This window comes from Kribbella sp. NPDC031520 (assembly GCF_055580825.1).
Genome location: NZ_JBVIKS010000004.1, coordinates 831328 through 886155 on the forward strand (window position 1 = coordinate 831328; position 54828 = coordinate 886155).

Below are 54828 nucleotides of genomic sequence, written 5' to 3' on the forward strand. Positions count from 1 at the left end.
ACCAGCGCACGGCGAGCGGTGAGGTCAGGGCGACGGCGACGCACAGGAGCAGTACGGCAGGGCCGAGGACGGTGCTGAGCCCGAACGCGACGCCCACCACCGCAGCTCCCACCATCGCGTTGCACACGACCCGTGCTCTCGAGCTGGACGGCACCGGCGTGCCCTCGGCTCCGTACGCGGTGGCCGCGGTCGCTCCGACCACGAGCACCAGAATGCCGACCACGGCCAGGACGACGCCTCGCAGAAGCAGGACGGCCGCGATCACTCCGACGACACCGACGGCGTAGCACGTGGTTCGCCAGACGGCCTCGTACCGCGCCAGCCGGGGACTGGAACGGTTCTCGCCCGAGGACCTCGTGGGCTGATCCATGCCGACCTCCCAGACCGGAACGATCGCCGACACGACCCGGTACCCGCCGCGGAGCCGGCCCATGCGTGATGCTGTTCTGGTGATCCCGCGACCGGAAGGACGACCATGACCGACGAGCGTTTCGAGGTACAGAGCCGGCCGGCCGAGTCCCGGTACGTCCTGATCGACCACGAGGCCGCGGACAAGGTCGTCGGCGAGGAGGACTACGTCGATGTCGAGGCCGCCGACGGCGTCCAGCGCGTCCTGTTCCACACCGGTGTCTCCGACGACTACAGCGGGCAGGGTTTGGCCTCCGTACTCGTTCGCGCCGTGGTCGAAGACGTGATCGCAAACGGCTACACCATCGTCCCGGTCTGCCCGTACGTCGCCGCCTGGCTCCCGAAACACCCCGAGTACGCCGACCACGTCCTCAAGCCCCACACCCAGCACCTACGCGCCGTCGCCGCCCGCCAGAAGTAGGAAGTCGACGACGGCCCGGGCGGTGGATTCGGGTTCTTGTTCGGCCGGGTAGTGGCCGGATCGTTCCAGGACGATGCCGGTGACGTCCGTTGCGAGGGTGCGCAGGCCGTCGGCGACGGCGGGACCGATTGCGTAGCGTCCGCCGATTGCGAGTACTGGGGTGTGCAGCGGGTTCTCTTCGAGTCGCCGTACGTCGCTGATGTCGTCGGCACGTGATCGGTAGTAGCCGAGCCCGGCCTCCAGAGCACCGTCCGTCGTGTAGGCGTCGATGTAGGCGCGTATCGTCTCCGGATCCAGCCCTTCCGGCCCGGCGCTCTGCCGGAGGAAGGTCCCGTAGTAGGCGTCCTCCCGCCCTGGGACGAGCTGCTCGGCGAGGCCCGGCACACGGTTGAACGGCCCGTGCCAGGACGGGTAGTGCGCGGCGCCCGGCGCAGGGATGCCGACGTCGATCCCGGGCAGGATCTCCTCTTCGATCACGACCGCGTTCACGGCCTGCGGCATCGCAGCGGCCAGGAGCAGCGCGACCGTCCCGCCCCAGTCATGACCGACCAGCGAGAACCGGTTGAGCCCCTCGAGCTCGTTCCCGAGCCAGAGGGCGAGCTCGCTCTTCCTGAAACTGGTCAGGCCGTCCGCCGGGCCGCCGAGCCCCGGCAGCGTGACCGGAACGGGCGTGAAACCGCTCTCACGCAGGACTGGTACCAGATATCGCCAGTGCCTCTCGGTGACCGGCCACCCGTGCACCAGCACCACCGGCCGACCACTCGAAGAACCGCTCACCACCCCATCATGAGCGCGACGGCCCGCCGAGACGACGGGCCGGCGCATGCAACCAACTTCGCGTCCGGAGGCGTGTCTAACCCGGTATCGAGGATGGGGAGGCCAGATGAGTGACCGGGACGAGGCGTTCGAGGCGTACTTCGCCGCACGTTCCGACGCCATGCGTGGTACGGCGTACCTGTTGTGCGGCGACTGGCATCGTGCGGAAGACCTGGTCCAGCAGGCGTTCACCAAGATTTATCTGGCGTGGCGCCGGATCCAGCGGCACGAGTCGATGGACAGCTACACCAGGCAGACGCTCGTCCGTACGTTCCTGTCCGAGCGGCGCCGGGGGTGGTTCCGGCACGAGTCGGTCGGCTCTCCGGAGACCGAACGTGCGACGCCGTCGTCCGGCCTCGCCGACGAACGGCTCGTCTTGCTGGAGGCGCTCGCGAAGGTGCCGCCGAGACAACGCGCCGTTCTGGTCCTGCGGTACTGGGAGGACCAGTCCGTGGAGCAGACGGCCGCGCTGCTCGATTGCTCGACAGGAACTGTCAAGAGCCAGGCCGCGCGCGGGCTGGCGACACTACGCGATCTGCTGGAAGAGGAGAGGGTTCGATGAAGGAAGAGGAGCTCAGCGAGGCGCTGCACGACCTCATGGTGCGCAGCAGTCCGCCGCCGTCGATGGACCCTGCGAGTGCGCTCGACCGCGGCCGGCGGGTGCGCAAGCGGCGTACGGCGACCTTGACCGGGGCCGCCGTCGTCACGCTGGTGGTCGGTATCGGAGCCGGTCCCGCGCTGGTCGCGCATTACGCCGCCGGCCGGTCGACGGGGCAGTTGGTGGCTGGTAGCCCCACCGCGACGCCGTCGGCGCCGGCGACGCGGAAGTCCGGTGACCCCTGGCCGGAGGGTCAGGTGGACCGTACGGCGAGCGCGGGTCCGCGCGCGGATCGGGCCGTGACGTTGATGAACGACCTGACCGCTTTGGTACCGGCGGGGTTCAGCTCGCCCAACCTGAAGTACCCGGACGGTAATCCGAGGAGATGGCCGCAGGCGCAGTACGCGTCCAACGACGGGGAGCAGGACTACTGGGAGTATCAGGCCAGCATCCCGGTGCAGAAAGACAACCGAGTGGGCCAGTTGCTGGTGCAGTCGACCACGCCCGACGGCAAGCCGGCGGCGGCGCCGTGCAAGCTGGCGAAGCGGTTCTCGGGCGCGACCGGAACCGGCACCGGCACCTGCACCGTCATGGACGTCAGCGGCAAGAAGGTCGGCGTACTGACGACGAACGGGCGGGGCAGCTACGACCAGTGGGCCGTCTACCGGTACGACGACGGCACCGTCGTGTTCCTCGCTCAGGCCAAGAAGACCAACGACGAGAGCCTGTCGCCGTTGACCCAACCGGTCTTCACCGCGCGTCAGCTGGCCGAGCTGGTGACGTCGCGGATGTTCAGGATCAGCGCCTGACCAGCTCGTTCGGGGCCGTGCCGCTGGAAGGGTAGCGGCGCGTCAGCCTTCGGCGGCAGCGGCGGGGATGACGGCGACCGGGCAGTCGGCGTGGTGGAGGACGGTCTGGCTGACGGAGCCGATCAGCATGCCGGCGAAGCCGCCGCGGCCGCGGGCGCCGAGGACGACGAGGGCGGCGTCGGCCGAGAGCCGCAGGATGTGTTCGGCCGGATGCCCGGTGATGTGGACCAGCTCGGCGTCGCCGCCGCCGTGGGCGTGGACGGCGGCGCGGAGCTCGTCCTCGGTGATCCGGTGCAGCTCGGTGCCGGTCGGCTGGGCGGCGATCACCCGGACGCCGAGGTGGTGGCGTTGCGCGTAGCTGATCCCGAAGGCCAGCGCGGCGTCGCCGGCCGATGAACCGTCGTACCCGACCACCACCCGGACACCGGCCATGGCTCCGAGATCGGGGCGGACGACGACCACCGGGCAGCGGGCGTTCGCGGCCAGGTCGAGCCCGGTGGAGCCGACCAGCGCGCCGGCCATCACCCCGAGCCCGCGGCTGCCGATCACGACGACCGCCGCCGTGCCGGACGCCTTGACGAGCGCCGCGGACGGCGAGATGTTCTCGATCCGGGAGTCGATGACGATCCCGGGCTCGAGCTCCCGCGCCTGCGCGACCGCCTTGGAGACGACCTCGTCGGCAAGCCCCGGCGATCCGGCCGGCGTGACTGCGTACACCAGCTGCAGCGGGCTGCGTAGCGCGGCGGCCTCGATCGCGCCCCACTTGATCGCGACAGACGCGGCGGGCGACCCGTCGACGCCGACGACAACAGGCTTGTGGTTCATACCGGCTCCTTCAGTCCCGCAGGTGGGCCGCGTGGTCGGGGATCTGGGTCTGCATGTCGCGGGGCGGGCGCTCGTAGCCCTTGGACGGCGGCCGCGGCGGGAGCTCGAGCGGCGGCCGCTGGACCTCGTGGTACGGGATCGTGGACAGCAGGTGCGCGATCATGTTGATCCGGGCAGAGCGCTTGTCCTCGCTCTCCACGACGTACCACGGCGCCTCGGGGATGTCGGTGTGGACGAACATCTCGTCCTTGGCGCGCGAGTAGTCCTCCCAGCGGGTGATCGACTCCAGGTCCATCGGGGAGAGTTTCCAGCGCCGCATCGGGTCCTCGAGCCGGCTGCGGAAACGGTTCTCCTGCTCGCCGTCGCTGACCGAGAACCAGTACTTGCGCAGCAGTACGCCGTCCTCGACCAGCAGCCGCTCGAAGATCGGGCACTGGTGCAGGAACCGTGAGTACTCCCGGCTGGTGCAGAAGCCCATCACGCGTTCGACCCCGGCGCGGTTGTACCAGCTGCGATCGAACAGCACGATCTCGCCGGCGGCCGGCAGGTGTTCGACGTACCGCTGGAAGTACCACTGCGTCCGCTGCCGCTCGGTCGGCGCGGGCAGCGCGGCGATCCGGGCGACGCGCGGATTCAGGAACTCCGTGACGCGCTTGATCGTGCTGCCCTTGCCGGCCGCGTCCCGGCCCTCGAACACGACCACGACGCGCGCCTGCTCGACCCGCACCCACTCCTGCAGCTTCACCAGGTCCGCCTGCAGCCGCAGCAACTCCCGCTCGTACGTCTTCTTCGGCAGCCTCTTCGTCATCCCCCCACGATGCCGCAGCTGTCGCCGACAGCACAGCGGTCACACGCCGGACGGGCCTTTCGGCTCTATCCGCGTCCGGGCCGTCCGCTGTTCGCTCGAAGGGGTGACGCCCCGGTTGCCGAAGGAGGCCGAGATGGACGAGCTGTCGAGCGCCGAGCGCAACGAGTTGCTCAGCGCGGCGGTGCTGGCGCCGTCGATGCACAACACGCAACCGTGGCGGTTCCGCTTCGCTGGCCGGAGCGTAGAGGTGTACCGCGACCGCTCGCGCGAGTTGCCGGCCGAAGACCCGTCGCGGCGGATGCTGTACGTCTCCCTCGGCGCGGCGATCTTCAACCTGCGGGTGGCGGCCGCGGCGCAGGGTCTGGGGTCAGCAGTACGGCATCTCGTCGATCAGCAGCGCCCGGACCTGATCGCGGTCGTGGAGCTGGGCGGGCCGCCGAGCGAGACCCTGGCGACGCTGGCGCCGTACCTGAGCCGGCGCCGGACGAACCGCGAACCGTTCACGGACGAGCGTCTGCCGGCGCAGCTGCGCGTCGAGCTCGACCTGTGCGCCCGCGTCGAAGGCGCCGTCCTGCAATGGATCGACAGCAGTATCCGGCACTGGTGGTTGCGGATAGCAACGAACGACGCGGTGGCCGCGGACGACGACAGTGCGGCCCGGACAGCCGAGCGGCGGCGCTGGGTCGGTGGCGACCGGGAACACGACGGGGTGCCGTCGAGCGCGCTGGGTTCGCGCGACGCGGGCGCCGGTCCGGTGGTCCGCGACCTGGCCGCGACCGCGGCCGATTCCGTACGGCCTGTCGCCGGGTTCGAGCGCGAACCGCAGTTCGCCGTCCTCGCGACGCGGTACGACGGCCCGATCGAGTGGTTGCGGGCCGGACAGGCGCTGGAACACGTTCTGCTGGAGGCGACCTCGCGCGGACTGGCGACCTCGCTGCTGAACCAGGCGATCGAGCACCAGGAGCTGCGGATGGAGGTCAACGACCCGCTCGGAGCCTGGCGACGGCCGCAGGTGATCATCCGGTTCGGGTACGGCCCGCAGGTTCCGCCGACGCCGCGACGCGCGGCGGCGGACGTGCTGATCCACGAGTGAGCGGGCCGGGTGGTCGGGGCGATCCAGGACTTTGGGCCCTGACCAGGCCGTCCCCGCGGGGACGACTCTGGAAGTACAGCGGACCACCGTCTCGCCGCGGTAGGAGGAGTGATGAACACCGAGTACGTCGTACGCATCGAAGGCGCTGTGGATCCTGCGCAGGTCGGGGTGAAGACCGCCCGGCTGGCTCTGCTGGCGGGGGAGGGCGTGCGGATTCCGGAAGGCTTCGCGGTCACGGCTGCGGCGTACCAGGAGTTCGTGGCCCACGCGCGGCTGGAGCCGGAGATCGCGCACGCGATCCGCAGGTACCGGGCCGGTCGCGACCTGGCCGTGGTGTCGGCAGAGATCCGTTCGGCGTTCCGGGACGCCGAGCTGCCCGGCGACGAGATCAGGGCTGCCTACCAGGAGCTCGGCGGCGACGGCACGGAGGTTGCGGTCCGGTGCAGCCCGGTCGCGTTCGACGACATAGGCCAGGACGAGGCGTTCCTGCACCTGAACACCGCGGACGACGTACTCGCGGCCTGCCGGCGGTGCTTCGCGTCCCTGTACAGCACTGTTGCTATCGGCAACCGTGAGGCCGCCGGGATCGATCAGTCGACCGCGGTCATGCCGGTCGTCGTGCAACGGATGGTCCGGGCTGACCTCGGCGGCTCGGGCACGGCCCGCGGCGAGAGCACTTTCGTCCGCGTCCAGGCGTCCTGGGGCCTCGGCGACCCGGCGGCGGGCGACGCCGACCTGTACTCGGTCCATCCGGGCGACCGCCCGCTGATCGTCAGGCACTGCGGCGGCAAACCCTCTAAGACCGTGTACGCCGGCCCACGCGGGACCCGGCAGGTTCCGACAACGGCGGACGAACGCGCCGCACTGGTGCTGACCGACGAGGAACTGCAGGTACTCGCCCGCTGGTCGGTGCTGGCGGACAAGCAGTTCCGCCGCCCGACGACCCTCGAATGGGCGAAGGACGGCCCGAGCGGCCGGCTGTTCCTGGTCGAGGTCCACCCCGGCCCGGCCCCGGCGGTGACGATCCGGCCGCGCGACCTGACCGTTCTCGAGTCACAGTTCGGCTGAGCCGAAGGTCCCGAGTTGGTCGGGACTGTGGTCCCTGGTTCGGTGCGATGTGGCAGGGCATGCTGGAGCCGGACCCGTTCGGGACGGGGTGGAACCGATAGGAGACGGCGATGGCGATCAAGGTGTTCCTGCTCGACGACCACGAGGTGGTGCGGCTGGGGTTGCATCAGCTGTTGGACGCGGAGCCGGACATCGAGGTGGTCGGGGACGCGGGGACCGCGGCGGAGGCGATCGCGCGGATTCCTGCGGTACGGCCGGATGTGGCCGTACTGGACGTTCGGCTGCCGGACGGTGACGGGATCAGTGTGTGCCGGGAGGTTCGTTCGCGGATGGACGAGCCGCCGGCGTGTTTGATGTTGACGTCGTTCTCCGATGACGAGGCGTTGTTCACCGCGATCATGGCCGGTGCTTCGGGGTACCTGCTCAAGCAGGTGAATGGTTTGGCGTTGATCGACGCGGTACGGCGGTTGGCGGCGGGGGAGTCTCTCCTCGACCCGTCGATGACTGCGAAGGTGCTGGACCGGTTGCGGCGTCCGGCCGCGGTGGAGGATCCGCGGTACGCCTCGCTGACCGAGCAAGAGCGTCGGATTCTTGCCGAGATCGCCGAGGGGAAGACCAACCGTCAGATCGCGCAGTCGTTGTTCCTGGCCGAGAAGACCGTGAAGAACTACGTGTCCTCGCTGTTGCGGAAGCTCGCGCTGGAGCGGCGTACGGAGGCGGCCGTCTTCGCGGTCGAACACGCCAGGAAGCAACAGCAACGCGGCTAGCTGGTCCGCTCGAAGCGGGCGGCCAGTTTCGTGAGTGCCCGGAGCGCCACGATGGTGTCCGCGATCGCATGGTGCGACTCGACCGGGTGGACCGTCCGGAGCAGGTCGTTTCGGAGGTCCCCGAGCCCGTCGAGCAGGTGCTCGATCTCGTCGACGACGATCACGTCGTGCGGCTGCTCGGCGGCCAGCGCCGGCAGGATCCGGCCGCGGAACGCGACGAGCGTGTGCTGGGCTTCGGCCAGCCGGCGTTCCTCGAGGAACCAGTCGTCGTTCGAGCTGGTCTCGGCGATGCTCGCGAGGTCGGCCTCCCAGCGGTCGATCTCCTGATCCAGCGTGGTCATGGTGGTCATGACGGCTCCTTCGGGAGGAAGTCGGCGACCGGCCGGCGGGCGGTGCCGGTGTGTGGCCGGCTGTGGCCGAAGCGGATGATCATGTGAGCGTGCCCGGGACGGCCGGTGAGGCGCTGCACCGCGCGGCGCAGGTCGTCGTACTCGAGTGGCTGGTTGAGGAACGACGCGCTGACGCCGGCCCGGGTTGCGGTCAGCAGCACGCGTTCCAGCGCGGCGCCCGCGGTGACCTGATCGGCGGGCTCGTCGAAGTCCGTCGAGAGCACGGCGAGATCCGGTTGCTGCTCGAAGGAACGCTCGGCCCGCTGCCGGTCGGCCGGCCGGGTGCCGAGATCCCGGACTGCCGCCGGGTAGGCGGCAGAGCGGGGACCGAGGGCCGAGCTCGGGACGCCTTCGGCGGAACGGTCGCCGCCGACCCAATGCGCTCGTTCGGCGCGGCGGTGCCAGTCGTGGATCTCCCGCAGGTCGGTGTCGACGACCAGGTCGAGCACGCGCCGTACCTCGTTGTCGCCCAGCCAGGTGAGCTCGGCGCCTCCGGCGTACGCCGCCTGCATGAGCTCCACGCGGACGTTCTCGGCGATCGGTACGGCGTCCGACGGCTCCCGGTCCGTGTGCCGGTACGGGATCTGCCGGGCGAGGTCGTACAACTCGTCGTCGCGCGCCTGAGTCGGTTCGAGCACGATCCGGGCGAGCAGGTCCGGCTCGTCGACCGGGTACGGCGCCAGCCCGAACCAGGTCGCGTATCCGAGAGTCTCGGCCGCGCACCGCAAGTTGAAGGCGGCCGCGCCGGCGGCGATCCGCATCGCCCGGCCGGTCGGGTCCTCGGCGGGGAGCGTGCGCGATCCGTCCAGGTACACGTCGACCACGTGGCCCTCGACCTCGAACCGCCACGGTTGCGTGTTGTGCATGCTGGGGGCCGCGACGGCGGCGGTGAGCAGTACGTCGACATCCTTCGACGGCAGCTGATCGGACACTGGAGGCTCCTCCCACTGGTTCTCCGGTTCCAGCTTCGCCGGAGGGGAGTGGATGCCGCTGCGGCCGAGAGTCCCGACGTGTAGGGCCGTTCGGCTCGTCAGGTCCCGTTCAGCGGTGCCCGGAGCTCGACGATCGTGCCGTGCGGCTGGTTGTCCGTGATCAGCACCGTCCCGCCGAGCGCCTCGGCACGTTCGGTCAGGTTGCGCAGGCCGCTGTTGCGGTGCCGCTCGCCGATCCCCACGCCGTTGTCGGTCGTCCGGGCGACGACCCCGGCGCTGTCGGCGCTGAGCTCGACGGTCACCTCCGTCGCCTGGGCGTGCCGGACGACGTTGGACAGCGACTCGCGCACGACGGCGAGGATCTGCGGTCGGACGGAGGCCGGTACGACGGTGTCGATCGGGCCGCTGATGACCAGCCGGGGCCGGAAGCCGAGCGCTTCGGCGTACTCGGTGACCAGGGCCTGGACGTCGCCCCGCAGCGAGTTGGCGCCGGACGCCTGCTGGAGTTCGAAGATCGCCGCGCGGAGGTCGTGGATGGTGGTGTCGATGTCGTCGACCGCGCGGCTGATGCGCTCCTGGTGCTCCGGCCGCGTGAGCCGGTGCAGGCCCTGGAGTTGCAGGCCGGTCGCGAACAGCCGCTGGATGACCAGGTCGTGCAGGTCGCGGGCGATCCGGTCGCGGTCTTCCAGTACCGCGAGCATGTCGCGGTCGCGCTGCGCCTGGGCACGTTCCAGGGCCAGGGTTGCCTGGCCGGCGAACAGCCGGACCAGGTCGGCCGCCACCGTGACCTGGTTGCTCGTGTCTTGTTCGAGCGCCGTGACCAGCAGGCCACCGGTGCCGGCACCGCCGGCCGGCAACGCGGCGACGATCGTCCGGCCGAGGGTCGACCCCTCGGGGAAATCGGTGAGACCGCCGGCGTCCTTGAGGACCTGGGCGAGGTCCTCGACCACGACGACCTGTCCGTCGTCGGCGAGCAGCCGCCGCAGGAGGGGCAGACCGGCCGGGATCCGGTGGCCGACGTACCGGCCGTAGTCCGCGGGACCGTCGATCGCGCGCACCACCAGTTCGTCGCCGTCGGCGATGAGCACGCCGGACACTTGTGCGTGGGAGATCTCACGACAGCGCTGGACGATCAACTGGAGCGCCTGATCGGCCTCGAACTCGCCGAGCATCAGCTGCGTGATCTCGGCCGTGACCTCGTGCCAGCGCCGGCGTTGTTCGGTGTCGGCGTACAGCCGCGCGTTGTCGATCACGACGCCGGCCGCGGCGGCGAGTGCGGTGACGGTCCGCTCGTCGTCCTCGGTGAAGTCGGCGCCGCCGGTCTTCTCGGTCAGGTACAGGTTGCCGTAGGCGTGCTCCCGGCTACGGATCGGGACCCCGAGGAAGGACTTCATCGGCGGGTGGTTCGACGGGAAGCCGTACGACCGCGGGTGCTCGGCCAGGTCTTGCAGGCGGATCGGCTCCGGATGTTCGATCAGCAACCCGAGAATGCCGTGCCCCTCGGGATACGGGCCGATCGCCGCGATCTCGTCGTCGGTCACGCCGTGCGTGATGAACCGGACCAGCCGTTTGCCGTCCGGGCCGACGACACCGAGGGCGCCGTACCGGGCGTCGGCCAGTTCGCAGGCCGCGGCGACGATCCGGTCCAGGGTGCTGTTCAGGTCGAGGTCCGCGCCGATCCCGACGACGGCGTCGAGTAGAGCGCGCAGCCGGTCCTGGTACTCCATGATCTCGTTGACCCGGCCGAGCAACTCCTGCAGCAGGGCATCGAGGCGTACCCGGGACAGGCCGGCGTACTCCAGCGCCCCCTCGTCCCACGTACCTCGCCCACCGCGCGAATCGCCCTCCACGGGCCCAGCCTAGGGATTGTCGCCACCGATGGGAACCCGGCCGCGCGCCGCGCTTTCGTTGCTGCAGGCAACCGCAGCGGCCGTGCCGTCCGGAACGACCTAGGATCGGTGGGTGAGCAAAGCCGAGATCGACCGTTTGACTGCCGACTTCTTCGGAGCCTTCGACAACCGCGACGGCCGGCGTGCGGACGTTGGCCGGATCCGCCGTCTTGTGCTTCCCGAGGGTGTCATCGTCTGCACGGCACCGCAGTTCGCCGTCTACACGGTGGAGAACTTCATCGAGCCCCGGAGGGCACTGCTGTCCGACGGCCGACTGACCGAGTTCTCCGAATGGGAGGTCTCCGAGCGCACCGACGTCGACGGAGACCTCGCCACCCGCTTCAGCGAGTACGCCAAGTCCGGCATCCTCGACGGCCGGCCGTACGAAGGAACCGGCACCAAGACACTGCAATTCGTACACACAAGCAACGGCTGGCAAATCTCAGCCGTCGCCTGGTACGACCACACCTGACGCCTGACGGCTATTGAGCTTGGTCCGGCGCGGGCGGCTTCTTGCGGCGGCGCGGTTGGGCCGATCGTGGCGGTGTCCGGCGCATGTGGTCTCGCGCGCGGCCGAGGATGTCGGCGAGCGTTTCGATGTCGTCGCGGGACAGTGGGGCGAACAGTAGGTCGTCGAGGATGCCGATGTGCCCGGGGAAGACGGCCGCGAGTACGGCACGTCCTTCCTCGGTGATGGTGACGGTGATGCTCCGCTCGTCGTCCGTCGACGGTGTGCGGCTCACCAGACCGCGCTTCTCGAGGGTCTGGGCCTGGTACGTCAGTCCGCTACGGCTGTAGACGACGCCGTCGGCCAGATCGGTCATCCGCCGGCTGCCGGTCGGGGAGTCGCCGAGGGTGGCCAGCAGCTGGAACTGCACGTAGCTGAGCTCTCCGACGTCCTGCAACTGCTGCTCGACGGCGTGCTTGAGCAGGCTGCTCGCCTCGATCAGCGCGAAGTACGCGCCGAGTTGCGTGGCATTCAGGGACGGCGTCATGAGCGGAGCGTATCAGTGCTTCTAACTCGAACTACTTGCTGCGAATTCGAAGCACTGCTAAAGTGAAGACAGTTGCTTCGAATCCGAAGCAACATCCTCGAAGGGAAGACATCATGAAGGCAGTACGGTTCCACCAGACGGGCGGCCCGGAGGTTCTGCGGTACGAGGACGCCGACCAGCCCGTTCCCGGCGCCGGTGAGGTGCGCATCCAGGTCGCCGGGTCGGCGTTCAACCCCGCCGACGGCGGCCTCCGCGGCGGTTTTCTGCCGATCCCGGTGACGCTGCCGCATGTTCCGGGCTACGACGTTTCGGGCACCATCGACGCGGTCGGCGACGGAGTGGAAGGCCTGACCGTGGGGGAGAACGTCGTCGGATTCATCCCGATGGACGCCGACGGCTCAGCCGCGCAGTACGTCGTCGCGCCGGCCAGCGCCTTGGTGAAGGCGCCGACCCGGATCGCGCTCGCCGACGCCGCCGGGCTGCCGTCGGTCGGGCTCACCGCCTCGCAGGCGCTGTTCGAAGCGGGCGGGCTGACGGCGGGTCAGCGGGTGCTGATCAACGGTGCTGGTGGTCCCGTGGGCGGATACGCCGTCCAGTTGGCGAAGCGTGCCGGCGCGTACGTCGTCGCCACCGCGAGCCCGCGCAGTACCGGGATCGTCAAGTCGGCGGGCGCGGACGAGATCATCGATCACACGACGACTTCACTGCTGGACGCGGTGACCGAGCCGGTCGACGTACTCCTCAACCTCGCCCCGATCACGCCTGACGGGTTCACCGACCTGGTGGGACTGGTCCGCGACGGCGGAGTGGTCGTCTCGACGACGCCGACCGTACCGACGCCCGGCGACGAGAAGCGCAACGTACGCGCCGTCACCATCTTCGTCCACCCCGACGCCGCCGTGCTCTCGCAGCTCGTCGCTCTCATCGACAGCGGCGACCTCCACGTCGAGATCGCCCAGCGCGTACCGCTGAGCGAACTGCCCGCCATCCACCAGCAGGCCGACGCCGGACAGATCCACGGCAAGGTCGTCGCCATCCCGCCCGCCATCTGACCTCATCGCGGTGGGGCAGTAGATTGCGAGGGTGACTGTAGGTGTTGCCGAGATCGAAAAGGCGGTCGGCGTACTGCGTGCCGGCGGACTGGTCGCCCTTCCGACCGAGACGGTGTACGGCCTTGCGGCGAACGTCGAGGACACTGCCGCCGTCGCGCGGATCTTCGAGGTCAAGGGACGCCCGCCCAGCCATCCGCTGATCGTCCACCTCGGTGGTGCGGAGGCGCTCGACGACTGGGTCGCGGAGGTGCCGGCGCCTGCTCGCCTGCTGGCGCAGACCTTCTGGCCAGGTCCGCTCACGCTGGTACTTCGCCGGGGTGCACGCGTACCTCTCGAGGTGACGGGTGGTCTCGAGACCGTGGCTGTTCGCGTCCCCGACCACCCGGTCGCGCTCCAACTTCTGTCGGCGTTCGGTGGCGGTGTGGCGGCGCCGTCGGCGAACCGCTTCGGATCGGTCAGCCCGACGACCGCGGAGCACGTACGGCTCGAGCTCGGTGATGCTGTCGACTTCGTGCTCGACGGCGGACCGTGCACGGTTGGCGTCGAGTCGACCATCGTCGACGTCACGGGTGATCACCTGAGCATCCTGCGGCCGGGTGGAGTGAGCCGCGAGGACCTGGAGGCCGTACTCGGAGGTCCTGTCGGCGTTCCCTCGACGAGTCACGTCCGCGTACCGGGACAACACCCGTCGCACTACGCACCGCGGGCGAGAGTGGTACTCGTCGATCCGGACGAGGTCGTCCTCGAGGCCGAGCGCATGCAGGAGCTAGGGCACCGCGTAGGCGTCTTCCTTCCTGCATCCATCGCGAACCGTCCCGTCAAGGTGCACGCCGTCGTCCACGTACCGGATTCACCCGAGGCATATGCGCGCCGTCTCTACGGTTTCCTACGCGAACTCGACGAGCGGGGCTGCGACCTCATCGTCGCCTCTCTACCCACCAACGAAGGCCTCGGCCTAGCCATCTCCAACCGCCTCCACCGCGCCGCAGGCCCACGCGCCTAGTCAGGGGTTTCGCCGATGCCTACCGTTCGCCCGCGCCGCCTCCGGCCGCCCGATATGACAGTGCCTGTTGGTGCGCGGTCGGTGTTCACCGACGGTGCGTGCTCCGGTAACCCCGGGCCCGGAGGATGGGCGTGGGCGTTGTCGAAAACGGAGTACGCGGCCGGTCACGAGGCTGTCTCGACGAATCAGCGGATGGAGATCCGGGCCGCGCTCGAGGCGGTCCAGGCGAACGACGGTCCGTTGCTGGTGGTCTCGGATTCGACGTACGTCGTCAACTGCTTCCGCGACCGGTGGCACGCGGGTTGGCTCGAACGCGGCTGGCTCACGTCGGCGAAGAAGCCGGTGGCCAACAGGGACCTCTGGGAACCGTTGGTGGCGTTGGTGATCGAGCGCGGGGACGTCGCGTTCCAGTGGGTGAAGGGCCATTCCGGTCACGAGATGAACGACTTCGTCGACAGCCTGGCCGTCGCCGCTTGCTCGAGCCCGTAGCACCCCGGCGAGCGGTCCTTGGTTCGACAGGGACTGGCTGTAGGCCTCGAGCGGGGTAGAACGTTCTGTCTTGACAGGGTCCGGCCAGAGCACGATGCTGTAGATGGAACGTTCAGTCTACTTATCGAGCCGCGTCGGCTTTCAAACCCTCGAGAGGATCCTCGTGACCACCGTTGACTCAACCACCGCCGGAGGAGTCGCGTCGGCGCTGCGCCGGCTGTACTTCGTGAGGTTCGCGTTCGCCATCGTCTGGGCCGTCCTGCTGTTCACCACCAAAACGCATCTCGGGCCCCTCGCCGTCGTTCTGGTCGTCGTATACCCCCTGTTCGACGTCGCTGCGGCCGTCGTGGACGCTCGTTCGTCCGGTGCCACCGGGTCGGCTCGTGGCCTGTACGTGAACATCGCGATCAGCCTGCTCGCCACCGTCGGCCTGGCGATCGCCGGCGCTTCCGGTGTGCCTGCGGTCCTGCGGGTCTGGGGTGCGTGGGCGATCGTCGCCGGGCTGATCCAGTTGGTCGTGGCCGTCGGCCGCCGCAAGCTGGGTGGTCAGTGGCCGATGATTCTCAGCGGCGGCCTGTCCGTGCTGGCCGGCGGATCGTTCGTCGGGGCCGCCTCCGCATCGAACCCGGCGCTGACCAACGTCGGCGGGTACGCAGTTCTCGGCGGCATCTTCTTCCTTGTCTCGGCGATCCGCCTCGGCCGCGCAGCCAAGGGGAACTGACATGACCGCCCCTTACGACGTCGTCGTCATCGGCGCTGGGCCGGTCGGGGAGAACGTCGCCGACCGAGTCGTACAGGGTGGTCTGAGCGCCGCCGTCGTCGAGCGTGAACTGGTCGGAGGTGAATGTTCCTACTGGGCCTGCATGCCGACCAAAGCCTTGCTGCGGAGCGCCGCGGCGTTACGTACGGCCCGGCAGGTGCCCGGCGCACGGGAAGCGGTGACGGGTGACCTCGACGTGGCCGCGGTGCTCCGCCGCCGCGACTCCTTCGCGTCGAACTGGGAGGACGACGGACAGGCGTCCTGGCTCGAGTCGGTGGGTGTTCCGCTGTACCGAGGACATGGCCGGCTCAGCTCCGAGCGGGTTGTCGAGGTGACCGCAACGGACGGAACCACGACGACGCTGACCGCACGGCACGCGGTCGTCGTCGCGACCGGGAGCGGCGCACTGGTCCCGGACATCGAAGGCCTGCGCGCGGCTGCACCGTGGACCAGCCGGGAGGCGGTCGCGGCGAAAGAGGTTCCGGGCCGGCTCGCCATCATCGGTGGCGGAGTGGTCGCATCGGAAATGGCGACTGCCTTCTCCGACCTGGGGTCGTCGGTGACGATGCTGGCTCGTGACGGAGTCCTGCACCTGGCGGAGCCGTTCGTCGGCGAGCGAGTCGCGGAATCGTTGCAGGAAAAGGGTGTTTCGGTGCGCATCGGAGCCGAAGCCGCTGCCGTGAAACGCAACGACGACGGGACGGTCTCCATCACGCTGGCCGACGGCGTGCAGATCGACGCCGACGAGCTCCTCGTTGCGATCGGCCGCACTCCGAACACGCAGGACATCGGATTGGACACCGTCGGCCTGACGCCGGGTGCGTGGCTCCTCGTCGACGGCACGATGCGGGTCGTCGGGGAGGACGGCGGGCTGATCGGCGACGGGTGGCTCTACGCCGCCGGGGATGTGAACCACCGCGCTCTGCTGACGCATCAGGGCAAGTACCAGGCCCGTGCCGTGGGTGACGTCATCGTGGCGCGTGCCAAGGGGGAAGAGGTCGACGACGGCCGGTGGGGCCGGCACGCGGCCACCGCCGACGAGCGCGCGGTGCCGCAGGTGGTGTTCACCGATCCGGAGGTCGCGTCGGTCGGACAGACCGCAGCCGCTGCCGAGGCCGCCGGGCTGCGGATCCGGGTCATCGACTACGACCTGGCCGCCACTGCTGGATCCTCCCTGCAGGCCGAGGGTTACCGCGGTCACGCCCGGATGGTCGTCGACGAGGATCGTCAGGTGATCGTCGGGTTCACCCTCGTCGGCCCGGACGTCGCGGAAATGCTGCATGCGGCGACCATCGCCGTGGTCGGCGAGGTTCCGCTGGACCGGCTCTGGCACGCGGTCCCGGCCTTCCCCACCGTCAGCGAGGTATGGCTGAGGCTGCTCGAAGCCCACGGCCGCTGACTCGTCCGACTGGCTCCAGGTAGGTGAAGGCGGTGTCCGATGCCCGGTCCCGGCTACGCGGCACAACAGCGCGACGACACTTGCCGCCGTGGAACTAGCGGGCGGATTCTGTCGACTGGCGCTCGGCGTTGACCCGTAGGAGTCCCTCGATCCCGCGGAGGAAGGTCCCGGACACCAACGCGGGGTCGAAAAGGCAGCCGGCTGCCATCGCGCCGTCGCGCAGCATGACGAAGTGGTGGGCTGCGGGCACCGCCGTCGGCTCGTGGACCCGCGCCATCATCGTGGTGAGGGTGTCCAGGAACCACTGCCGATGGGCGAGGATCTCCTGGTGGATGGGCTGGTCGACAGCGGGATACTCCGCCGCGGCGTTCAAGAAGGCGCATCCACGGAACCCGGGGGACTGGATGGAGTCAGCGATCGAGTTCGCAATGGCCAGGAGCCCGTCGACTGGTGACGGGTTGTCGGCGATCGCCTTTTCGACCCCGGCGCGCTCCATGCGGTGAACTTCGCGCAGGTACGTGAGTACCAGGTCTTCCTTGCTGGGGAAGTGCCGGTAGAAGGTGGCGCGGGTCACCTTTGCCTCGGCGATGACACGATCGACTCCGACCGAGTGGATGCCCTCCGCGTAGAAGATCCTGGTCGCCGTACCGAGTAGGCGGAGCCGTGCCTCGGAGGGCCTGGTTCCGGGTTCGCTTGGAGTCATGGTCCCATCATAGAGATGGAACGTTCGGTCTACGAGCTGAGCGCGGCCGAGGCGGTCAGGCTGCGGTTGCGCCGAGTTGGTGGAGGAAGCTGCGGTTGTCGGTGCGAACGTACTCCGCCACGAGGCGGCCGGTGGCGTCGAACTTGAAGATGTTCATCAGGTCCATCACGACTCGAGTGCCGGTCGGCTCGAGGGGGCCGACGGGGGAGTGCGTGAAGGGCCGGACGAAGGTCCCTTCGATCCAGGTCTGGCAGGCGATGTAGTCGCCTTCGGCAACGATGATGCCGCGGCGGATCGTCCGGTCGGCGAACGCGGCGCGGAGTGAGCGGAAGTACTCCGTCGGGCCGGCGTAGTCGGCGTCGAAGCCGTCGGGACCGTGGAACGCGAATTTCTCGGTGTCGAAGTACGTGTCGACTTCCTCCGGGTGCTCGCCCGAGACCTCCAGCTCTCCGGCGCGGACCAGCCGCGCGTTCAGCGCCGCGGCCGAGCGACTCGGCTACACCCAGTCGGCTGTGTCGCGACAGGTAGCGGCTACCGAGAAGGTCGCCGGTACGCCGTTGTTCGAACGTCATGCCCGCGGTGTCCGGCCGACCGCGGCGGGGGAGGTGCTGGTTCGCCACGCCGCGAAGGTGATCGACGATGTCGAGGCAGCGGGCCAGGAGCTCGCCGGACTCCGTGACCGGCTGGCCGGCCGGCTCGTCGTCGGCGGCTTCCCGACCGTGACGGCAGTGTTGTTGCCTCGGGCAATCGCACGGTTGGCGAGCGCGCACCCCGGCTTGCGGATCCGCTTGTTCGAGGGCTCGACCCCGGCTCAGTTGGCGGCCCTACGACGCGGGCGGCTGGAGGTCGCGATCGTGGCTGTCGGCGAAGGCCTGCCGGCTTACGACCTGACAGGCCTGAGCCGGACCGAGCTGCGCACTGGACGCGGCGCGGGCGTGGCCGTGGCGGAGTCCCATCCGTTCGCGGTCCGGGAGTGGGTCGAACCGGCCGACCTCGTCGACCAGAAGTGGGTGGTCGGCGCCCGGACCGGCGACGGACCGGAGTTCGGCGCGTGGCCCGGGATCGCCGACCCGAAGGTCTCCTTCGCGGTACGTGACTGGCCGACGCGCCTCGGCCTCGTCGCCGCCGGGATGGGAATCGCGCTGGTCCCAGGGGTGGCCGCCGAGTCGCTGCCACGCGGCGTCCGGTGGGTGCCAGTACGCGACCCTGGCGCGCTGCGCCGTACTGCCTGGGCTGTCACCAACAAGCGACCGAGCCCAGCGGCGACCGCCATGATCCAGGCCCTGTCGGAAGAGCTTGGCCGGTAGGCGGCGGTATTGGGGGTGACCGCCCGGTGACACACGGTCAAAAGCCTGGTGACTTTTAGGGTTATGTACACCGAGATGTCATGTCCAAGCACCTGACGCGGCGCTACGGCCGGGATCCAATGGCGCCGTTGTGCATTGTCAGGTTACTTGGGAGGGGCTAGATGAGTTCGAGCAGATCAATTGCCGGCATGAGCGCCGTCGCCGTCTTCGGCGTGGTAGCTGTCACCGGTGCCGTCGCGTCCGGAGCGCAGGCGGACCGTGGGTCCGGAAGTGGTACGTCCGCGGCCGGCCTGACCTCGGTCCCGGCGAACGCGAAGACGGCCGGCACGACGGTCCCGAACGTCCTGTCACCTCAGTTGGTTCAGCAGGTCGTCGCGCAGGGCTCGATGAGGCTCGAGAACGGTACGGCGGATCTTCCGTACTACGGCTACCGGGGCGACGGGCCGCTGATGCCCGCGCCGGGCGACCTGCCCACGGCGACCCACAAGGTCGAGGCCTCGAAGACAGAACCGGACAAGAACACGTACCTGGTCCTGAAGGGTCAGCACGGCGCCGACCCGGCGTACGACTACGGCAGCCATTTCCTGTTCCAGGGGCACGAGGGCGGTGGCAACGGCCTGATCACCCGGATCAACCTGGACGCCGACGCCGCGCATCGGGTGACGCTGCTGGCCACGACCACGACGGACGGCAAAGCGTTGCCGCCGTTCGACGGCTCCACGTGGGACCCGTGGTCGCACCGGTTGCTGTTCACAGCTGAGAACGGCGCGAGCGGCGGGGTCTTCCAGGCCACGCTGGACGGGAAGACGCAGGACATCTCGGCGGCGACCGGCCGGGCGGGGTACGAGGGCGTCCAGAACGACTCGGCCGGCAACCTCTGGCTGGCCGAGGACGCCGGCGGCGCCACCGTTGCCGGCGACAAGGCCAAGGTGGCCAACAGCTTCATCTTCCGGTTCGTGCCGAAGAGCAAGGGCGACCTGACGCACGGCAAGCTGCAGGCTCTCCAGGTGATCTCGCGCCGGACCGGCGACCCGATCGCCTTCCAGGGCATCGACGCCACGCATCCGACCGGTAACGCGTTCACGGACGACACGAAGGACCTGCACACCTACGGGCTGTCGTTCACCACCCACTGGGTGACCGTTCACGACACCGCCACCGACACGTCCGGCGTAGCGTTCGACGCCAACGCGCTGGCGAAGGCCGCCAAGGCGACGCCGTTCAAGCGTCCGGAGAACGGCCAGTTCCGGCCGGGTACGAACTTCCGCGAGTTCTTCTTCGAGGAGACCGGCGACACCAACGCCGACAGCTCCGCGAACAACGGCTACGGCGGCTGGGGGGCCGTCCTGAAGGTCACCCAGACCGACCCGACGGCCGACTCCGGCAAGCTGTCCCTGGTCTACAACGGCGACAAGGCGCACACCGGCCTCGACAACGTGACCTTCGTCGACACCAATCACGTCGCGTACGTAGAGGACGCCGGCGACACCCTGCACACCCAGCGCGGACTACTGGATTCGGGCTACCTGTTCGACCTACGGGCCGATTACGCCCACGGCGCCCAGCCGGTCCGGTTCCTCGCCGAGGGGCGCGACCCGTCGGCCACCCTCGATTCCGGGTTCTCGGGCATGACCGGCTTCCAGAACGACGGCGACAACGAGATCACCGGGATCCACATGTCCGACGGTGACCCGTCCGCGAACGGAATCCTCGGCGCGAAGCCGCCCACTCCGTTCCGCCACGGCTGGCGCTTGTTCTGGACCGCGCAGCACGGTGACAACATCACCTGGGAAATCCTCCCGGCCAACCACTGAGAGATCTCGCTTCGAGTCGAAGCTGAAGGTATGCGCCCCCGGCGGCGATCGTCGCCGGGGGCGCTACCGTATGCCCTGCCAGTCGTTGAGAGCCTGCTAAGGAGAAATTGTGGGACATTTCCGCCGTCGCCGCGGTTACCTGTTGATGATCTGCGCAGTGGCTCTTGGACTGGTCGCCGCACCGGGCCTGACCGCGAATGCCGCGCCCGGACGAGCGTCGCTGTTCACCCCTGGCGCACCAGGCGCCGGGGATCCGTACTTCCCTGACATGGGCAACGGCGGCTACGACGTCAGTCACTACGACATCAAGCTGGCGTTCGATCCCAAAACCAAGGCGATCAACGCGACCACGACGATCCTTGCCAGAGCCACGCAGAATCTCTCCCGGTTCGACCTGGATTTCCAGGGACCGCTGAAGATCAGCAAGCTCTCTGTCAACGGGCGCGAGGCGTCGTTCGCCCGCAGCGGTGCGCAGGAGTTGGTGATCACTCCACGGCACGGCCTGTGGCGGGGGAGCACGTTCCTCGTCTCGGTGACCTATGCAGGCATCCCGCAGAAGATCGACGACCCGGCGCTGGGCGTTTCCGGCTGGGTCGCCACCAAGGACGGCGCGGTCGCACTCAACCAGCCCATCGGCGCGGCGACCTACTACCCGGTGAACGACACCACCGACGACAAGGCGACGTACACCCAGACGATTACCGTGCCGACCGGACTGACCGTCCTGGCCAACGGCGAACCCGGACCGACCACCAAGCACAACGGCCGGACCACCTTTCGCTGGCAGATGAACCAGCCGATGGCCAGCGAGCTGGCCATGCTGGCGATCGGGAAGTACAACGTCACTCGCAGCGTGACTGCCGGCCTGCCGGACATCACTGCGATCGGCCAGTCGATCGACACGAAACCCGGGCAGGACAAGCTGTTCAACCAGACCACGGCACAGATCGTTCAGTGGGAGTCGTCGATGTACGGGCGCTACCCGTTCGGCTCGACCGGTGGCATCCTCGCCGACGTCGGCGTCCACTACGCCCTGGAGACGCAGGGCCGACCGGTGTACGACCAGCGCACCAGCAAGGTCAGCGGCGATCTGCTCGCCCACGAACTCGGCCACCAGTGGTTCGGTGACAGCCTCACTCCGGTGCACTGGTCGGACATCTGGCTGAACGAAGGCTTCGCCACCTACTCGGAGTGGCTCTACCAGGAGAAGTTCAACGGCATCCCGGTGCAGCAGAGCTTCGCGGAGACCTACGCCGATGAGAAGGACTGGTCCGGCAAGGTGGCCGACCCCGGACGGGATCACATCTTCGACGACCTGGTCTACAACCGCGGCGCGATGACGTTGCAGGCGCTCCGCCTGAAGATCGGCGACCGCGCGTTCTTCCAGGTGCTCGAACAGTGGCCGGCGACCTACCGGTACGGCAACGTCTCGACGCAGACCTTCATCCGGTTCGTCGAGCGACTGACCCACCGCGACCTCGACGCGTTCTTCCACACCTGGCTCTACCAGCCAGGCAAGCCGGCTCTCTGACGATCCGGACGTCGCGGCTCGGCCTGCTGTAGTGGTCGGATAGCGTCGGGGCGTGTTGCTGCCTGAGTCGTCGGTGCCAGGGGCTGATCTGCCGGTCCGGGCGGTTTTGCCCACCACGGTCGAAGCGGTGCGTTCGCGCGGTACTGCCGTACTGGTTGCGCCGCCCGGATCGGGAAAGACCTCGCTGCTGCCGCTTGCGTTGGGCGACGCCCTCGGCGGGACGATCATCGTGGCCGAGCCGCGAAGGCTGGCAACCCGCGCGGCTGCGGCCCGGCTGGCGATGCTGGTCGGCGAGCCTCTCGGGCAACGGATCGGCTACGCGATGCGCGGTGAACGCAGCGGCGGACAAGGACTACGTGTCGAGGTGGTGACGACCGGGCTCCTCGTACGGCGTCTGCAGCAGAACCCGGAGCTGCCCGGCGTGTCGGCGATTGTCATCGACGAATGCCATGAGCGGCACCTGGATGCCGATCTGCTGCTGGCGTTCTGCGTCGACATCCGGGCGAACCTTCGGGAGGACCTGGCGATCGTTGCGACCTCGGCCACGCCGGACACGGTCAGGCTGAGTCACGCACTGGGCACTGACGTTCCGGCGTCCGTGATCACCGCGTCTGCTGCGCTGTTCGACGTGGCCGTCGAATGGGCCCCACCACCGGTGCCCGTACCGCTGCTTCCTGGTGGGCGGGTCGACCCGCGCCTGCTGGATCACGTCGCGGCCGTCGTCGAGCGTGCCTGGACCGAGAACGACGGCGACATCCTCGTGTTCGTCCCGGGGGAGGCGGAGATCAACGGCGTGACTCGCAGGTTGGCCGGTCAGAATGTCCTGCCGTTGTTCGGTCGCCAGTCGCGGGTTGAACAGGACCGCGCGCTGGCCGCGACCGCCACTCGCCGGATCGTGGTCACGACGTCGGTCGCGGAGAGTTCGCTGACTGTGCCGGGGATCAGGGTTGTGGTCGACGCGGGGCTTGCCCGGGAGCCGCGGACCGATCAGTCCCGTGGCCTCGGTACGTTGGTCACCTGCCGGGTGTCGAGATCGTCGGCCGACCAGCGAGCGGGTCGCGCCGGGCGGGAGGCACCTGGCCGGGTCTATCGGTGCTGGTCTGCCATCGATCACCTGCATCTCGACGATCATCCGGCGCCGGAGATCGCGACCGCCGATCTGGCAGCGTTCGCTCTCGACCTCGCGGCGTGGGGTACGCCCGCCGGCGACGGTTTGACCTTGCTGGAGGCGCCGCCGGCCGTGGCGATGACCGCGGCCACCGAATTGCTTCGCCGCCTCGATGCCGTCGACGACAGCGGCCGGATCACCGAACGGGGACGGCGGATGGCGGCGATCGGGGCGCATCCCCGATTGGCTCGTGCGCTGTTGGACGCGACGCCGCGAATCGGCGCCGACCGGGCCCGGGAGATCGTCGCGATGCTCTCGGACGACTCCGGCCGGGACTTCGGCGACGATCTACCGGCTCGCTGGCGAGCCCTGCGCCGCGGCGTCGATCGCGGAGCTTCGGCCCGCTGGCGAGAAGAAACAAAGCGCCTCGGCCGAGGCTCACCTGACTCGTTGGGAAGGCCAACGGATGTCGTATCGGACGACCTGGCCGTGGGGATCGTGGTGGGGCTGGCGTATCCGGATCGGATCGCACGGGTCCGGGGAGCCGGCTCGGCGACGTACCAGATGTCCGGTGGTACGGGGGCCACCCTGGATCCGCAGTCGCCGTTGCGGACCACGCCCTGGCTGGCGATCGCGGTTGCCGACCGGGCACCCGGTCGCGCCGACGCCAGGATCCGTTCCGCGGCGCCGATCGATGAACAGACCGCGCGAGACGTCGCCGGCGAGCTCGTCTCGACCACCGACCAGATCCGCTGGGACGACGGCCGGATAGTGACGCGGCGCGTGGAGACACTCGGCGCGATCGTGCTCAACGACGTCCCGCTGGCAAAGCCCGATCCACTGCTCGTCCAAGCGGCCGTCCGTGACGGTATCCGGCGGAGCGGTCTGTCCGTACTGCGTTGGTCGGAGGCTGCTCTCGCCTTGCGGCAGCGCCTCGCGTTCTGTCACGCCCACCTCGGAGCCCCGTGGCCCGCGGTCGACGACAAAGCCTTGCTGGCCGGTCTCGACGAATGGCTTGGTCCCGAGCTCACCTCGGTACGCGATGTTGCCCAGATCGACGTGACTTCCGCGCTCCGGCGACTACTGCCATGGCCGGCCGCAACCCGGTTCGACGAACTCGCGCCGGAACGGCTCCAGGTCCCATCAGGCTCACACGTGCGACTCGCGTACGACGGCGTCGAGCCGCCGGTCCTCGCAGTGAAGCTGCAGGAAGTTTTCGGCTGGACTGCCACTCCGGCCGTCGCAGACGGCCGTGTCCCAGTCGTTCTGCACCTACTGTCGCCTGCACGGCGCCCGGTCGCGATCACGAGCGACCTCGCCTCATTCTGGAAGCAGGGCTATCCCCAGGTCCGCGCAGACCTGCGAGCCCGTTATCCCCGCCATGCATGGCCGGAAGACCCACTCACCGCCACCCCGACCAAGCGCCCAAAACCCCGCAAATGAACCGAGCGGCGGTCAGTATGCGCTATCGGCGCGTTGTGCCAAAGCCGCGACAGCGGCGGCGATCTCTTCCGGGAAGTCCTCCTGGAGGAAATGCTTTCCGGGCACACTCGGGATGTCGTCGAGCCGCGCGGCGAGGCGTGCCTGCACGCCATAGGTGCGCAGCGGGAGGGCTGGGTCTTTGCTGCCCCACAACAGTCCCACCGGATACGTACCGGAGCCGACAACGGTTTCGTATTGGCGCCTCTTCCCGGTGGTTCGCTCGAACGAGCGCATGATCCGCAGGAACGCCTGCCCTGAGTCATCGCCCAGAAGTAGGCGCAGGTGCGCGTCGAGCTCGGCGGCCGGCACGCTCGGACCGACGCCGATCGTCCGCATCAGCGTGCGGAACACGACCGGTACCCGGGCTGCTGTGAGCCAGGCCCGCCCGAGTGGACGATGTGCGAAGGGTTCCATCACCCACGGCCGGCGGAAGGTGTCGACGGCAACGATGGTGTTCAGCAGCAGCAATGAGCGGATGCGGTCAGGTGCCGCAGCTGCGATCTCGAACCCGACGGGCCCGCCGATGTCATGGACCACGAGGTGTACCCGGTCCAGCCCGAGCGCGTCGAGCGCCGCCGTCGCCCATCGCCCCAGGCCCGTCCAGGAGTAGTCGAAGTCGTCCGGCCGTGCCGCCAGCCCGAGGCCAGGAAGGTCGAAGGCGATCCCGCGCAGTCCGCGGTGCGCCAGCTCGGGCAGTACCGCACGATAGACGAAGGACGAAGCCGGTACGCCGTGCAGACAGACGACCGCTTCCGCGTCTGACGGTCCCTCGTCCAGTACGAAGCTGCGCACCCCAGCCGCGGCGAACTCCCGACCGCGGCCGCGGTGAGCGGCCAGCACCTCGTCCACGCTCACACCATGACGATACGGCTGGGTGGGCAGAACCTCAGTGATTCGGGACGTGCTGGCCGTGCCTTCGCCGGGGCCGCGAGGTCGCTGCGGGGTGGCCGGGTGGAGGACCGGCAAGCCGGCCGCGAGCCACGCGTCGAATCCGCCGATCATGTCGGTGCTGCGGACAAGACCGATCTGACGCAGGGAGTGCGCGGCGAGGCTGGACGAGAAGCCGCTCTGGCAGATGATGATCCAGCGAACGTCCCGGTCGGCTGCCTCGGGGATCCGCGCGTCGTTGCGGGGATCCAGGCGCCACTCCAACTGGTTGCGTTCGACGACGATTCCGCCCGGCAGCTCGCCGTCGCGACGCCGCTGAGACTCCGGCCGGATATCGACGAGATACGTCATCGGCTCGCCTGCTGCCGCCGCAGCCGCGGTAGGTTCCAGTCTGCTCAGTTCGGCCTGGACGCGGGCCAACGTCTCGTCGATGCCCATCAACTCGCTCCCAGAGGCTGATCCGTCCGGGGTCGGTCGGCGACAAGACGATGTACGTTGTCGACCCGGCGGGTCAGGTTCGCACGGTCGAGCAACTGGAGGAGCGGCACGGCGACGCGACGGCTGGTGGCGAGCGCCGTCCGTGCGTCGCTGACGGTGAACGGCTGGGGGAGCTCGGCGAGTCGTTGGACGGCGAGGTCGACGGACTCGGGGGCGAGGTAGACGCCGTCGCCGATCTGGAGGAGTGATCCACTGCGGACCGCGGCAGCGAGCTTCGCCGGGGTCAGGCCGAGGGCCGCCAGCCGTCCGGTGTCGGGTGCGGCAAACGGGGACCTGGCCAGGTCGGCGCGGAGCGTCTCGACCGCTACGGCCACATCCCGGGGAAGGGTGTCTCTGTTCGCGTTCGGCAACACCCGTCCGGCGTTGGCGACGAGGGGCGGCGTCACGAGAGCCTCGACGAGCCGGCGGTCGGGCAGGCCGAGCAGCCGGCGGGCCGCCTCGACCGGCAGACCGGGTTCCAGCGGGTGGGCAGTCAGATAGGTCTCGACGTCGGTGGCGAGCCGTGCTCTCAGGAGGTCTCGGTACGCGGGGTCGAGCAGCCAATCGCCCGCAACCGGGGCGATTCCGGACGGGGCCGGGCAGCCCATCCGGCGTAGGTCGGCAACTGTGACGAGGCGCCTTCGGCGCAACTCGGAGACTGCGTCCGGTCGACCTGTCATCGCTGTCAGCTCGGTACGCCGGAGCGCACCGGAACCGCGGCGAACAAGCTCCGGAGGTCGTACGTCGAGCACGGTGGCGCCGATGATTCGTCTGCTGCCCGGGTCGCGCAGCAGCAGCCGGTCCCCGATCCGCAGCGGCAGTGGCGTCGCGAGCGTCAGCCGGGCCAGGTCCGCGTCGAAGGGTCGCACCCGGGCGGGTACGGCCGCGGATCCGATGTGAACGAGGACTTGCGCCGGTAGCTGTTCGGAGGACCGTACGTCGAGCAAGGTGGTCGGGTCCCACGCGTCCGGTGTGAGCAGCGCGCTGCCACGTCGTACCTGACTCACCGGAAGGTTGCGCAGGTTGACCGCGACTCGAGCCACTGCATGCACCGAGGACGCGGGCGCTTTCAGCGATTCGATGCCGCGCAGGCGCACACGATGGCCTCCGGGCGCGATCGTGAAGCTCTCTCCGGTGGAGATGGCTCCTGCGGTCAGGGTGCCGGTCACCACGGTGCCGGCACCCCGGATCGTGAACGCGCGGTCCACCCAGAGCCGCACCGCGCTGTCTGGCTCGGGCGGCGGCAGGGTCGCGACCAGGCGCGACAGCGCGGCGCGGAGGTCGTCCATGCCCGTCCCGGTGGTGGCGCTGACGCAGACCGACTCGATCCCGCCCAGCGACGTGCTGCCGAACTCCTGACGAGCGCCGGCCAATGCCGATGCGGGCTCGCTGAGGTCGCAGCGACTGATCACCAGGATCCCGTGGCTGACCCCGAGCGCATCGAGCGCGGCAAGGTGCTCGGCAGATTGGGGCATCCAGCCTTCGTCCGCGGCGACGACGAACATAACGGCCGGCGCGGGCCCGATGCCGGCGAGCATGTTGCCGATGAATCGCTCATGGCCGGGTACGTCGACGAACGCAACAGTTGCCCCTGGCCCCAGAGTCGTCCAGGCGAAGCCGAGATCGTTGGTCATGCCGCGCCGGCGCTCCTCGGCCCATCGATCGGGTTCCATCCCCGTCAGGGCGCGGAGCAGCGTGGACTTGCCATGGTCGACGTGTCCGGCGGTCGCGATGACGTGCATGTCATACCTGTCCGGCGACGCGGACGATCGCGTCGTACAGCAGGTGATCCAGTTCGGGTGGGACGCTGCGCAGGTCGAGCAGCAGTCGCCCGGCGTGGATTCGCCCGACGACGGCGGGGTCGTTGGTGCGGAGTGCCTGTGCGTACTCGGCGGGCAGGCTGAGCGCCGTACTGGTGAGAATCAGCCCGGGCGCCCCGCCACCCCCGGTACTGGCCTGGCTCGGCACCTGTTGTACGTCGAGGTCGAGCGATGTCAGGAGGGCCAGCATTGACGTCGCGCGTGCCTGCAGTTCCTCGGCGTCCGCGTGCAGCATGCGCGAGGTCGGTGGCGTCGGTCCGCGCAGGGTGGCTTCCAGCGCGGCGAGGGTGAGCTTGTCGACGCGCATCGCCCGGGCGAGCGGATGGCGACGGAGCCGCTCGACGTATGTGCGATCGCCGAGCAGGAGGCCGCATTGCGGTCCGCCGAGTAGCTTGTCTCCGCTGGCGGTGACCAGGGTGGCCCCGTCGGCGAGCGTCGTCGCGGCGTCAGGCTCGGCGGGCAGCGATGTGTCGGGGCAGAGCAGCCCGGAGCCGATGTCGACCACGAGGGGTGCGTCCAGGGCGGCGAGGTCTCGCACCGAGACCCCGGCGGTGAAACCTGTCACCACGAAGTTCGACGGGTGCACCTTCAAGACGAAACCGGTCCGCGGTCCGAGAGCCTCGGCGTAGTCACGCAGCGTGGTGCGGTTGGTGGTTCCGACCTCGCGCAGGCGCGCCCCGGTGGACGTGAGCAGGTCGGGGATGCGGAACCCGTCACCGATCTCCACCATCTCGCCTCGGCTCAGCACGATGTCCCGGCCTGCCGCCAGCACCGTCGCAGCGAGCGCCAGCGCGGCGGCGTTGTTGTTGACCACGTGCGCAGCCTCGGCCACGGGCACGGCCGCCAGGAGAGCGTCCAGAAGTTGGCGCCCACGCCGAGCCCGCCGGCCGGTGTCCAGGTCGAACTCGACGTCGACGCATCCCGCTGCCGCCACAACCGCGTCGACGGCGGCCGGGGACAGCGGCGCCCGGCCGAGGTTGGTGTGCAGCAGCACCCCGGTCGCATTCACGACCGGCCGCACGCCGCAGGCGCGCGGTGGCAGCGCTGCCACGACTGTGTCCGGCACCTGCTCGGGGGTGATCTCACCACGGCGCGCCCGGTCCTGGACCTCGGTGACCACCTGCCTGACCAGAGCCCGCCCCAGCCGTTCCTGCGCGTCGACCAGCCTCGGGTCCGCAAGCAGACCGTCGACTCGTGGGATCCCGCGCCGTACGTCGGTCACTCCTCGACGGTACGGCGACCGGCCCGATTCGTCATCGGCTTCGCGACGAGGTGGCGGAGGCGGACGGGAATCGAACCCGCCGGACCGAGATCCTCGGTCCCGAACGGCTTTGAAGACCGCGGGGGCCACCAGACACCCTGACGCCTCCGCTCGACAGCATAGGGCTGACCCGAATCGGCGAGCGAGGGCTCGCGCGAAACCAGCGGCGCCTCGGTATTCAATCGCGGTGCAGCTCGGCTCTACGCTGAGCGCACCGGCTGCGCCGGCGGGGAGAGTGGGACATGAGCACCGACAAACGCACCTACCGGCTGACTCAGTACGCGCACGGTGGCGGTTGCGCCTGCAAGATTCCTCCCGGCGAACTGGAGGCGGTCGTCGCCGGCCTGCTCGGTGGCCCGGTGGACGACGACCTGCTGGTCGGGCTCGAGACGGGCGACGATGCCGCCGTCGTACGGCTGAGCGCTGACCTGGCTGTCGTCGCCACCGCCGACTTCTTCACTCCGGTCGTCGATGACCCGTACGACTGGGGCCGGATCGCCGTCGCCAATGCGCTGTCGGACGTCTACGCCATGGGCGGGCGACCGCTGGTCGGTGTGAACCTGCTGGCGTGGCCGCGGGAGGTGCTGCCCTTCGAACTTGCCAAAGAGGTACTGCGCGGCGGCCTCGACGTCGCCCGCGAGGCGCATTGCCACGTGGGTGGTGGGCACAGCATCGACGACCCCGAGCCCAAGTACGGGATGGCGGTCACCGGCCTCGTGGATCCCACCCGGCTGCTGCGCAACGACGCGGGGGCGGCGGGGGATCCGCTGTCGCTGAGCAAGCCACTCGGGTTGGGAGTGCTCAACAATCGGCACAAGCAGACCGGCGAGGTGTTCCCGGACGCGGTCGCGGCGATGACAGCACTCAATCAGGCGGCCGCACAGGCGGCGTTGGCCGCGGGCGCTCGCTGCGCGACCGACATCACCGGCTTCGGACTGCTCGGCCATCTCGCCAAGCTCGCACGGGCCAGCGGCGTGACCGCGGTGATCGACGCTGCGGCCGTGCCGTATCTGGACGCCGCCCGCGAGTCCGCCACTGCCGGCTACGTCAGCGGTGGTACCCGCCGCAACCTCGCCTGGGTCCGGTCGTGTACCGACTTCGGATCACTACCGGAGGTTGAGCAACTACTGCTCGCCGATGCCCAGACGTCGGGTGGCCTGCTGGTCGCCGCCGAGCTTCCAGGGTGCCCAGTCATCGGTGAGCTGGTCGAGCGGACGGCGTACGACGTGGTGGTGCGTGGCTGAGCGGCTACCCCTTGTACAGGACACATTCTGAGGTCATCGACGGTGTGGCGCGGGGCCAGGTCCGGGCGTATGGTCGAAAACGCTGGAGGGGGTGGCCGGAATGTTGCCTAGAGCCACACGAACCGCGATGAACGACGAGACGCCGCATCAGCGCCAGGGGTTGGGCCGACGTCACTTCGTGTTCGGCGCCGCCGGACTGACCGGCACCGCGGTCGGTGGAGGTTGGCTGGCCGCGCCTGCCGCATCCGCGCACCCGGCGCAGAACCACCATCTCTCGACTGCTGCGGCGCGCCATATTCCGGGAGGCTTCCAGCTCGCCCCGGGAGGCGAGGTCTACCACGTCTTCTTCCCCGGCGAAGGCGAGCCCAGCACGATCACCGATTTCAAGGGGAAGGTCGCGGCCGCCGTGATCGACGGGCGGGGAACCGGCGCCAACGCGGCACGCGCCTTCGAGGTCGACGTTCGGTTCATGGACGGCACGTTCATCGGCCTTGACGGCCGGCAGAGCGTGGGCACGTTCACGTTCTATTGAGTCGACGTCTTCGAGGGGCCGGTCGACCCCACCTTCGCAACACAGATCCACGACTTCAACCCCGGGATATCCGCGAGCGGCTTGTTCTGGACGAACCGGGCGCACCCGAACAACGTCTGGGCCGACACCGTGCACGGCCGCGCGACGATGAAGGTCGCGGACGTCATCCTGCCCGACTTCCACGACACGATCTCCGCACTGCAGCACAAGCCTCCGGTGGCGATCAGCAGTTTGACGCTGAACCTCACCTGGAAGGGCGGCGGCAAACTCGAGCGCGTCGACGACAACGAGAAGGACGTCGGCGGGACCGTCGTACGAGGCCCTGCATCAGTCTGGTTCCACGTCGAGAGCGATGACGGATTCAGCTACACCTCGGACCGCCACGGGCAGAAGACCGTTGTCGCCGAGGTACGGAGCGAACGCAACGGCGCCTTCCACCGTTGACGCTGACCTCGTCTCGCCTGGGTGCACGATGAAGGCGGCAGCGGGCGGTCCAGGATCGCCCGCCCGCCGAGTCAGTCGGTGGCGGGGAGCTTTGCCGCGATGATGTCGGTGAAGGTGAACGACGGCGGTTCGGCGAGCAACTCCTGCATCGATTGCTGACCGACCCGGATCTGGCCTGCCTCGAGATGGAACTGCCGGCCCTCGTCGTGCGGAAACGCATCGACCACCGCGAAGCTGGTCGGTCCGAGACGGATCGCGAACCATGCCGTGGTGTCCGGCTCCTCGAGGACCGCGGCGCGGGCAGCCCGTAGGCGCTCCTCCAGTTCGGTCTCGTCCATCTCCCTATCCGTCGTCAGCGGGCAGGCTCGTAGAGTCGGTACGTCGCGAGGATGTTCAGCCGGTGCAGGTTGCGGCACAGCTCGAGCATGCCGTTGACGGCTCGTTCTCTCGGGACCTGGTACTGGGACAGCGCCTCCACGAGTGCCGGATCCAGGTCGCCCGCCCACGGATCGGTACAGGCGGCCTCGGTCTCCGCCAGCGTGCGGCCTGCCGTCACGGAGGCGTCGACCTCTTCGTGGAGCCGTTCCAGGTAGGTGACGAGCGTGTCGATGGCGGCGTGGCCGTCGCCCATCGGTCCGTGCCCCGGCACGATGGTTCGCAGCTCGGGGAGGGCTTCCTTCATCCGGCGCAGGGAGCCGACGTAGGGCTCGGGTCCGCCCTGCAGGAGCATGTGGGCGATGTTCGCGTGGCAGAGGAAGTTCCCGGTCCAGGCGATGCGCGTATCGGGTACGTACACGATCGTGTCGCCGGGGCCGTTGCCGGGGCCGAAGTGCCAGAGTTGTACCAAGCGGCCGCCGAGATCGATTTCGGCGAACGAGTCGAAGACGATCTCCGGTGTGCGCCAGTGGTCCACCGCGTCGAGCAGGCCCTCGTCGCCGTACATGTTGCCGGCGCGGATCCGCTTCTCGTAGGCCAGATCGGCCATGTGCTCCTTGTTGACCCGCGACGACACGATCACGACCTCGGCGGGGAAGGCAAGGTTCCCGAAGGTGTGGTCGCCGTGGTACGTCGTGTTGACCAGGTATCGCAGCGGCTGGTCGACCAGTTCGCCGGCGAGCGCCTGAATCGCGGCCGAGACCTTCGGGGTGATGCCGGCGTCGACGACGAGGGCGGCGTCGCGGCCGGCGATCAGGCCGTTGTTGTCCTTGGGCGGGATGTTCGCCATCAGCGCGTACACGCCGTCGGCAAGGGGCTGTGGCATCAGGGCGAGGCCGTTCGGGGACAGGTTCGGGCCCTGGTAGCCGTCGGGGCGTTCGGCGAGCTCGCGGGCCGGAAGCGTCTGGTCGGACATCGGTCACTCCTTGTCAGGTCGGTGATACTTCTATCTAATAGATCGATCGATTATTTATCAAGGCGTGATTGGATACGGTGGTGACCACGACATCCGGCGACCGGCCCAGGCGCGGCCCTGGGCGCCCGCCGAAGGCGGAGGCGGGGGATACCAAGGCGCTTCTCGTCCAGGCCGCGCTGCGGTTGTTCGCGCGCCACGGCTTCTCGGGTACCTCGATCAGGGCGATCGCGCGCGAGGTCGGGTTGAGCGAGAGCGTCCTGTACGCGCACTTCTCGAACAAGCAGGCGATCTACGAGGCGGCGACAGCTGCGGCCGGGCCGCGGGTAGCGCTCGTGGCGCTCGAGGAGGCGCCGGTGAAGGCCGATCCCGCCGAGTTCGTACACGCGTTCGCGGACCGCCTCCTGGCCGGTTGGGACACGCCGGACGCGAGGCAACTCATCAGCCTCGTCGTCCGGGACGGCAAGATCCACGAGCACGAACTCGCGGAAGGCATCGAGCGGGCGATCGACGGCTTGGCCGCGGTGTTCGCTCGATGGATCGACGAGGGGCGGATTCGTAACGACCTCGGGTCGCCGGAGGATCTGGCGTACGCACTGCTGTCACCGATCGCGCATGCCCGGCTGTTGTCGCTGCACGCCGACGCCACCCCCGAGCAACGCCGTACCGCGCGCCTGCGAGTAACCCGGCACGCCGACCTGTTCGCGAAAGCCTTGACAACGCCGGCTACCGGCCCGGATCGCAACGTCGGCTGAGTAGTGCGGGTCAGATGGTCCAGGTGATCGGGTAGTTGGTGTACGTCGCGGTCTCTGCTGTGAACGTCACGCCTACTGCTCGGAAGTCCTCGCGCGCTCTGACCCTCATCTCGGCCAGGTGGTCCATCTGCGCCGCGTGCTCCTCGGAGTCCCAGATGCTCACCTGCGAGAGCGAGCCTTCGGGGGAGACCCCTGAGTACCAGTGGATGAGTCCCGGCAGTTGCTTGATCGCCGGGATCAGGTACTCCGAGGTCTCCTTGTCCGCAACGAGGACTGCGTCGTACAGGCTCGGGTCGAAGGTGACCCGTCCGACCCGGACCACCGCGGTTGCCGGCAAGGGTTCGGTCATGGCGGTTCCTGCCTCTCGGGGAGCTCGTGATCCGGCGCGGGACCGATCATAGATCCGCCTGCCGGCGGGACGCATTCGAGACTCTGACGGCTGCGAACATCGCGCCACGGCGCCGGTTCCCGCGAGGTGTGAGTTACTTCTTGTTGCCGGAGGCACCGCCGAGTACCGCTCCGATCAGTGTGACGAGCAGGACCGCCGCGACCGCGATCAGCGCCGCCCGCGTCCGATCGGTCTCGGTGACGGGTAGCGCCGGCCAGTCGATGTTCGCCACGAGTTCCTGGTGCCGGACGGCCAGGTAACCCAGTCCGGCCAGGACGGCGGCCGCGCACCAACTGAAGAACCAGACCTCGAGGCCTTGCTGGGCGCCGTGCGCCGGCACCATCCGCCCGCCGGCGTACCCGCCTGAGTAGGCACCGATGCCCAACGACACAACGAGAAGAGTCCACAGGCCGACGAACAACCAGCCGCTCGCCCAGTCCTGGAGCCTGTCCCAGCCGATCCACACGCAGACAGCGCCGACCAGCGCCATCAGGAGTACCGACGTACCGCTGGCCACCAGCCATCCGAAGAACGCGACACCGAACGTTGCTCCCGGCTCATGCTCGTCCTCGTCCTCGTCGGCGTCGGCGTCGGCGTCCTGCGGGATGTCCGCGTCGCTGTCGTCGACCGTGCTCACGCCGGGCCAGAACAGCTCATCCAGCCCGACCTGCTCGGACCGTCTGTCTCGGTGGACCGTGTCTCGCCGACGCAACATGGCGACTCCCTGCCAAGCGCACCCCGACCGCGACGGTGCGCTCAACCTTCCGGTACCCCGGAGTACTCCTCACCCCGGCGACACGCTCTACGACACTCGGCGCACGGCGTGTCTGGCTCAGCCTCAGGGCGGGGTTGAGAATCGATCGATTCTCAACGTTTGTATTTCTGCGTACTGGCGGCTTCTACTCTCCGTGGACCCAGCCGATCACCCGAACACTGCGACCTCCGATAGCGCCACCGTCAAGTCCGCATGGATCAGTGGTTGGCTCGGAGTCGTCGCCGCGATCGTCACCGCGCTTGCCAGCCTGCTCGCCGGCCTGGTCGCCGGAAACCGGGGAGTCGGCGACAGGGTCCTGGGGAACAAGCCCACTGCCCCCGAGACGGTCACGACCATCACGACCACGGTCACGGCACCGGGCAGTACCTCTCCCACCGGCACCGACTCGTCGTCCCCGACCACCAGCGCCTCGTCCGGCGCCGCGCCGGAGGTCATGCACGCCGGGCAGCTCGACCTGGCGTTCAACTCCGCGGCCGACCTCGACAGCCCGCCGAGCGACGCGACGTGGCGAGTAGTCTCCCTTCCCCAAGGGGCGTCCGCCGACGTCAGGTGGCAGGGCGGGGGACTGTTCCTGGAACGCGGCGCACAAGGCTTCGTCAGCGGCACGAAGAGGCCCAGCTGTCAAACCTCGTCAGGCTACGGAACGTACTTCGTGAGTCTGCAGAGCAAGCCGCTCGGAACGTTCTTGTGCATCTATACCAACGAGAAGCACTACTCGCTCTTGAAGTTGACGAGGGACGACGGGAACGACGGTGCCTCGTTCGCCGTGACGACGTACAACTGAGCGAGCCGATCCGCCTGCGCCGGATCAGCCGAGGCGCTCGGGCAGCGCCGCGGCGAACGTCTCGATGTCTTGCTGCTGCCGCTTGAGTACTGCACGTTGCCACAGCTGGATGATCCCGTCCGGGAAGCCGGAGATGTTCGTGATCCGGTAGGTGATGGCGGTCCCGGTGGGATGCGGGTCGAAGGTGTAGTCACCGCGGTACCAGAACTGACCGTGCATCCCGAGAGAGGGGGTCGCCGGGTCCGCGTCGACGCTCACGCCGGCCGCACCCGACCCGTCGACTCCGAGGATCCGCGCGCAGTGCTCCGCAGTGAGGAACGGCCGCACCTGCTCGAACGGTACGTCGGCAACCGCAGTCACGACTCCGAGAACACCCATAACATCAAGAGTAGCCTGCCTACATGTCACGCCAATGAGAGCGCACTCCGCGGGGTCCTTCCGGGCGAACAGACCCAGATCAGCGCGATGGCGCCGAGCGGCGCATTGATCAGGAAGATCCAGTGCCAGCTCGCGACCTGGATCAGCCAGCGGCCGAGGATCGGGCGGAGTGGCATCGGTACGCCGAGGACGGCCATGGCCATGAGCATGCCGCAGCCGAGGCCTTGCAGGACCCGGAAGCCGACGACCGTGTCGACCCTGGTCGCGGTGGCGCACGGGCTCGCAAGCACCCAGCGCACAATCCGGCTTGTCCCGGCCCGTCCCTACCGATGACTCCTAGTACTCCAGCCGTAGATCGTGACCATGGATGTCAAGATCGCTCGCCGGTAGCCTGCGCGTGTGGCTGAGACCTGGGACGAAGTGCAGCTGATCGCGGACGGCTTCGAGCGTGTGTATGCCGAGTTGGAGTGGCATGACGGGCCGCGTGCCGGTCTGGCCGACGTCGAGGGCAAGCCTCACTACTTCCAGTGCAACGATTGGGATGCCGCCGACGAGGTGGACGAGTACAGCGTCTGGCCCGCGAGCAACACGGCGGTGCAGCTGGAGCGCGAGCAGTGGGCGATCTTCGCCAGGTGGAACGAGGGCTATGAGGCAGGGATGGTGGGGCCGGAGACCCATCCGGGCCAGGGCGGGATCGATGCCCGCTACGACGAGCTGGACCTGCTGCTGGTGCCGTACCGGCAGGCGCCGCACGGCCCGAGGCGATTGGTGGGCGAGCTGCGGTTCGACGCCGGGGACCGCTATCGGGTCGACGGCCTGGACTACTGGTTCCGGTGGCGCCAAGTAGGTGAGGCCGCCGTTGATCATTAGGTGTTGTGTGGACAACCAATGATCGCGCGGCGACCTCGGACGTCAGCGTAGTGCCTGCCTACTGGCAGGAGGCATTCGAGGGCTTGATGAGCCGGATCGCGGGTCGGTACGCCCGAGTTGAGCCGCGCCGTCGGGTGCGGCGGTTGGTCTCCGGGCTGCTGTCGGACCTGCCGCGGAAGAACTGTTGGACCCTGGCCGAGCACGCGGGCGACGCCACTCCGGATGGCATGCAGCACCTGCTTCATAGGGCGAGATGGGACGCCGACGCGATCCGCGACGACATACGCGCCTACGTGGTTGAGAACCTGCACGACACCGAGGCCGTGCTCGTGGTGGACGAGACGGGCGATCTGAAGAAGGGCATGGCGACCGTCGGCGTCCAGCGCCAGTACACGGGCACGGCCGGCCGCATCGAGAACGCCCAGGTCGCCGTCTATCTCGTGTACTCCGCTACCCACGGACACGCCGCCATCGACCGAGCCCTGTATGTGCCGCGCTCATGGACGGAAGACCCGGACCGCTGCCGGAGCGCGGGTATCCCCGACAATCTGGCCTTCGCCACCAAGCCCCAACTTGCCGCCCGAATGGTCGAGCGCGCCCTGGACGCGGGAACCCCCGCTCGCTGGATCGCGGGCGACGAGGTCTACGGTGACAACCCGCACCTGCGGACCGCCCTGGAACACCGTCAGACCGGCTATGTCCTCGCCGTCTCCAGTACCCACCCCGTCATCACGCGGAGGGAAGTTCCAGGCGAAGACCCTGGCCGCGCGAGTCCCGAAGCGGGCCTGGCAACGGCTGTCGGCGGGAGCGGGCGCGAAGGGCGAGCGGTACTACGACTGGGCACAGATCGATATTCACGGCCCCACCGGTCGGCCCGGCCGCTCGTGCCTGCTGGTCCGCCGCAACCGACGTACTGGTGAACTCGCCTTCTATCGCTGCTTCTCACCGAGTCCAGTGGCAATGTCCGAGTTGGTACGGGTGGCCGGACGGCGCTGGACGATCGAGGAGACGTTCCAGGCAAGCAAGGGCCTGACCGGTCTGGATGAGCACCAGGTCCGCCGCTGGACTTCCTGGCACCGTTGGGTCACCCTCGCGATGCTCGCCCACGCCTTCCTCGCCGTCACCGCTGCCACCGAACGCCGTGATCGCCCCACCCCTGACCGCCTGATCCCCTTGACCGGCAACGAGATCCAGCACCTGTTCGCCGCACTGATCAGCCCCGTCCACGACCTCGCACACCGCCTTCGCTGGTCACAATGGCGACGCCAGCACCAAGCTCGCGCATGCCAGTGCTACTACCGTCGGCAGGCGGCCATCCAGCCATGAAGATGACGATCTACGGCTGGAGTACTAGGCGCCCCTATCTGCATCCTTGAACCGCAGCACTGCAAGGTTGCCCCAGTTGACGAAGATCTGGGCACCGGTGTTCAAATCCGTATGGATCGTCACCTTCTGCGTCAGATTGTTAAATCCATAGATAGCCTCACCGAAGATGTCGGTAACGATTCGGTACGACTGATTACCCACTTCAAACTCGATTTCCTTGCGAGAACCCATTGCCAGTTACCCACCCATCGGTTGTTCTGTTCGAGGACGATTCCGGGCAGTCAGGACGTCATCCAGGTTCGCGGATCGTGGACATTCGGCACAGGTGGCGGCCAGCAGGCCAGCTCCCAGGACGTCCAGTTGTCACCAATCGATACGCCGAGCCGCACATGGCTGCAGTCAAGAGCGAGGCCCTCCTCGCCGCGTCTTCCGCTCAGGATGAGATCGCGTACGTAGCTGTAGAGAGACTGAGGCATCGCATGGTCCCAGTCAGCCACGCGTGTCGACGAACCGGGGGGCGCCGTAGCATTCATCTCGACCACAAAATCCGCAGCCGGTGTCCAGGACGGTACTGCCAACCAAGTAATGCGGCCGGTTTTGCCGTCCCCCGGCTCCCAGAAGAGCGCCGTGAGGTGCGCCGGGCCACGCGGTCCAGCGACCTCGTCGAACAGTTGCCTGAGGATCTTCTGCCGATTCTGGCTCGGCTGGCTCTGTTCCATGTCGGTCCGGTCTCTACTCCCAGTGGCCTTCGTGCCTGGGGCAGAGCCAGCCAGTGGATCGACAGGTGGTGCAGGTCAGTTTGTCGCCGAGGAAGCTTGTTCTTGTTTGGCCGTTGCAGTCCGGGCATTCGTGGAGCTGTTCGTGACATTTTCTACATTCGCGCATTGCGGATCTCCCCTTGAATTCAAGCGTGCGCAACCGAGGCAAGGCCAGGCGAGTCGGTCTGCGCAGCTGGCGTCAGGTCAACTGAGATGAAATGGCTGGCGCACTGCGTCGCCGTGCCGAAATGCAACGGCGTAAATCAACCCCCCGCAAGTATGCGGAGCCTGGCGTTGTCTCCGATTGGCGACAGATGCCCCCCACTCCGCGTAATGACCATGCTCTCCCGGATGACAGATCGCAAGTATTGGCATGAATTATCTGCGACGAGGACAAGTCCGTGAACGATCTTCGGATCAAGCGATTGCGCAGGTAAGTAGGTCTATGGCTGGTGATGATGAGCGTTGGTGAGGCGCGGGCGCAGCTGCGGAAGCCGGACTGAAGGCTGCGGATCCAATGCCCCAACTGACCGCAGACGACATCCGCGCCGCGGTGACGCACCTTGGTGACATGGCCAAGGCGCTCGATCACGCGGACCGCAACGATCTGGCCGAGCTGTATAGCCTTGGGCCTGGCGATCGCCTATGACCACCGACTGCAGGTTGCGGCAGTGTCGGTAACCCCCGCCCTGCGTGGGGTTAAGAAGTGTGTCCGAGGCTGGACGCGCGCCTTAACCACACGGCTGGAGCTCGACGCCGATCCCGTCGGCCGAACGCTGTAATTGCTGACGGCCGGTCGCCGCGTAGTGAAGGGACCATCCGGCGGCTGCCGTCAGCTTCGGCTCGGGAGCGGCCGCGGCCTACACCAACGTCAGGGTTTTGTCCTGCCAACAGTGGGCCGAGGTGATGACCAGCGACGACCACGAAGCATGCTGGGTCCAAGTTGATGCCTGACACGTTCGCCGGGCGCCGAGACCTCGAGAACTTCCTACAGAGTGGCGACGGCTTGAGGGAACTGCAACGCCCGGGCCGCACTCGCGGCCACCGTGAACGCTGCCTGCCGGCGCCGGTGCAGATACTTAGTCGTGCGCTGGCGCCTCGCGGCACCGCAGCCGGACGTGTGGACGCGGCGGCCATCGCCGCCGCGTCCACGCTCCTGCGGAGCTCCTCGAGCCGCTGCCCGTCGAGGTGACCGAACAGACGGTCCGGTGGTTCAGGCCGTACCGGCGCGGCGGGCTTGGTCCGGTCGAGCAGCGCTGCGCCGGCCAAGAGGACATCGCGGTCGCAAGGCGAGCCGCGCGGCCAGGTACACGCGAGAGGGCGGCCCACGAGTTCGTGCATGTGGTCGCAGATCCAGTCGCGGTCGACCCAGCGGGAGCCGTTGAGCTGGATGCAGTCGGAGTCGGTGCCGTCGAGCGAGGCGGTGTACGGTCGACAACCACTCCGGCGGGCAGTCCTGGCGCCGCTCAAACCAGCAGCGGCCCGGACCGCCACCTATCAGCGGTGTCGCCGGACCGGCTGACCGGCGTACTGATTCTCACTATCAGCTGAGTGCTGCGAAGAGGGGTTGGATCAGGACTGCGTTGGGGTGACCCATCGGGACCGTGAGGACGGCCTGGTCGGAGGTGGTCGCGTAGATGTAGATGAAGCCGGCGTCTGGCTCGGGTGGGTGGATCGAGTTCCAGCCCAGGGACAGCTTCGGGCGCTTGCAGCTGATGCCCTGCTGGTTCACCTTGATGCTGCCGCCGATCGTGACGGTCTCGCCTTGGTGGACCCGGTTGACGAGGTCGATGAGCAGGCGTGGTTCGACGACCTTCGCGGACAGGTTCACGAGGTAGGTCCACCAGTCCGGCAGTTCGTCGTGGCGGCCCATGCGCGAGTCGGTCACGATGACCGCCGGCGCCGCCTTGTGTGGGTACTTGCCGACCTCGAAGTGCCAGTAGGTCGTGTACGTGGTCGGGAACATGAAGCGCTTCTCGGTGACCTGCTCGACCCAGTAGCCGACCCATTCGATCTCGCCGAGCGGCATGGACCGCCGGCCGTAACTGATCTGCTGCGCGTCGGCGTGGAGCGAGCTCCAGCCGACCTTGGTGTCGAGAACCGGGATCTGGCCGGGCTGCGGTTGCCGGTCGTGCTCGCTCACGTGATGAGCCTTTCGGGTCGGTAGGGCTGATCGCGCGTGAGACGCGCACCGGGTACGTCTGGTTCCGCTGTACCTGCGGGTACATTTCACGAGCTCGCTTGGATCTGAGGCTGGATCGGGCCTGAGGTAGCCGGCGTCACCGACCCTGCGGACCAGGCATGGCTGCGCACCATGCTTTCCGACGACGCAGTCCGCTGTTTCCAGCAGCCGGTCCGGTTGGACAACCCTGCCACGACGCGGATTCCGCGTACGCACATCCAGTGCACCGTCGGCGCTCCGCCGAACCGGCGGCCGGTGCCCCCGTTCGAGCCCAACGGCGCCCCGGCAGACGTCTGGGAGCTGCCCACAGGTCACGACTGCATGATCACGATGCCGGTCGAACTCACCGATCTCCTACTCAAACTCAGCTGATCGACTACGCGGGGGCCTTACCGGAAGCTTGTCATCGCCGAAATCGTCGACGAGATCTTCCTCCCCCTCGTGGCCGGCACCTGATCCGGGAATCGGTGGCGACCGCATCCGGCGGCAGGTAGGCTGCCACAACTAAGCGGACGATATCGTCCGCCAACAGCGCAACACCTACTGCGTCGGCCGACTTAGCTCGTTGAAGCGGATGATTTCGTCCGGTAATGGTTGATTGGAGTCAGCAATGAGCATGGCCTACATCGCGCAACCGCAGCAGCAACAGCAACTCGAATGGTTGGCCGGCGGCACCCTGGCGGTGCTGCTCGACGGGTCGGCCACGGACGGCCAACTGATGATGGGCCGCTTCGACGTCCAGGAGGGCGAGGCGCCGCCGTACCACCAGCACACCAACGAGGACGAGATCTTCCTGCTGATCAAGGGAACCGCGCTGGTCTGGTGCGACGGTGAGGAGTACGAACTGGCCGAGGGGGGAGTGGTGTTCCTGCCCAAGCGGATACCGCATGCGTACCGGATCACCTCGAAGACGGCGGACCTGCTGATGATCAACACCCCAGCCGGGATCGAAGGGATGTTCCGCGAAACCGGCTGGGACAAGTCCACACCGCGTCCGCCTGGTCACGAGGTGAAGCCCGATGCGGCGATCGCCACGAAGTACGGGAACGTCATCGTCGGGCCACCACGCTGATGACCACCGACCGCAACAACCGGGGGAGCGAGGAACTTCGCCCCGGCGTCGCAGTGACCCCACGCACCGACATCCGGAAGGAGACAGCCCTATGAGCCGCCGGCAACGCGAGCAGCTCGACCAGATTCTGCGGCACGGCGACTTCGACATCGGGGGAGATGTCGACGAGCAGCGGGTGATCTTCCACGAGATGATCTCCTCGGTGCCGTTGCCCGACGACATCGTCACGACGCCGGGCGAACTGGGCGGTGTACCGGTGATCACGGTCGAGACTCCGGACAACGATCGTTCGGTCGTCGTGCTGTACTTCCACGGCGGTGGATACGCCCTCGGGTCAGCGCGGGACTCGGTCGGGTTGGCGGCCGACGTGGCTCGGCGGGTCGGCGCGCGTGTGATCACCGTCGATTACCGGCTCGCTCCCGAGCATCGGTATCCCGCCGCGGTCACAGACGCGGTCGCCGCGTATCGATCGCTGATCGACAGTGGTGTGCCGAATTCCAAGATCGCGTTCGTAGGTGAGTCTGCGGGGGGTGGTCTGGTGGTCGCGACACTTGTCGCTCTCAAGGAGGCCGGTTTGCCGCAGCCGTCGTCGGCAGCGGTCTTCTCACCGTTCGTCGACCTCACCTTGTCCGGTGACAGCATGAAGACCAAGGCCGAGGTCGACCCAGCCCTGACCCCTGACGGTCTTCGCCGCCGGGTCGGCGACTACTTGGCAGGCGGGGATCCTGCGATCGGCACAGTGAGCCCGATCTTCGCCGACCTCATCGGTCTGCCTCCGTTGCTCATCCAGGCCGGCTCCCACGAGATACTTCTCGACGACGCCGCCCGTCTTGCGGCGCGAGCCGCCGCGTACAACGTACTGGTCCAGCTGCAGGTGTGGCCGGAGGTGCCGCACGTGTTCCAAGGCTTTGCCGCACTTCTCGACGAGGGTGCCGAGGCGCTCGACTCCGCTGCCGACTTTACCAAGGCGCATTGGGCCGCTGGATAGCCGACGAGTTGGCGCCTCGGTCTGCGATCATTGCGCCGTGAGCGAGCCAGTTTCGAAAGCTGCCGGACGGCGGCGCGACGCGCTCGACAACCGCGACCGTGTCCTGGCGGCCGCCACCATCGCGGTCCGGCGTGAGGGCGCCGCTGTTCCGATGGCGACCATCGCGGCCGACGCCGGCGTCGGAGTCGGGACGGTCTATCGCCACTTCCCTTCCCGCGATGCGCTCCTCGGAGCCCTGGCGCACCGATCCGCCGAGATGGTCCTGGACGCCGCGCGTTCAGCTGCCGCCGACGACCGGCCTCCGCTCGATGCCATTCATGCCTTCCTCTACCAGACCATCAGGCACGGCAGGGAGCTTGTTCTGCCGATGCACGGTGGTCAGCCGCTGACCGATGGCGGCACCAAGGCGGTGATGGCCGAGGTGCACCGCATCCTCGACTCGCTGGTCAGTCAGGGTCACGACGACGGCACGATCCGGGCGGAGGTCAGCAGGGGCGATGTTGTCGTGTTCGGTGCCCTGCTGGCTCAGCAACTCCCGCAGGTCAGAAACTGGACCCAGGCGGCCCGCCGCCTCGCAGACATCTTCATCGCCGGTCTTCGGCCCTGATTGCAGTTGTGAAGGTTGAGATCGCGCGGTCGTGCCCTCGATCCAGTGCGACTGCTTGTCGTCGGCAGCGAGGTTGTCGAACATCGTCTGTACGTCGGAGGGCTCGGTCAGCATCGCCGCGAAGGTCGAGCTCGCACCGAGGCAGCGGCTGAACAACGCGATCGCGGCATCGCTGGTGTCCTCTCGCCCGCGTACGGAACGTCGTTCGAGGATGTCGTTCAGATCTTGCCGCGAGCAACGATGCATCGGCTCGCCGGCCAGGTGGAACCAGCATGGGTCAGACGAGATCTTGGGGATGCAGCACGATGCGACCGTGGACCTTGCGATCGGCCAAGGCCCGATAGGCCTCGCGCACGGCAGCGAGTGGATACGTTGCGGCGATGGGGATGCACAGGTCACCGGTCGCGGCGAGGGCGACGAGTTCAGCCAGCGCCGGGCGACCGCCGGCGTCGGCCGTTCCCAGAGATTTGACGCCCTTCTCCTTCGCTCCGCGATAGTCGACGACGGTGTCGATCCGGTCTGCCGGAACGCCGAGGTTGATGGCGAGGTCGATGTAGTCGCCACCGACAGCGTCGATGAAGGCATCAACTCGATCAGTCATGGCGAGGATCCGTTCCCGTTCGCCGTCGCCGTATCGGACAGGCTCGATGCCGTGGTGCCGCAGCAGGTCGAAATGTGCGTCGCTGGTCAGACCGATCACCGTCGCTCCGGCGCGAAGTCCGAGCTGGGCGGCCGTGAACCCGACGCCGCCCGATGCGCCTGAGATCACGATGGTCTCGCCGGGCCGGGGTTCAACCGCCCGGATGGCGCCGAGGCCCGCCATCGGTGTGGTGTAAAGCGAGCCTGCCACGTCCCAGGAGAGGGCTTGCGGCTTGCTCACCAGCTGGTCTGCGGGGATGGCGACGAACTGGGCGTGGGCGTCCCAGCTCTGCAAGCGGCCCAGCACTGCGTCACCGACGATGAAGTCGGGCACGTCGGCACCGACCGTCACGACTTCACCGGCGAGGTCGCGACCCGGCGTGTATGAACTGCCGCGCAGCGCCGGTAGCGCTCCAGGGTTGAGGGCACCGGCTTCCACCCGTACGACCACTTCGCCCGGGCCGGCCACGGGCTCGGGGACGTCCGCGAGGTAGATCCCGTCGATGCCTGAGAATCGGTCGTAACGTACTGCTTTCATCGTGCCTCCTGGTTTGCCAATGATTCGAGTCGGCCGGATCGCAGGTGCGGACGGTCAACGGGGTTCGGGGGGGCGCGGTGGGTCAAGGTGTCAGTTTCCGTCGACAGCGGTGTAGAAGGAGCGGAGGACGGCCGCGAGTTGGCCGGGGGCTTCCATCGCCACGTAGTGGCCGATCCCTTCGATTCGCACCGCGGTCACGTTGGTGGCGACCTGCCGCAACGTCGCAGGTGTGAAGTCACGCGAGCGGCCCGCGACTGCGAGTACGGGCATCTCCAGCTTCCGGGTCGCGAGCTCGCGGAGTTCTTCGCCCTCCGCGAGCAGGGATCGGTACAGGCCTGCGGCGCCGAGGAACGCATCGGGTCGTGCGTACGTGCGGACGAGTTCGTCGACGTCGATGTCGGTGAATGCGTCGGGACTCGCCGTGAGAGAAGGGATCGCGTAGTCGGTGAGGAATGCGCGCTCGCGTCCGGTCAGGAGCATCTCCGGGATGCCGGGGGCGGCGAGCACGCCGATGTGCCAGGCACCGCCGTGGGTGACGTCGGCGAGCGTCTCGGCGCCGAATCCGGGCAGCCCGGTCTCGATTCCGGTGTAGCTGCGGACGAGCTCGGGGTAGGTGGCGGCAACGCGGAACGTCGTGGGACCGCTGATGTCCTGGCCGGTGAGGTGGACGGGTCCGACGTCCAGGAAGGTGATCAGGTCGCTGAGATCCTTCGCCGAGGTCGCGCTGTCGTGCTCGCGCGTGGCGGTGGCGGAATCGCCGAAACCGCGCAGGTCGACGGCGAACACCCGGTGCTGCTCGCTCAACAGGGGGATCAGCTTGTGGAAGACCCACCAGCTCTCCGGGAAGCCGTGAACCAGCAGGACGGGAGATCCTGCGGTGCCGGCGGCGACGTAGTGCAACTCGGTGCCGTTGAGACGGACACTGCGGTGGTCGACATCGGGGAGGGTGGCGGCGAACTGGGTCATCAGGGTCCTTCGAGGCAATAGACAAGCGGCTTGTCGGATCCTAGAGGATAGACAAGACCCTTGTCCATCTGCGGGAGCCTCGTATGATCGAGCCCATGACGCGATCAAGGGGCGCCGAGCTCGCGCTTCTGCTGCTCGGCGGGTTCCACACAATGGTCGACGAGGTGCACGTAGAGCTCTCCAAGCGCGGCCACGAGGGCGTCCGCCCCGCGCACGAGTTCGCCCTGCGTGCCGTGGCCGCGGGCGCGGACACCGCGTCCGAACTCGGTCGCCGGCTATCGGTCACCAAGCAGGCCGCCGCGCAAACCATCGCCGCGTTGGAGGAGTTCGGCTACGTCAACCGCGAGCCCGATCCCGGCGACGCACGCCGCAAGCGCGTGCTCGTCACTGCCCGGGGTCGTGAGCTGATGGCCATCGGCGGTGCGCTGTTCGACGACGTGCGCAGCCGCTGGGCAGTCCGAATTGGACCCGAGCAGCTCGACACCCTGGAGACATACTTGGCCCAGCTCACCGAGCACCGCTCGTTCACTGCCGAGGACCTACAGGACTGATCTCGCGAAACCCGCTCATTGGCCCATACCGCCCCATCGGCAGATCGTGTCGAGGAACTTCGTGCGTGTGTCCGCGCGGCAACGATCACGATGGATCGGGCCCGGAAGGCCCTGGATGCGGGCTGGGATCAGGTCGAGCTGCGAGAGCAGTACAACTCGGCTGCGGCGGAGAAGCAGATGGCGGAGAAGGCACTGCCCTCACTGCAACCTCAGGCGAAGATCACACGGGCACAACTGGAGACGTGGATCGAAGAAGTGGGTGACATTGGAGCGTAAGCGTGTGGATAAGATCTGTGTCCGAGGAGGGATACGCACCTTAACCACACGTCTCGGCCTAGGCCTCGATCACGATGCGGCCAGCCACGAACCTCACACCCTCTGATCTGGATAAAGATATGCCCGGGAACCTCAGGCATCCGTTGCCCCGTGGCTAGCCGAGGGTCATCGTCTGAACATAGGTGTCCTCCGACGGGATGTACTCGTACAAAACGGTGGTCGGCATCATGTTCCAGTAGTGGCCGAGCATCAGCGCCGTTCCTGCGGGCGCGGCGAGGAACAAGTGAACGCGCCTGGCTGTAGTGCTGGTGGCGGCCTGGCGGATGGTCTCGCGAGCAGCACGTGTCCACCCGGCGGACCAATCCCCGCCGGGTACTGCGGTGTGGCTGGGATCGTGGTCGGGGCCAAGGACGAGCAGGCGGCCAGGCGCCGGGCTATTGGCCCGTGCCCAGTTCTCGATGCTGGTGGTCGGGTCGGAGGTGAGCGCGATCGCGACGGCGAGGTCAGTGCCCTTGGCTAGTTGACGATCGCTGAGTACTCGAGGTGTGACGCTCGAGGGATCGGCTGTCGTCCACTCTTCGCCGTGCTGATCCCAGCTGAGGAGCCATCTCCGGACGTCCGGAAGCGCGCGGCCCACCGCGAAGAGCATCGGCAGGCGCATCGCGCCGGTCACCTCGACCCGCCGAGGACCGTATGCCTCGAGTTCGCGGACCCTCTCGTGCAGGAGGGGCAGAACGCGGACGTCCCAGTCGGCGGGTTCGCGCAACTGGCGCCGTGCGAACGGCTCGTCACCGTCGTACAGGTCGACGATGTCAAGCTCGACGGTCGGCTGCACCCGGTTCGGCGTCCGGTCGATGGCGTGCACTGCGAAAACGACCGTTCCAGAGCGGGCCAGAAGGCCGTTGTCGGCGACCTGGCGCCGGAGGTCGTCCCTGGTCTGTGGGCCGAGACCCTGTTTGACCCACTCCCGCACCATCGCCTTGCCGATGACCACGGCGTCCGGGTCTGCGCGGAGGCCGACGTTTCGCATCGTCGCCTGCGCCAGCTTGTCGACCGACGACTCGCTGCCCTCCTGTAGGAGCTTCAGGTCGCTGAGAAAGTCGAGTAGCTCATCGGTGGCGATCGCGAGGTGTTTCGCCCAGCGGTCGCGCGCCTTGCCCAGGTCGGAGCGAGATCCCGCGACGCGGATGCTGTCGACCTGCACGTGGCCGTCGTACAGGCTGCGGGATGCCCCGAGAATGGGGTCGTGGGCGTCGAATCCGCGGTTGGTGACGAGGGCGAGTTCGAACGATCCTCCGGCACTCCGCAGGGTCCGCCAGGTGGCGTAGAAGTGTTGCAGTGGGCTGGAACCATTCTTGGTCTTCTTGGTGAACAGCCAATCCTCGTTGACGATGGTGTCGCCGTAGTTCGAGCTCTTGACCTGCCAGTAGATCGTCGGCTTCGTGCGCCGCCGGACGACGATGTCGTCGAACGCTCCGCCCTCCTTGTCCTCGATGCTCACTGATTCGACATCTGGATCATCGAGCGCTTCACACACCCACTTCCAGCCGATGGCGTGCTGGTAGTCGTCGCCGCGGAGTGCGGCCGCGCGTGCGGGAAGCGTCATGAGCGAGTCCTAGGATCCTGGCGGGAGACGGAGACGGAACAGGGGTGGCCACGGTGGGCGGCGCGGACGTCGAGCGTCCGGTCCGGTAGGTGCACGACGAGGACCAGCGGGTCGGCGTACTGCAGGGACGTGGCGGCGAGCGACTGGGTGTCGCGACCACTTGCGCCGCACACTTCGGGGTGGGAGTGCCAGTCGCCGATGTAGCCGAGCAGAGGGTGATCCAGCTCCTCCAGGGCGATGTTCAGCGCGTGCTTCGCGACTTCGGGGCGGCGATTCCAGGAGGAGCGGCTCGCCTGGCGGTCGGGTGCTTCCACAGCGTGCCGTACCACCAAGGCACCGTCGTCCCACCATCCCAACAGCAGGCCACCGGTTTCCCGTGGCGTGGCGGCGGTGGCGAGGTCGGTGAGCTCCGTCGTGACTGGTCCGGCGAGCCACACCCGAACGTGGCGTCCCGTCACCGATTCAACCCCGGAGCTGCAGTCAAGGTGGTCAGTGTGTCGTAGGGCGCGTCGGGTTGCGGTCGGAGCACGCGAACAACGGTGGCTGGCAGCCGTCTCTCGAGTGTCAGCACGTCGATAGTCAGTGCCGTTGCGAGTTCAGCGGCAGCCACGACAGCAGACGGCGGAGTGGGGGACACGATGTCCCCGCAGCCACGCTCGCGGTACGGGCCGGGCGCATCGTCGTGGGGTGGCACTGGCGGCAAGTGCTGCTCGTCGCCTTGGAGCGGGAACCGGTCGACGCGGGCGACTCCGCCGTCGCGCATGACCGCCACAGAGACAAGCGAGCGATGGGTCTGCTCGGCCGCCCAGCGGAGCAGAGCGGTAGCGCGCTCGTCGGCCGTGGCGTCGATCACGACGTCGTGCGTACGCAGCAGGTTGATCGCGACAGTCGGATCTGTGACTGCGGAGACGTGGATGTCGACGTGTGCCACGTCGAGGCCGGTTGCGGCGAGACTGGCCTTCGTCGCCGCGACCTTCGGGAGTCCCACGAAGGCGTCAGCGGCGAGGTGCCGAACGACGTTTCCCGGTCGCAGGATCTGCGGATCGCGTAGCTCGAGGTGAGATACGCCGTCTCGGAACAGCAGATCGGCCACGAACGAGCCGGCGGCGCCGCAGCCGACGATGGCCACCGTACGGTCGCTGACCTGTGACGAGGTCGCAGCGGAGCGTAGCCTCCGCGACCCTTCGCTGGTGTCGGCGGCCTCACAGCGTCGAACGGTGGGTTTCCCATCACGTTTGACCGTGCTTAGAGCGAGTACGCCCGGCCGGCCGGCGCGCCGGTAGCGCAGCAGGAGCAGATCAAGTGCCCCTTGCATCACCAGTCGTCGCACCGTCTTCGCGTCGTCTCCCAGGGCGGCTTCGGTGTCGTCCCATCCGGTCAGTGGGCGCGTGAGCTCCCCTAGATCGGCGTGCCAGGCGAGGTGTTCGCTGCGGCGTGGCATGCCCTTCTTGGGGCGATGGCTGGGCGGCACTATGCGAGGTACCGGCAGCACGGTGATCGTCGTCTCGAGTTGGTCGATCTTCGTGTCCAGGCAGCCAGATAGGCCCTCGAGTTCCGTGTCGTCGTACAGAACCAGACGCGCGTCGGTATCGGCCTCGATGTATCGCTCCAGGTCAGTGTCGTCGTCGCCTGGCCACCCGAGCGCAGTCTGGGTGAGCCAGCCCGCTATCTGGCCAAGGAGCCGTTCCGGATCCGTCCACGGAGCGTCGGCCACCGGCTCGGTGGTGTCCCACAGGCACAAGGCGCCGTCCTGGATGTGGAAGGTGATGTCCAGCGCCGTGCCCGCATCGAGCAGTACGATCCGCGGCGGCCCGAACGGGTACTGATCGAGGATCGTGATGTCGACTGTGGCGGTGGCGGGCCCGGTGATGGGGTGCGCCCACACCACAGGTCCGCGCAGGAACTCACCGTCATCGGCGAAGCCGAGAGTCTGGAGACCACGGCGCAGTGCTGCGCGCGCGGCTGCGAGTTCGCGACCCGGCTGTTCCATCACGCGTAGCGGCCGGTCCCTGCCGGCGACCCGGCGCCCTTGATTGTTGTCGCGGTCGCGCGATGCGTGCCGTCGGTGTTGCAGTACTCCGGGGTCGGGAACACCTGTTCCTCCTCGGTGGTCTCGCCGACGAGGCGCTGCCACAGGACGGCGGCCGGGCAATCGTCCTCCTCGTCAAAGGCCTCGCGCGCGAGCTCGGCGGCCTCCTCGAACCTCTTGATCGCGACATCGAAGTCGTCCTCGGTTGCGCGTGTCGCGATCTTCTTGCCGTCGATGGTCGGGTCGTCGAGGCCGTTCTCGGCGACGGTCGGCATCGCCTCAGCGATGTGTTCGAGGACGAGGGTCAGGTACTCGGCCTGGCTGTGGCCTGAGGGCTTGTGATCGCGAAATGCCCAGTACGTCATGAGCTCGAGGAACAAGCCTCCCGGCTGGTCGTCGAGCCAAGTGCGCCGAACCTGCCGGACCAGCTTGATCGTCGGTACGTAGATGCCATTGCCGTTGAGCGTGAAGTCCGCGTTCATCTGGTTCGTGAGGTCGTTGAGCTTCAGCGGATTGGTCTCGATCCAGCTCGCACGGTTGTCCTGGTCGGTCTTTTTCGGGATCTCCCAGTTGTCGCCGGCCCTGCGAGCGGGAACGACGTCGACCGCGAGGTCGTAGTCGGGAAAATCGACCTTTAACGACCGATGCTGGGCTTCGACGCGGTCCTCGTTGTATTCGGCCAGGAGAGCGTCGTGGAACAGGGTCAGGGCGTACCCGGGGCGCAGGGAATCGTCCGCGTCGTCCAGACGGCCGAAGACGTCGACGTCCTTCACCCGGCGGATCGAGACCTGGCGCTTGTACGAGCCGATCAGAACCGGGTTGATCCCGAGGTTCTTCAGGTCCTGCGACTTCTGCAGGACCGCGCGCACCTCGGCGTGGGCGTCACGTGCGTGGTCGGCGTCCTCGCCGGGCTCGATGTTCTGCAGTGCTTCGCGAAAGTAGCTGGCAAGGGTCGCCATGGATCCTCCTGGTCGAGCGTGCACGGTAGAGCTTGGTTCCGGTGCCGTGCCACCTGTTGGTCAGTCCTACGAACGAACCTGATAATCAGCCTATCCGCGAGCTCCGACAATTCCTCGGCACCCGCCGAGAGGACACGCTCGTACGGCCCTCGGTGAATCTGCCGCGACGACGCACCGGGCTTCTCCTTCTGATCGCACACCCGGCATACGCCTGCTGCCGGGTACGGTTTCGGCGGACATCGGCTGAGTAGCAGAAGAAGGGCCTTCTACTCGACCGGGATGATGCCGCCAGGGCCTTCCGGCCGTTGTACGGTGCCCATGCCGTGATTGCGATCGAGTGACGAGACGAGGGACTTCAGCCAGTCAGGATCCTCAGCGGACCAGTGGTCGCTGACGTTGTAATGATTGGGTCGATGGGATTGGCTCGCTGCTCCCTGACCTCCACCGGGTTCCCACACCGAAGCTCGCAACGTTGTTGTGCTCGGGCCGCCCGGCGTTGGGAAGAACCCCTGGCAACCGCGCTCCGAGTCTCCGCGGGACTTGATCTCGTATTGGTTGGTGCTGGGAGCGCCCTCGCCTGCGGCGAACGAGTCGCCGAAACTGATCATCCGGCCGTCGTCTCCGATCGGCAGATCCTCAAGCTTGCCCGGACCTGGGGCCGGGGACATGAACGGCCGTCCCAGGATTGGCCCACCGCAATGCTTCTCGATCCATGCACCCGTGACGAGGCTCTTGGACATCAGGGCATAGGCAATGTTGCCACGACCCCGATCCCAACGCAGACCAAACAGACAGCAACAATCAGCAAGATCCACCGACGCATACGTCCCCTCGTGGCCCAACCTCGCTACCCCGGCCACCACCTCCTACATCGCACGGGCTAAACAGGCGTTACATCAAATGCTGCTTGAATCCTTGAACTGGAGGCTTACCTCGGTGGCGATTCTCGCGAACGGCCACCTGGGCGCGGCACGGCGAGAGGAAGGCGCGGCGACGGCACCGTAGCAATTGGGGCAGCGGCTGGACGACAGCACGAGCACGGCGGTTGTCCGAGCCAGCAGGCCGGTCCCAAGTGAGGATGGCGGCGATCCGGGACACCGGCCGTCGGCGGTTTCGTGCGTGCTCGAGGGAGCATCTCGCCACGATGAGACGGCGCTGTGCCGTAACGGTGCCATCTCGGGTAGCGATACGCACAGTGTCTGGCGAATGTGCCGGACATCCGCGGGCGAGACGGAGGCATGCACCGGGTGCCTGGGTATGGGGATGAGGTGTCGGGGGAGTCGGGTGAAGACCTTGGTGGGACGAGCTTGCGGATCTCGTTAATGCTGTGCGAGACCGTGTTGATGACGATGTGCCTGGCAAGCACGGCTCTGCCAACGAGATCAGGGAATAGGGCGCTGCATGGGGAAGTCCCACAAGAGGGGTAAGAAGCCGCCGAAGGAAGTGCGATCGCGGCCGACTCTGGCTGAGACCCGGAAGCTGGCCCTCGCAGCCCAACGTGCTGCGGACGATACAAGGAAGGAACTCGAGAGACATCGGACTGCGCAGCCGCCGTCGCCCAAGCGCTTCTGGGTTCTGCTGGCAACCTTGACCGCCTGTCTGACCGCAGTCGTGGTGTCGTCAGTCCTCGTTCCTCCTGCTTTTACTACACCATCAGCGAACCTGACTGACTTCGGAACCGTCGACGTCTACGTCTTCGGCTTAGGTCTTGATGAGAAGCAACGATCATTGCTGGACGGCAATGGCGTCACTTTGACGACCTATGTCAGTCAGGGTGATCCCGAGGTCAGGTACGAGATCGAATTCCCGAAGGAGTTCGCCGGCAGACCGTTCGCGGTGGGAATGGTCGGCTCAGCCGTTCTGCGGGATGTCCGATCAGAAGAGGTGACCTTCACCAACGAGTACCCGAGCTGCACGTCGGGGTCCGACGTAGCGACCTGCGAGATGGTGACCGGGACTGTGCCTGTCCCTGGCGACGAGCACGAGGTGGTCGGGGCCTCCGCCTGCTTCGCCTGGCAAAAGGACCTGGAGGTCATCAGGGTGGCTTTCACAGGGAACGCGCGGATGGAGTCGTCGCCGGACTGGGCGCATCACCTGACGAGCTTGCCCTACCTAGGAGACCAGCCGGACATGCCTGGCGCTGACAGCATCGTCCAAGGCTCGCTGGGCTTGGACTATCTGCGTCCTCATGTTGCCGGCTGTCAATTCTTGACCCGGAATCATCAGTGGACGGACTCTGTGTCGAGTTGGCCACCAAGCTCGGATAAAGGCGACGTCATGATGTGGACGCCGAACGACAGCCGTGCGGTGGTCTCGGTGGCAAGCACCGAACGCAGCGCAGCGTGGAAGGGAAACATGTTGCTAGCCATCCTCGGAATTGTCGGTGGTGGCGCACTGTCCCTGCTCGTTGCCACCTATCGGGCACGCCCATCCCGTCGAGCCTCTGCACCCCTTAGTGCTCCGGATGAGGCTGCAGACCAATAGCGTGGCCGAGTCGGCAGTCGGCAGTGTCCGTGAGCGCGGCGATCTGACGGTTGATAGCCAAAGGGCAGAAGGCCGCCCCCAGCCGATCACGTTCGCCGCGAGAATGAGCAGGCGCACCTGACGGGGTGGTAGGCCGCCTCCGCCACTCGGCTTTAGGCTCACGAGTGAACCTCCGTTCTGGATTGAGTCCCGGGACTGGTCGTTCGTTGGACGCGGTTCGGGTGCCAGCCCGGATCGCCTCCGCCCTCTGGTACAACAAGCAGCGCTTCGCTGCTCGACCACCAGCATGTGCCAGCGGACCGCTAACGTCGCGTCGAGAAGCAGGAGAGGCTATCTGCGGATCATTCTCCAGAGCTTGTGTTCCGGTTGGCCACCAACCGCCCCGGCGCAACACCAACTCGTACTCATTGAACCAGTAGCGACCGCGCCGCCAAGGCGCCCACCATCGAAGTGGCGGCAATATGTGAAGTCCGCCAGAGCCATCGCGTCTACAGCGATGACGCCGGCCATCAGTGAATGCAACAACGACCTGCTGAAGACCTGGGTCGAGATCACGCGGGCGGGCATCATCCAGGGCCTTGAGCGGCAACCGAACGGTCTCTCCTGGCCGCAAGATCTGGATGGATTCCACGCGGTAGCTCGCAACGTGAACGAATTCTGACTCTCGCACTGAACAGACCGCGACGCTTAGACGACCACGTCGGAGCCGTTCTGCACGACGAGCACCGGCGCTGCGTACTTCATCCGTATCCGTCTTTGCTCAATCCACGGAGCAATCCGAAAATGCGGATCATCATCGAGGCGTCTTCTGACGACCGCGGAGTGCTCAACCCAGCATCGGACCGATGGAACGTCCTGACGCATGCGGTCCAGCTGCTCAAGCCGCAGTACTCGCAAGGCGACGATGAGGGTGGCAAGTGTTCCGACCGCCGCCCCTGTCGACGACGCTTGAAAACAGGCCATAGCGACGGTCGAAAACGAGGCCACCCAGACAGATTGGATGGGTGATCTCAGTGGAGGATTGGGCTCAGATCCGGCGGCTGGTCGCGGACGGTGTTCCGCAGCGTCAGGTTGCGCGGGATCTGGGGATCGGCAGGTCGACGGTGGCGCGGGCGTTGGCATCGGATCGGCCGCCGAAGTACGAGCGTGCGGCGGTGCCGACGGCGTTCACGCCGTTCGAGCCGTTGGTGCGTCAACTGCTGGCGACGACGCCGGACATGCCGGCCACGGTGATCGCCGAGCGGGTTGGGTGGACCGGGTCGATCACGTGGTTTCGGGACAATGTCCGGCGGCTGCGGCCTGACCATCGGCCGGTCGACCCGTCGGATCGGTTGACCTGGTTGCCGGGTGACGCGGTGCAGTGCGACTTGTGGTTCCCGCCGAAGAAGATCCCGCTCGAGGACGGCACCAAGGTCTT

At 67.8% G+C, this 54828-nt stretch carries 60 protein-coding genes, 1 tRNA gene and 2 pseudogenes (2 of these 63 cut by a window edge); 32 read left to right on the forward strand and 31 right to left on the reverse strand.

All coding sequences use genetic code 11. The features are described from left to right. Window positions 1-433 carry the 5' portion of a hypothetical protein gene (locus ACZ5BU_RS24690; RefSeq protein WP_465702506.1) on the reverse strand. It extends 254 nt beyond the left edge of the window, so 433 of the gene's 687 nt are visible here — the first part of the coding sequence; its start codon is at window positions 431-433; its stop codon lies off the left edge, out of view. 42 nt (window positions 434-475) lie between these two features. On the opposite strand from ACZ5BU_RS24690, the gene ACZ5BU_RS24695 reads away from it, so the two are divergent. Further along, a complete protein-coding gene (locus tag ACZ5BU_RS24695) occupies window positions 476-829 on the forward strand; it encodes a GNAT family N-acetyltransferase (RefSeq protein ID WP_465702508.1) in 354 nt (117 codons plus the stop codon). Here ACZ5BU_RS24695 and ACZ5BU_RS24700 read toward each other — a convergent pair. After that, window positions 800-1606 carry an alpha/beta fold hydrolase gene (locus ACZ5BU_RS24700; protein WP_465702510.1) on the reverse strand — a complete coding sequence of 269 codons (807 nt, stop codon included), beginning with the start codon at window positions 1604-1606 and terminating at the stop codon, window positions 800-802. The two genes, ACZ5BU_RS24695 and ACZ5BU_RS24700, sit on opposite strands and share 30 nt — an antisense overlap. A gap of 106 nt (window positions 1607-1712) precedes the next feature. Here ACZ5BU_RS24700 and ACZ5BU_RS24705 point away from each other — a divergent pair, with 106 nt between their 5' ends. Both ACZ5BU_RS24705 and ACZ5BU_RS24710 read left to right on the forward strand, forming a co-directional pair. Continuing rightward, window positions 1713-2207, forward strand: coding sequence for a SigE family RNA polymerase sigma factor (locus ACZ5BU_RS24705; protein ID WP_465702512.1), 495 nt, complete (start codon window positions 1713-1715; stop codon window positions 2205-2207). Beyond that, window positions 2204-3052, forward strand: coding sequence for a hypothetical protein (locus ACZ5BU_RS24710; RefSeq protein WP_465702513.1), 849 nt, complete (start codon window positions 2204-2206; stop codon window positions 3050-3052). The genes ACZ5BU_RS24705 and ACZ5BU_RS24710 overlap by 4 nt, the downstream gene beginning before the upstream one ends. 42 nt (window positions 3053-3094) lie before the next feature. Here the strand turns inward: ACZ5BU_RS24710 and ACZ5BU_RS24715 are convergent, their stop codons facing one another. Together ACZ5BU_RS24715 and ppk2 are read right to left on the reverse strand one after the other, a co-directional pair. Next, window positions 3095-3877, reverse strand: coding sequence for a universal stress protein (locus ACZ5BU_RS24715; RefSeq protein ID WP_465702515.1), 783 nt, complete (start codon window positions 3875-3877; stop codon window positions 3095-3097). Window positions 3878-3887: 10 nt separating this feature from the next. Continuing rightward, window positions 3888-4685: a polyphosphate kinase 2 gene (gene ppk2, locus ACZ5BU_RS24720; RefSeq protein ID WP_465702517.1), complete on the reverse strand. Its 798-nt coding sequence runs from the start codon at window positions 4683-4685 to the stop codon at window positions 3888-3890. A gap of 133 nt (window positions 4686-4818) precedes the next feature. Between ppk2 and ACZ5BU_RS24725 the strand changes: the two genes are divergently transcribed. The 3 genes from ACZ5BU_RS24725 (at window position 4819) to ACZ5BU_RS24735 (ending at window position 7613) form a co-directional block, all read left to right on the forward strand. Then, window positions 4819-5778: an Acg family FMN-binding oxidoreductase gene (locus tag ACZ5BU_RS24725; RefSeq protein ID WP_465702518.1), complete on the forward strand. Its 960-nt coding sequence runs from the start codon at window positions 4819-4821 to the stop codon at window positions 5776-5778. A 111-nt stretch (window positions 5779-5889) separates the two neighbouring features. Then, window positions 5890-6846 (forward strand): PEP/pyruvate-binding domain-containing protein, encoded by a 957-nt coding sequence (locus ACZ5BU_RS24730; RefSeq protein WP_465702520.1) that lies wholly within the window; start codon window positions 5890-5892, stop codon window positions 6844-6846. A gap of 110 nt (window positions 6847-6956) precedes the next feature. Then, window positions 6957-7613, forward strand: a complete 657-nt coding sequence (locus tag ACZ5BU_RS24735; protein WP_465702521.1) for a response regulator — start codon at window positions 6957-6959, stop codon at window positions 7611-7613. Here ACZ5BU_RS24735 and ACZ5BU_RS24740 read toward each other — a convergent pair. The 3 genes from ACZ5BU_RS24740 to ACZ5BU_RS24750 all read right to left on the reverse strand — a co-directional run bounded on the left by ACZ5BU_RS24740 (window position 7610) and on the right by ACZ5BU_RS24750 (window position 10784). Further along, window positions 7610-7963: a hypothetical protein gene (locus ACZ5BU_RS24740; protein ID WP_465702523.1), complete on the reverse strand. Its 354-nt coding sequence runs from the start codon at window positions 7961-7963 to the stop codon at window positions 7610-7612. The genes ACZ5BU_RS24735 and ACZ5BU_RS24740 overlap by 4 nt on opposite strands. Then, complete coding sequence (locus ACZ5BU_RS24745) at window positions 7960-8934, reverse strand: Acg family FMN-binding oxidoreductase (RefSeq protein WP_465702525.1); 975 nt, start codon at window positions 8932-8934, stop codon at window positions 7960-7962. Before ACZ5BU_RS24745 ends, ACZ5BU_RS24740 begins: the two co-directional genes overlap by 4 nt. 98 nt (window positions 8935-9032) lie before the next feature. After that, window positions 9033-10784 carry a GAF domain-containing sensor histidine kinase gene (locus ACZ5BU_RS24750; RefSeq protein ID WP_465702526.1) on the reverse strand — a complete coding sequence of 584 codons (1752 nt, stop codon included), beginning with the start codon at window positions 10782-10784 and terminating at the stop codon, window positions 9033-9035. A gap of 112 nt (window positions 10785-10896) precedes the next feature. On the opposite strand from ACZ5BU_RS24750, the gene ACZ5BU_RS24755 reads away from it, so the two are divergent. Next, the gene (locus tag ACZ5BU_RS24755) at window positions 10897-11295 is read left to right on the forward strand and encodes a DUF4440 domain-containing protein (RefSeq protein ID WP_465702527.1); all 399 of its coding nucleotides are present in this window, start codon (window positions 10897-10899) and stop codon (window positions 11293-11295) included. Between the two features lie 10 nt (window positions 11296-11305). On the opposite strand, the gene ACZ5BU_RS24760 is transcribed toward ACZ5BU_RS24755, so the two are convergent. Continuing rightward, window positions 11306-11818, reverse strand: a complete 513-nt coding sequence (locus ACZ5BU_RS24760) for a MarR family winged helix-turn-helix transcriptional regulator (protein ID WP_465702528.1) — start codon at window positions 11816-11818, stop codon at window positions 11306-11308. Between the two features lie 113 nt (window positions 11819-11931). Between ACZ5BU_RS24760 and ACZ5BU_RS24765 the strand changes: the two genes are divergently transcribed. The 5 genes from ACZ5BU_RS24765 (at window position 11932) to ACZ5BU_RS24785 (ending at window position 16521) form a co-directional block, all read left to right on the forward strand. After that, window positions 11932-12870: an NADP-dependent oxidoreductase gene (locus ACZ5BU_RS24765; protein WP_465702530.1), complete on the forward strand. Its 939-nt coding sequence runs from the start codon at window positions 11932-11934 to the stop codon at window positions 12868-12870. A 31-nt stretch (window positions 12871-12901) separates the two neighbouring features. Beyond that, entirely contained in the window at window positions 12902-13873 is a 972-nt protein-coding gene (locus tag ACZ5BU_RS24770; RefSeq protein WP_465702531.1) for an L-threonylcarbamoyladenylate synthase, read from the forward strand. Between the two features lie 54 nt (window positions 13874-13927). Continuing rightward, window positions 13928-14362: a ribonuclease H family protein gene (locus ACZ5BU_RS24775; protein WP_465702682.1), complete on the forward strand. Its 435-nt coding sequence runs from the start codon at window positions 13928-13930 to the stop codon at window positions 14360-14362. 163 nt (window positions 14363-14525) lie between these two features. Beyond that, the gene (locus ACZ5BU_RS24780) at window positions 14526-15083 is read left to right on the forward strand and encodes a hypothetical protein (RefSeq protein WP_465702532.1); all 558 of its coding nucleotides are present in this window, start codon (window positions 14526-14528) and stop codon (window positions 15081-15083) included. Window position 15084: 1 nt separating this feature from the next. Continuing rightward, a complete protein-coding gene (locus ACZ5BU_RS24785) occupies window positions 15085-16521 on the forward strand; it encodes a dihydrolipoyl dehydrogenase family protein (RefSeq protein WP_465702534.1) in 1437 nt (478 codons plus the stop codon). Between the two features lie 94 nt (window positions 16522-16615). Here ACZ5BU_RS24785 and ACZ5BU_RS24790 read toward each other — a convergent pair whose 3' ends face one another. Both ACZ5BU_RS24790 and ACZ5BU_RS24795 read right to left on the reverse strand, forming a co-directional pair. Next, window positions 16616-17224: a TetR/AcrR family transcriptional regulator gene (locus tag ACZ5BU_RS24790; protein ID WP_465702535.1), complete on the reverse strand. Its 609-nt coding sequence runs from the start codon at window positions 17222-17224 to the stop codon at window positions 16616-16618. Window positions 17225-17279: 55 nt separating this feature from the next. Then, entirely contained in the window at window positions 17280-17699 is a 420-nt protein-coding gene (locus ACZ5BU_RS24795) for an ester cyclase (RefSeq protein ID WP_465702683.1), read from the reverse strand. On the opposite strand from ACZ5BU_RS24795, the gene ACZ5BU_RS24800 reads away from it, so the two are divergent. The 4 genes from ACZ5BU_RS24800 (at window position 17620) to hrpB (ending at window position 24427) form a co-directional block, all read left to right on the forward strand. Then, complete coding sequence (locus ACZ5BU_RS24800) at window positions 17620-18531, forward strand: LysR family transcriptional regulator (RefSeq protein WP_465702537.1); 912 nt, start codon at window positions 17620-17622, stop codon at window positions 18529-18531. The genes ACZ5BU_RS24795 and ACZ5BU_RS24800 overlap by 80 nt on opposite strands. Window positions 18532-18692: 161 nt before the next feature. After that, on the forward strand, window positions 18693-20345 hold the full coding sequence (locus tag ACZ5BU_RS24805; RefSeq protein WP_465702539.1) for a hypothetical protein: 1653 nt from the start codon (window positions 18693-18695) through the stop codon (window positions 20343-20345). A 157-nt stretch (window positions 20346-20502) separates the two neighbouring features. Then, window positions 20503-21876 carry a M1 family metallopeptidase gene (locus ACZ5BU_RS24810; RefSeq protein WP_465702541.1) on the forward strand — a complete coding sequence of 458 codons (1374 nt, stop codon included), beginning with the start codon at window positions 20503-20505 and terminating at the stop codon, window positions 21874-21876. A gap of 52 nt (window positions 21877-21928) precedes the next feature. Beyond that, entirely contained in the window at window positions 21929-24427 is a 2499-nt protein-coding gene (gene hrpB / locus ACZ5BU_RS24815) for an ATP-dependent helicase HrpB (protein ID WP_465702542.1), read from the forward strand. 12 nt (window positions 24428-24439) lie between these two features. On the opposite strand, the gene ACZ5BU_RS24820 is transcribed toward hrpB, so the two are convergent. From ACZ5BU_RS24820 to ACZ5BU_RS24835, 4 genes are all read right to left on the reverse strand, one after another. Then, entirely contained in the window at window positions 24440-25792 is a 1353-nt protein-coding gene (locus ACZ5BU_RS24820; RefSeq protein ID WP_465702544.1) for an alpha/beta fold hydrolase, read from the reverse strand. Then, on the reverse strand, window positions 25792-27573 hold the full coding sequence (gene selB / locus ACZ5BU_RS24825) for a selenocysteine-specific translation elongation factor (protein ID WP_465702546.1): 1782 nt from the start codon (window positions 27571-27573) through the stop codon (window positions 25792-25794). Before selB ends, ACZ5BU_RS24820 begins: the two co-directional genes overlap by 1 nt. Window position 27574: 1 nt before the next feature. Beyond that, the gene (selA, locus tag ACZ5BU_RS24830; protein WP_465702547.1) at window positions 27575-28873 is read right to left on the reverse strand and encodes an L-seryl-tRNA(Sec) selenium transferase; all 1299 of its coding nucleotides are present in this window, start codon (window positions 28871-28873) and stop codon (window positions 27575-27577) included. Window positions 28874-28924: 51 nt separating this feature from the next. Continuing rightward, window positions 28925-29021 (reverse strand) — tRNA-Sec (locus ACZ5BU_RS24835). Between the two features lie 133 nt (window positions 29022-29154). Between ACZ5BU_RS24835 and selD the strand changes: the two genes are divergently transcribed. From selD to ACZ5BU_RS24850, 3 genes are all read left to right on the forward strand, one after another. After that, window positions 29155-30156: a selenide, water dikinase SelD gene (gene selD / locus ACZ5BU_RS24840; RefSeq protein WP_465702549.1), complete on the forward strand. Its 1002-nt coding sequence runs from the start codon at window positions 29155-29157 to the stop codon at window positions 30154-30156. A gap of 127 nt (window positions 30157-30283) precedes the next feature. Continuing rightward, window positions 30284-30688, forward strand: a complete 405-nt coding sequence (locus ACZ5BU_RS24845; protein ID WP_465702551.1) for a hypothetical protein — start codon at window positions 30284-30286, stop codon at window positions 30686-30688. A gap of 81 nt (window positions 30689-30769) precedes the next feature. Continuing rightward, entirely contained in the window at window positions 30770-31132 is a 363-nt protein-coding gene (locus ACZ5BU_RS24850) for a hypothetical protein (RefSeq protein WP_465702553.1), read from the forward strand. A gap of 71 nt (window positions 31133-31203) precedes the next feature. On the opposite strand, the gene ACZ5BU_RS24855 is transcribed toward ACZ5BU_RS24850, so the two are convergent. Next, window positions 31204-31470: a hypothetical protein gene (locus ACZ5BU_RS24855; protein ID WP_465702554.1), complete on the reverse strand. Its 267-nt coding sequence runs from the start codon at window positions 31468-31470 to the stop codon at window positions 31204-31206. 14 nt (window positions 31471-31484) lie between these two features. Continuing rightward, window positions 31485-32483 (reverse strand): MBL fold metallo-hydrolase, encoded by a 999-nt coding sequence (locus ACZ5BU_RS24860; protein ID WP_465702556.1) that lies wholly within the window; start codon window positions 32481-32483, stop codon window positions 31485-31487. Between the two features lie 80 nt (window positions 32484-32563). On the opposite strand from ACZ5BU_RS24860, the gene ACZ5BU_RS24865 reads away from it, so the two are divergent. Continuing rightward, window positions 32564-33235, forward strand: coding sequence for a TetR/AcrR family transcriptional regulator (locus ACZ5BU_RS24865; RefSeq protein ID WP_465702558.1), 672 nt, complete (start codon window positions 32564-32566; stop codon window positions 33233-33235). A 10-nt stretch (window positions 33236-33245) separates the two neighbouring features. On the opposite strand, the gene ACZ5BU_RS24870 is transcribed toward ACZ5BU_RS24865, so the two are convergent. After that, entirely contained in the window at window positions 33246-33584 is a 339-nt protein-coding gene (locus ACZ5BU_RS24870; RefSeq protein WP_465702560.1) for a hypothetical protein, read from the reverse strand. A gap of 133 nt (window positions 33585-33717) precedes the next feature. Next, on the reverse strand, window positions 33718-34338 hold the full coding sequence (locus tag ACZ5BU_RS24875) for a hypothetical protein (protein WP_465702562.1): 621 nt from the start codon (window positions 34336-34338) through the stop codon (window positions 33718-33720). A gap of 193 nt (window positions 34339-34531) precedes the next feature. On the opposite strand from ACZ5BU_RS24875, the gene ACZ5BU_RS24880 reads away from it, so the two are divergent. Continuing rightward, complete coding sequence (locus tag ACZ5BU_RS24880; RefSeq protein ID WP_465702564.1) at window positions 34532-35182, forward strand: hypothetical protein; 651 nt, start codon at window positions 34532-34534, stop codon at window positions 35180-35182. 24 nt (window positions 35183-35206) lie between these two features. On the opposite strand, the gene ACZ5BU_RS24885 is transcribed toward ACZ5BU_RS24880, so the two are convergent. Together ACZ5BU_RS24885 and ACZ5BU_RS24890 are read right to left on the reverse strand one after the other, a co-directional pair. Continuing rightward, window positions 35207-35560: a hypothetical protein gene (locus ACZ5BU_RS24885; RefSeq protein WP_465702566.1), complete on the reverse strand. Its 354-nt coding sequence runs from the start codon at window positions 35558-35560 to the stop codon at window positions 35207-35209. Between the two features lie 26 nt (window positions 35561-35586). Beyond that, a complete protein-coding gene (locus ACZ5BU_RS24890; protein ID WP_465702567.1) occupies window positions 35587-35850 on the reverse strand; it encodes a hypothetical protein in 264 nt (87 codons plus the stop codon). Window positions 35851-35959: 109 nt separating this feature from the next. On the opposite strand from ACZ5BU_RS24890, the gene ACZ5BU_RS24895 reads away from it, so the two are divergent. Next, the gene (locus ACZ5BU_RS24895; protein WP_465702569.1) at window positions 35960-36430 is read left to right on the forward strand and encodes a hypothetical protein; all 471 of its coding nucleotides are present in this window, start codon (window positions 35960-35962) and stop codon (window positions 36428-36430) included. An 86-nt stretch (window positions 36431-36516) separates the two neighbouring features. Beyond that, window positions 36517-37756 (forward strand): annotated as a pseudogene (locus tag ACZ5BU_RS24900) (IS701 family transposase). Window positions 37757-37780: 24 nt separating this feature from the next. Here the strand turns inward: ACZ5BU_RS24900 and ACZ5BU_RS24905 are convergent. The 3 genes from ACZ5BU_RS24905 to ACZ5BU_RS24915 all read right to left on the reverse strand — a co-directional run bounded on the left by ACZ5BU_RS24905 (window position 37781) and on the right by ACZ5BU_RS24915 (window position 40657). Continuing rightward, window positions 37781-37987 carry a hypothetical protein gene (locus ACZ5BU_RS24905; RefSeq protein WP_465702570.1) on the reverse strand — a complete coding sequence of 69 codons (207 nt, stop codon included), beginning with the start codon at window positions 37985-37987 and terminating at the stop codon, window positions 37781-37783. 50 nt (window positions 37988-38037) lie between these two features. Further along, window positions 38038-38475 carry a hypothetical protein gene (locus ACZ5BU_RS24910; RefSeq protein ID WP_465702571.1) on the reverse strand — a complete coding sequence of 146 codons (438 nt, stop codon included), beginning with the start codon at window positions 38473-38475 and terminating at the stop codon, window positions 38038-38040. A gap of 1582 nt (window positions 38476-40057) precedes the next feature. Then, the gene (locus ACZ5BU_RS24915) at window positions 40058-40657 is read right to left on the reverse strand and encodes a hypothetical protein (RefSeq protein WP_465702573.1); all 600 of its coding nucleotides are present in this window, start codon (window positions 40655-40657) and stop codon (window positions 40058-40060) included. A 171-nt stretch (window positions 40658-40828) separates the two neighbouring features. On the opposite strand from ACZ5BU_RS24915, the gene ACZ5BU_RS24920 reads away from it, so the two are divergent. The 4 genes from ACZ5BU_RS24920 to ACZ5BU_RS24935 all read left to right on the forward strand — a co-directional run bounded on the left by ACZ5BU_RS24920 (window position 40829) and on the right by ACZ5BU_RS24935 (window position 43363). Then, window positions 40829-41068 (forward strand): hypothetical protein, encoded by a 240-nt coding sequence (locus ACZ5BU_RS24920; RefSeq protein ID WP_465702575.1) that lies wholly within the window; start codon window positions 40829-40831, stop codon window positions 41066-41068. Window positions 41069-41306: 238 nt separating this feature from the next. Then, window positions 41307-41768, forward strand: a complete 462-nt coding sequence (locus tag ACZ5BU_RS24925; RefSeq protein WP_465702577.1) for a cupin domain-containing protein — start codon at window positions 41307-41309, stop codon at window positions 41766-41768. A gap of 91 nt (window positions 41769-41859) precedes the next feature. Beyond that, a complete protein-coding gene (locus tag ACZ5BU_RS24930) occupies window positions 41860-42756 on the forward strand; it encodes an alpha/beta hydrolase (protein WP_465702579.1) in 897 nt (298 codons plus the stop codon). 37 nt (window positions 42757-42793) lie between these two features. Continuing rightward, a complete protein-coding gene (locus ACZ5BU_RS24935) occupies window positions 42794-43363 on the forward strand; it encodes a TetR/AcrR family transcriptional regulator (RefSeq protein ID WP_465702580.1) in 570 nt (189 codons plus the stop codon). Between the two features lie 277 nt (window positions 43364-43640). Here ACZ5BU_RS24935 and ACZ5BU_RS24940 read toward each other — a convergent pair whose 3' ends face one another. Both ACZ5BU_RS24940 and ACZ5BU_RS24945 read right to left on the reverse strand, forming a co-directional pair. Next, window positions 43641-44540, reverse strand: coding sequence for an NADP-dependent oxidoreductase (locus tag ACZ5BU_RS24940; RefSeq protein ID WP_465702582.1), 900 nt, complete (start codon window positions 44538-44540; stop codon window positions 43641-43643). Between the two features lie 90 nt (window positions 44541-44630). Then, window positions 44631-45506, reverse strand: a complete 876-nt coding sequence (locus ACZ5BU_RS24945; protein WP_465702584.1) for an alpha/beta fold hydrolase — start codon at window positions 45504-45506, stop codon at window positions 44631-44633. A 95-nt stretch (window positions 45507-45601) separates the two neighbouring features. On the opposite strand from ACZ5BU_RS24945, the gene ACZ5BU_RS24950 reads away from it, so the two are divergent. Both ACZ5BU_RS24950 and ACZ5BU_RS24955 read left to right on the forward strand, forming a co-directional pair. Next, window positions 45602-46057 (forward strand): MarR family winged helix-turn-helix transcriptional regulator, encoded by a 456-nt coding sequence (locus tag ACZ5BU_RS24950; protein WP_465702586.1) that lies wholly within the window; start codon window positions 45602-45604, stop codon window positions 46055-46057. A 90-nt stretch (window positions 46058-46147) separates the two neighbouring features. Continuing rightward, the gene (locus ACZ5BU_RS24955; protein ID WP_465702588.1) at window positions 46148-46333 is read left to right on the forward strand and encodes a hypothetical protein; all 186 of its coding nucleotides are present in this window, start codon (window positions 46148-46150) and stop codon (window positions 46331-46333) included. Between the two features lie 154 nt (window positions 46334-46487). On the opposite strand, the gene ACZ5BU_RS24960 is transcribed toward ACZ5BU_RS24955, so the two are convergent. The 5 genes from ACZ5BU_RS24960 to ACZ5BU_RS24980 form a co-directional block, all read right to left on the reverse strand. Next, window positions 46488-47939 carry an SAVED domain-containing protein gene (locus ACZ5BU_RS24960; RefSeq protein WP_465702590.1) on the reverse strand — a complete coding sequence of 484 codons (1452 nt, stop codon included), beginning with the start codon at window positions 47937-47939 and terminating at the stop codon, window positions 46488-46490. Next, entirely contained in the window at window positions 47936-48397 is a 462-nt protein-coding gene (locus tag ACZ5BU_RS24965) for a Mov34/MPN/PAD-1 family protein (RefSeq protein ID WP_465702592.1), read from the reverse strand. Before ACZ5BU_RS24965 ends, ACZ5BU_RS24960 begins: the two co-directional genes overlap by 4 nt. Then, entirely contained in the window at window positions 48394-49929 is a 1536-nt protein-coding gene (locus tag ACZ5BU_RS24970) for a ThiF family adenylyltransferase (RefSeq protein WP_465702594.1), read from the reverse strand. The genes ACZ5BU_RS24965 and ACZ5BU_RS24970 overlap by 4 nt, the downstream gene beginning before the upstream one ends. Next, on the reverse strand, window positions 49929-50927 hold the full coding sequence (locus tag ACZ5BU_RS24975) for an SMODS domain-containing nucleotidyltransferase (RefSeq protein WP_465702596.1): 999 nt from the start codon (window positions 50925-50927) through the stop codon (window positions 49929-49931). Before ACZ5BU_RS24975 ends, ACZ5BU_RS24970 begins: the two co-directional genes overlap by 1 nt. A 266-nt stretch (window positions 50928-51193) precedes the next feature. After that, a complete protein-coding gene (locus ACZ5BU_RS24980) occupies window positions 51194-51742 on the reverse strand; it encodes a hypothetical protein (protein WP_465702598.1) in 549 nt (182 codons plus the stop codon). Between the two features lie 586 nt (window positions 51743-52328). Here ACZ5BU_RS24980 and ACZ5BU_RS24985 point away from each other — a divergent pair. Beyond that, a complete protein-coding gene (locus ACZ5BU_RS24985; RefSeq protein ID WP_465702600.1) occupies window positions 52329-53411 on the forward strand; it encodes a hypothetical protein in 1083 nt (360 codons plus the stop codon). 496 nt (window positions 53412-53907) lie between these two features. Next, window positions 53908-54072, forward strand: coding sequence for a hypothetical protein (locus ACZ5BU_RS24990; protein WP_465702602.1), 165 nt, complete (start codon window positions 53908-53910; stop codon window positions 54070-54072). A 26-nt stretch (window positions 54073-54098) separates the two neighbouring features. On the opposite strand, the gene ACZ5BU_RS24995 is transcribed toward ACZ5BU_RS24990, so the two are convergent. Beyond that, window positions 54099-54398, reverse strand: a complete 300-nt coding sequence (locus ACZ5BU_RS24995; RefSeq protein ID WP_465702603.1) for a hypothetical protein — start codon at window positions 54396-54398, stop codon at window positions 54099-54101. 17 nt (window positions 54399-54415) lie between these two features. On the opposite strand from ACZ5BU_RS24995, the pseudogene istA reads away from it, so the two are divergent. Beyond that, window positions 54416-54828: pseudogene (gene istA, locus ACZ5BU_RS25000) on the forward strand (IS21 family transposase); it runs 852 nt beyond the window's last position.

Coding starts and splice junctions, on each gene's coding strand:
- ACZ5BU_RS24875 (WP_465702562.1), bottom strand. CDS start 34,338: ATGTTGCGTCGGCGAGACACGGTCCACCGAGACAGACGGTCCGAGCAG.
- ACZ5BU_RS24985 (WP_465702600.1), top strand. CDS start 52,329: ATGGGGAAGTCCCACAAGAGGGGTAAGAAGCCGCCGAAGGAAGTGCGA.
- ACZ5BU_RS24905 (WP_465702570.1), bottom strand. CDS start 37,987: ATGGGTTCTCGCAAGGAAATCGAGTTTGAAGTGGGTAATCAGTCGTAC.
- ACZ5BU_RS24845 (WP_465702551.1), top strand. CDS start 30,284: ATGAACGACGAGACGCCGCATCAGCGCCAGGGGTTGGGCCGACGTCAC.
- ACZ5BU_RS24920 (WP_465702575.1), top strand. CDS start 40,829: ATGCTTTCCGACGACGCAGTCCGCTGTTTCCAGCAGCCGGTCCGGTTG.
- ACZ5BU_RS24705 (WP_465702512.1), top strand. CDS start 1,713: ATGAGTGACCGGGACGAGGCGTTCGAGGCGTACTTCGCCGCACGTTCC.
- ACZ5BU_RS24925 (WP_465702577.1), top strand. CDS start 41,307: ATGAGCATGGCCTACATCGCGCAACCGCAGCAGCAACAGCAACTCGAA.
- ACZ5BU_RS24760 (WP_465702528.1), bottom strand. CDS start 11,818: ATGACGCCGTCCCTGAATGCCACGCAACTCGGCGCGTACTTCGCGCTG.
- ACZ5BU_RS24775 (WP_465702682.1), top strand. CDS start 13,928: ATGACAGTGCCTGTTGGTGCGCGGTCGGTGTTCACCGACGGTGCGTGC.
- ACZ5BU_RS24710 (WP_465702513.1), top strand. CDS start 2,204: ATGAAGGAAGAGGAGCTCAGCGAGGCGCTGCACGACCTCATGGTGCGC.
- selB (WP_465702546.1), bottom strand. CDS start 27,573: ATGCACGTCATCGCGACCGCCGGACACGTCGACCATGGCAAGTCCACG.
- ACZ5BU_RS24820 (WP_465702544.1), bottom strand. CDS start 25,792: ATGGGCATCGACGAGACGTTGGCCCGCGTCCAGGCCGAACTGAGCAGA.
- ACZ5BU_RS24740 (WP_465702523.1), bottom strand. CDS start 7,963: ATGACCACCATGACCACGCTGGATCAGGAGATCGACCGCTGGGAGGCC.
- ACZ5BU_RS24940 (WP_465702582.1), bottom strand. CDS start 44,540: ATGAAAGCAGTACGTTACGACCGATTCTCAGGCATCGACGGGATCTAC.
- ACZ5BU_RS24730 (WP_465702520.1), top strand. CDS start 5,890: ATGAACACCGAGTACGTCGTACGCATCGAAGGCGCTGTGGATCCTGCG.
- ACZ5BU_RS24695 (WP_465702508.1), top strand. CDS start 476: ATGACCGACGAGCGTTTCGAGGTACAGAGCCGGCCGGCCGAGTCCCGG.
- ACZ5BU_RS24960 (WP_465702590.1), bottom strand. CDS start 47,939: ATGACGCTTCCCGCACGCGCGGCCGCACTCCGCGGCGACGACTACCAG.
- ACZ5BU_RS24950 (WP_465702586.1), top strand. CDS start 45,602: ATGACGCGATCAAGGGGCGCCGAGCTCGCGCTTCTGCTGCTCGGCGGG.
- ACZ5BU_RS24785 (WP_465702534.1), top strand. CDS start 15,085: ATGACCGCCCCTTACGACGTCGTCGTCATCGGCGCTGGGCCGGTCGGG.
- ACZ5BU_RS24975 (WP_465702596.1), bottom strand. CDS start 50,927: ATGGCGACCCTTGCCAGCTACTTTCGCGAAGCACTGCAGAACATCGAG.
- ACZ5BU_RS24955 (WP_465702588.1), top strand. CDS start 46,148: ATGGATCGGGCCCGGAAGGCCCTGGATGCGGGCTGGGATCAGGTCGAG.
- ACZ5BU_RS24970 (WP_465702594.1), bottom strand. CDS start 49,929: ATGGAACAGCCGGGTCGCGAACTCGCAGCCGCGCGCGCAGCACTGCGC.
- ACZ5BU_RS24885 (WP_465702566.1), bottom strand. CDS start 35,560: ATGGGTGTTCTCGGAGTCGTGACTGCGGTTGCCGACGTACCGTTCGAG.
- ACZ5BU_RS24765 (WP_465702530.1), top strand. CDS start 11,932: ATGAAGGCAGTACGGTTCCACCAGACGGGCGGCCCGGAGGTTCTGCGG.
- ACZ5BU_RS24725 (WP_465702518.1), top strand. CDS start 4,819: ATGGACGAGCTGTCGAGCGCCGAGCGCAACGAGTTGCTCAGCGCGGCG.
- ACZ5BU_RS24930 (WP_465702579.1), top strand. CDS start 41,860: ATGAGCCGCCGGCAACGCGAGCAGCTCGACCAGATTCTGCGGCACGGC.
- ACZ5BU_RS24870 (WP_465702560.1), bottom strand. CDS start 33,584: ATGACCGAACCCTTGCCGGCAACCGCGGTGGTCCGGGTCGGACGGGTC.
- ACZ5BU_RS24990 (WP_465702602.1), top strand. CDS start 53,908: ATGACGCCGGCCATCAGTGAATGCAACAACGACCTGCTGAAGACCTGG.
- ACZ5BU_RS24790 (WP_465702535.1), bottom strand. CDS start 17,224: ATGACTCCAAGCGAACCCGGAACCAGGCCCTCCGAGGCACGGCTCCGC.
- ACZ5BU_RS24910 (WP_465702571.1), bottom strand. CDS start 38,475: ATGGAACAGAGCCAGCCGAGCCAGAATCGGCAGAAGATCCTCAGGCAA.
- ACZ5BU_RS24805 (WP_465702539.1), top strand. CDS start 18,693: ATGAGTTCGAGCAGATCAATTGCCGGCATGAGCGCCGTCGCCGTCTTC.
- ACZ5BU_RS24735 (WP_465702521.1), top strand. CDS start 6,957: ATGGCGATCAAGGTGTTCCTGCTCGACGACCACGAGGTGGTGCGGCTG.
- ACZ5BU_RS24860 (WP_465702556.1), bottom strand. CDS start 32,483: ATGTCCGACCAGACGCTTCCGGCCCGCGAGCTCGCCGAACGCCCCGAC.
- ACZ5BU_RS24945 (WP_465702584.1), bottom strand. CDS start 45,506: ATGACCCAGTTCGCCGCCACCCTCCCCGATGTCGACCACCGCAGTGTC.
- selD (WP_465702549.1), top strand. CDS start 29,155: ATGAGCACCGACAAACGCACCTACCGGCTGACTCAGTACGCGCACGGT.
- ACZ5BU_RS24715 (WP_465702515.1), bottom strand. CDS start 3,877: ATGAACCACAAGCCTGTTGTCGTCGGCGTCGACGGGTCGCCCGCCGCG.
- ACZ5BU_RS24855 (WP_465702554.1), bottom strand. CDS start 31,470: ATGGACGAGACCGAACTGGAGGAGCGCCTACGGGCTGCCCGCGCCGCG.
- ppk2 (WP_465702517.1), bottom strand. CDS start 4,685: ATGACGAAGAGGCTGCCGAAGAAGACGTACGAGCGGGAGTTGCTGCGG.